Source organism: Tumebacillus lacus (assembly GCF_026410385.1).
Lineage (GTDB): Bacteria > Bacillota > Bacilli > Tumebacillales > Tumebacillaceae > Tumebacillus > Tumebacillus lacus.
Window position 1 is genome coordinate 1 of record NZ_JAPMLT010000010.1, and the last position, 57,671, is coordinate 57,671.

The following is a 57,671-nucleotide window of genomic DNA, read 5'->3' on the forward strand; positions in this document are numbered from 1 at the left end:
GATACAGTGGCACATCATTCAGAGGCGTCCTTTTCCTTTTCTAGGATATGTACGGTGGTCATTATATCCGTCAATCTTTGGACAGGCAATAGCGTCAGCTTTTGGGCATTTAGCATCGGCCGCAACAGTATCATAAAAGGGCAGAGGAACTACAGCCTAGTCACTCTGACATTTTAGAAGAGGATGATCTGTAGAATGAAAAAACGACTGCTCGGCCTCGTTGCGTTCGTACTCACAGTTTCTGTTCTGTATCACTTTGAAAATATCGCAGCAACGTTACCGGTCTTACCTGACAGCAATCAAACTCATGTAGCTGAGACAGTGCCGATTTTCCCGATTATCTCCCAAGGGAATGTATAGCCTTGATCGATGCAACCTCCCCACATAAGTTAGGGAGGTTTTTTGTTTGTTTGATAAGTTGGAATATTTTAATCAATATTTGGCGGGGTAAATACCATCAATCACATAGTTATTAATTATTCAATTGTAACGACGATGCGATTACAATGGAGGCATGGGACTTGAATGAAGAAGGAGGATCTAAATGGAAAGAGATTCAGGAAAGCCACGTCAAGGGAATATTCATGCAGATCAAGGAATGAGTTCCCTTGGTAAACGTCTCCGTGAACTTCGCCTCAAAAAAGGCCTGACACAGATTGAACTGGCTGAAGGACTTCTGACGCCCTCGATGATCAGTCAGGTCGAATCGGACAAAGCTCGGCCCTCCTACGCTATGTTATGTGCGATTGCGGAACGCCTTGATGTTCCCGTGGAGAAGCTACTAGTCAATGTCGAGCTAAATATGGGACACGTCAGTTCGTACAAGATGGCAAAAGCGATGGTGGCTGCTAAACAGTACGCTTCTGCCATCACGCTGTTGCGCGAATTGCTCGATGCACCGCGATCAACAGTCTCTACGACGGACATTCTCTATCATCTGGGGGAGTGCCTGTTACATACCGGAGACCTAGACGAGGCAGAGAAGACTTTCGCGCAGGTACAGGAATATGCAGTGCTAAGAAACGATTCGCTTTTGGCGACCCGTACATTGCTCTACATTGGAATCATCGCCTTCGAGCGCAAGTTCTTCCAGATCGCTCAGTTTCATTTTGGTAAGGCACTCGATGAGAGCGAGAAAATTGCGGAGAAGGGAGGTTTCCTTCAAGCAGATATTCTCCATAAACTCGGCGAAGTGTCTCTCAAACTGGGACAAACCTCCAAAGCAACAGATTACTTTACGAGGGCAGCCGCATTGTACGAGGGGACGGACAACCTCTCAGAAATGGCAGATTCCTATCTGCAACTTGGAGTTTCCTATAAACAATTGGGCGATTTAGAACGAGCTACTGAGTACTCAGAACGCGCGCATTCGATTTATATAAGCCTGGATGAGTTACAAGGCACACTTCGGCTAGAAATCCAGACGGCGGCTCTATATGGAGTATCAGGGCGTGAAGACGATGCTGAACAAATTCTGATCTACACACTTTCAAAAGCGGATCAGATGAAGGATCTGGAAATGCAAGGCATGGCCTATACTGAACTTGCACAGCTATATTTGAACAGAGTAGAACTGGAGAAGGCGGTCGAGCACTGCGAAAATGCATGTATGCTCTTGCCGGAGTTTCACGTCTATCATGCAAAGGCGAATCGAATCTTGGCTCGTGTCGCAGTCGAATCAAACAATATCGAAGAGGCAAGGCATAGGTTCCAAATGGCGGCGGATGGATTCAAGCGTGTGGATGAAGTCAGCGAATGGGATGATACGATGTTTGAGCTATCAAGGCTTTCTCTGCTAGAGGCAGATTATCAACATGTAATCGGGGTGCTGGAAGAGATTCGGGGTTATACGAGGCAAGTTATAGGTAAGATGGGGATTCGACTGTGAGTAGGAGATCCTGCGTCCCGTCCGCGTCCACGATGTCCTACTGCCCGCTGCGCCCAGAACTCGAAAAAGGAAACGACCGCGTCATCGTCCGCGCTGACCGCGGGCATCTACTACGGCGAACGCGGTCGCAGCAGAGAGAACGGCGAGTGGGAGGCGTACGACACCTGCACCGCCAGCGAGATCGAGCGCGACGTCTGAGTTGGGTTAGAAATGGCGCAGAAACGCCGCAAGATTTTGCACTCGGTTGATAAGGCGAATGTGATGACCACGTCTGGGCTCTGGAGGGAGATCGCCGATGATTTCGCTCCGGAGTACCCGGATGTAAGTCCACCACGTGCTGATCGACAACGCCGACACGCAAATGATGCGCAGCCCGAATCAGTTTGACGTCCTCGTCACGGAGAATCTGTTCGGCGACATCCTCTCCGACAAAGCGTCGATGCTGGCTAGCTCCACCGGCATGATCCCGTCCCGTCTGCATCGTTCTGCCCGGACGTTTCTCTCTAAGAACCGATCCACGGCTCGGCACCCGACATCGTAGGTCTGGGGCACTCGAACCCGGTCGGCACGATCCTCTCCGTTGCGATGATGCTGCGTCACTTGTTCGGGTGGGAAGCGGATGCTGTGGAACGGCTGTGTATCGTACTCGCGATATGACGAAGGGGGAACCGAAGCGGTGACTACCTCGGAGATGGGGAGTTTGGTGGCGGAAGAAGTGTTGAAGATAGCGGCGAAGTCGCAGGATAAGCAGTAAGAAAAACAGGAGAAAAGGGCCTTTCTGCAAATGAGCAGAAAGGCCCCTTTTTGCCAGGTTTTCTTTTTAGGGTTACATTATGCAATAGTGTTTTGTGTGCGACAAGTGTTCATTTATGGTGAAAATCATAGGGGATATATTGTTTTTTGTTGTAGAAAAACTCACCATTTCCTTACTATCAACAGCAAGTTTCTTGATCGGTACAACTCCCACTCAATTAGCCACCACCTGCAGTCGAGTGGAGCAATTCCTATGATACGGGAGGCTTTGAGCTTTTTCATCCGGATGTACTAAAGGCGGATGGTGATTTTGATGAATTCGAAGAACGAGCTACTGGTCGGTTAGTCTTATATCTGAAGACGGTAAGTTTTCGGAATGAATTTGTATGAGGTGGTCGGCACGTTTTACTTGGCGCGATCAGGTGTAAAAAATCAACTTACCGTCTAAACGAACGATAGGGATTTTTTGATTCGAACCCAGGCGAGACAGAACTGAAGATGGAATGTTATTGCCAACTCGTCCAATTCGCCTACGAATGTTATAATGTTTTGATGAGCGGGTTGTGAGCACGTTACGTTCCCTCTCCTTGTAACCCCATGCATTGTTTGCTAATGCGTTTTGAAACGAAAAATTAATCAAATAGGAGAAATGACAGTTGTCTAATGAAAAAATAACTCTATCCCAATTAGAAAGATTCCTCTTAAAGGCTGCTGATATCCTTAGGGGTAAGATGGATGCATCGGAGTTCAAGGAATTCATCTTTGGCATGTTGTTCCTTAAGCGATTATCTGATGAATTTGATCGTAAGCGCGAACAACTTCGCAAGAAGGATTTCGCACATTTAAAAGATCAGCCGGACCTCATCGAGGAACTACTTGAAGACAAAACATCCTACGGCGAGACCTTTTTCGTTCCTGTCCGTGCCCGCTGGCATGAATCATGGATTGACGAAAACGGTGAAAAAGTCCCGGCATTGAAGGATTTGAAACACGACATTGGCAATATGCTTAATAAAGCAATTGCTGCCGTAGAAGAAGAAAACGATGCTCTTGCCGGAGTACTCAAAAACAATATTGATTTCAACGCACTCAAAGGTAAGACTAAGATCCCTGACCAGAAATGGAAAGATCTGCTCGACCACTTCAACCAGCCCGGTTTCGTACTGATCAATGATAATTTCGAGTTCCCCGATCTGCTTGGTGCGGCTTATGAATATTTGATCAAGTTTTTTGCGGATAGTGCTGGCAAGAAAGGCGGCGAATTCTACACTCCTGCAGAAGTAGTGCGCTTGCTGGTGCAGATCACCAAGCCGGAAGCGGGTCACGAAATCTACGACCCCACCGTTGGTTCAGGTGGCTTTCTCATTCAGGCCCACCAATATGTGGAGGAACAAGGGCAAGACCCGAACGATCTGGCCCTCTTTGGTCAGGACTCAAACGGAACAGTGTGGTCGATATGTAACATGAACATGATCCTTCACAACATCAATCGTTTCACCATTGAGAATGGGGATACCCTAGAAGATCCCTTGATTTTGGATAATGGCCAAGTTCGTAAATTCGACCGTGTTTTAGCCAACCCACCCTTCTCGCAGAACTATAGTCGCGCCAACATGAAATTCTCAAATCGCTTCCGTGAGTGGTGCCTAGAAACTGGAAAAAAGGCAGACTTAATGTTTGTGCAGCATATGTTGGCCAGCCTCAAGCCACATGGCCACATGGCAACTGTCATGCCCCACGGTGTGCTTTTTCGGGGTGGTAAAGAGAAACTGATTCGCGAGATCTTGATCAACGATGATGTTATTGAGGCTATTATCAGTCTGCCGCCCGGTCTATTCTATGGTACTGGTATCCCCGCTTGTGTGATTGTAGCCAATAAAAACAAGCCGGACACACTGCGCGACAAGGTGCTGTTTATCAATGCCGATCGCGAATTTGCAGAAGGCAAGGCGCAGAACAAGTTGCGCCCTGAAGACATTGAAAAGATTGACCATGTCTTCACATACAAACGGGAGATTCCCAAATATAGCCGTCTAGTCTGCAAGAAAGAGATTGTGGAAGAACACGATTACAACCTCAACATTCGCCGTTATGTGGACAATACTCCTGATCCGGAACCAGAGGATGTGCAGGCACATCTGACTGGCGGCATTCCAGAAGGCGAAATTATCGCTCGTGCTAATGACTTTGCCCGCTTCGGGATTCGACCTGACACGCTTTTTACACCCCAGCGTCCGGGCTATCTAGCCTTTGACGAGTGTATTACTGCCAGATCCGTTATTAAGTCTCGATTGGAAAATGACAAAGCGCTCCAGCAGGCATTCACCGAACACATTTGTGCTTTGGAGACTTGGTGGGCAGTGGCTCGTGAAGTCTTTGCCGGATTACATGATGGCAAGAAGTTGCCAGAAGTCCGACACGAATTACTCACCACGTTGAAGGTTAAATTGGTCCCTTTGCATGTGCTGGATGAGTTCAAGAGCGCGGGAGTGTTTGTAAACTGGTGGCAACAGATCCGTTACGACCTCAAAACTATCACCTCCACCGGTTGGCACCATAGCCTGATTCCTGACGACTACCTTGTTTCGGAGTTCTTTCAGGCTGAGGCTGACGAGATAGAAATGTTGGAGACGCAGATTAGTCAACTGCAGAGTGAACTAGCCGAAGCGGTAGAAAAAGCACAGGAAGTTGTTGCCTATGAGCCGGAAGAGGATGAAATCGTCACTGCGGCTGCTATTAAGAAAGCCCTCAGTGAATTGATTGCCGATCTCAAGGGAAGTGAAGGCGATACGGCTCGTAAGGAACTGAAAAACCTCCAAGCCCAAGAGAAGGCTATCACCGCGTTCGAGAAACGTATTAAGGAAACTAAGGTTGCGTTGAAAACCAAAACCGACGAACTGGCTCTCAAGCTCAAGATAAAAAGAATAGGCGGTGACGAGTTCAAGGCTGAAAGCAAAGAACTGATTCGCCAGGTTGATGTCCAACTGGCTGAACTGGATTCCACTAACAAGGATGAGAAGAAGAGGTTTTCCAGCCTAACGAAGGACAAAGTCACCCTCGAAGTTAGACTCGCTAAAACTGATGGCTTACTTAGTGCTATTGGTGACCAACTCACCGAAGAAGAAGCCCGTCAACTGATACTGAAAAAACTTTATTACATGTCTCGTCGCGAACTATACCGCTATCTCAACTCAGAGAAGCGTGAGTTGATTCAGGTGATGGAAAACCTTTGGGACAAATATGCTGTCTCCAGTCGCGAACTAGAACGCCAACGGAGTAAGACCTTGGAGACGTTGGAAGGCTTTTTGAGGGGGTTGAGTTATGTCTAAGAACTCAGTGCCATTCAATCATCCTTGGGGAGAGGATTTAATAGGGAATCTTGGAAGTATTACTGTAGGTGGAACTCCGCGAACTTCTGTTGAAAAGTACTGGGATGGCGATGTGCCTTGGATGGCTTCTGGTGATGTGAAGTTAAAGAAAGTTACCGATGTGCCCGGAAGGATAACGGAGCTAGGTCTGAGACATTCCAATGCGTCAATAGTTGATTCTCCAACAGTTGCAATTGGACTGGCTGGGCAAGGGAGAACGCGTGGAACTGTGGCGCTAGTATTGTGCAGGTTATGCACAAATCAATCTGTGGCATTAATCAAAAGTGATCCTGAGGTTCTTGATACACGCTACCTGTTTTACAACTTAGAGTTTCGATATGAGGAGTTGCGCTCTCGTTCCTCGGGCGGAGGACGTGCAGGGTTAACAAAGCAAATTTTGGAGCAGATCCCTATTCCTTTACCAGCTCTTTCCGAGCAAAAGAAAATCGCTGAGGTTCTTTCAACGGTTGATCAGGCGATTGAGGAGACGGAGACATCGATAGCCAAGCAGCACCGCATAAAAACTGGTCTAATGCAGGACCTCCTTACCCGCGGAATAGATGAGCACGGTAATTTACGCTCCGAGAAGACCCACCAATTTGAAGATTCTCCCCTGGGCAGGGTTCCGGTAGAGTGGGAGGTAAGGCCACTCGATGATCTTTTGGTTGAGAAGCGGTATGGTATTTCAACGAGTCTTAGTGAGGAACCTGAGGGAGTTCCGGTATTGCGAATGAATAACCTAGTCTATGGTGAGGTTGATTATTCCAATTTGAAATATTCTCGGCGAAGAGATGCGTTGAGTCTCACCCTTAATGATGGTGATGTTTTATTTAATAGAACTAATAGTATTGATTACGTAGGGAGGACGGGCATATACCGTCATTCTGGCCGGAGTGTTTCTTTTGCTTCCTATCTTGTACGTCTTGTAACTGATAGTGATAAGCTTTGTGCTGGATACTTAAACGTTTGGCTTAATGATGTGTCTAACCAAATTAGGGTGAAGCAATTGGCTACTATTGGTGTTCAACAGGCGAATGTTAATCCGACTAATTTGGGCATGCTTTTGATTTCGTTACCTAGAACTGTTACTGAGCAAAAGAAAATAATCGATCACATTGCTTCAGTTTCACAAAGTATTCACGCCGCTGATAAGAGCTTGCAAAAACTCCGCTCCCTCAAAACCGCTCTCATGCAAGATCTGCTCACTGGTAAGAAACGTGTCATGCCCCTACTGAACGACACGGAGGTGACGGTCTAATGAGACGTGACAAAATCTCTGAGCATAACAATATCGACGAACGCAAATACGTAGAGAAGCCCTTACTGGATCAACTTGCGGGACTGGGTTGGGAGGTCATCGACCTTGACAGCAAACAGCATCCAGAGGCTAGCCACCGTCAGAGCTTTACTGAGGTGGTGATGCTACCAGTCTTACGCGATCAACTCAAGGTTATCAACCCCTGGTTGGAAGACGATCAAGTGGAAGAAGTAATCAAACAGCTCACCGCCAACTTCTCTGGTACTAGCTTGATCAATAATAACCGTCATGTGTTTAATTTGTTGCTGGAGAACACGAGTGTCAGTGAGAACCGTCGGACAGGTGAGAAAAGCCCGACAGTACGTTTTGTGGACTTCACGCGCCAGGGGCGGGAAAGCAACCACAACCGCTTTATCGCTGTTTGCCAGTTCAAGGTGCGCATCTTGGGAACTGAACATCATATCATTCCGGACATAGTACTATTCCTAAACGGTCTGCCCATAGTGGTGATTGAGTGCAAATCACCCAAGGTGAAAGATGCTATTCCGGAAGCTATTGAACAGCTACTCCGTTACAGCGAACAACGAGATGTCAAGGGTGAAGGTAGCGTACCACTGTTTTATTACAATCAGTTCGTCATCGTCACATGCAGAAACGAGGCTAAGTTTGGTACCATCACCACCCATAGCGTTAAACACTTCTACCGTTGGGCTGATCCATATCCCCGCACGGTAGACGATCTGGAGCACGGCAGCAGCGGTCCTAACGATCAGCAACGATTGGTTGCCGGGATGTTAGATCGGGACAATCTGCTGGATCTCATCCGTACATTCACACTGTTCTCTACGAATGACAAGGGCGAGACCATTAAAGTCGTAGGCCGCTATCAGCAGTTCCGCGCTGTCAAGCTGGCGGTTAAACGCCTCTTAACAGGTCAAAGCCCGCGCGAACGTAGCGGTATCATCTGGCACACGCAAGGCTCAGGCAAATCGTTAACCATGATGTTTATGGTGCGCGAGATGTATCGTCATGCTGAACTGTCTCACTGGAAAGTTGTCTTTGTTACCGACCGTACCCAACTGGAAGGCCAGTTGGCTGAGACTAGCCAGACCATCGGCATTACTGTTAAGGTAGCCGACAGTATCAGGAATCTGAAAGAACTTCTGCGTTCGAACTCCTCAGATCTAGTAATGGCGATGATTCATAAGTTTCGCGAAACTGACTTGACTGAGACCTTCCCAGAGCTGAATCCAAGTCCGCACATTCTGGTGATGACCGACGAGGCGCATCGCTCTCAATACGCAATGCTGGGAGCCAACCTAGATAAAGGTATTCCTAACGCTACCCGTATCGGCTATACGGGTACGCCCATCGAAAAGACTGAGAAGTTCTTCGGCGAGTACATTGATAAATACACTATGCGTCAAGCCATCGAGGACGGCGTGACTCTGGAGATTGTGTATGAAGGCCGCACCCACAATGCTGAGGTGGCTGACCAAGCGGGGATGGACACAAAATTTGCGGATGTGTTTAGCGAGTATAACCTTCAGCAACGCTTGGAGATTCTTGGCTACGGATCACGCGATGCTTATCTGGAAGCTGAGTCTACTATTGCAGCAAAGGCAAAAGACATGGTGAAGCACTACCTAACCCATGTGTTCCCCAATGCCTATAAAGCACAAGTGGTCGCAACTTCCCGTGAAGCGGCGGTACGCTATAAGAAACACATCGACGTGGCCTTGGCGGATGTCATAGTAGATCTTGAAAAAGACAACCCGAGGAAGCTAGATCTTGACATGCTCAAGAAATTGAAGTCGGACGTTATCATTTCCAGCAAAAGCAACGACCTTCCGCACCTTAAACATTACACGGACAAGTCTAAGCATGAGGCCAGTATTAAGAGTTTCAAGATGGCTTTCGATGCAGAGGAGAAGGGTGTCACTGGAAACATCGGTATCGTGATCGTCAACAGTATGTTGCTGACTGGTTTTGATGCGCCTGTAGAACAGGTCATGTACCTTGACAAGGTCATCGTCGCCCACAATCTCCTTCAGGCGATCGCGCGTGTGAATCGCGTTGGTGGGGCATCCAAGGATAAGGGCTTTGTGGTAGATTATGTAGGCATCGGATATCACTTGAAAAAGGCAATCGATACCTATGACGAGCGGGAACAAAAAGAGGTGATCGACACACTCAGTTTCCCAGAGGACGAACTGTGTGAACTTATCTCTAACCATGCGACTATCACGGAATTGTTCAACAAGCAAGGATTGACAGATTTGACCGATCACGATGCGTTCTTCGACCTGTTCTATGATGAAGACGTGCGTTTTCAATTTATGTTGGCTTTCAAAAAGTTGACCAGATGTATGAATCTGGTCTTCCCCGCCCGGCAAGCCTTAGACTACGTGGCCGACTACCAGGCCCTCACAGAAATTAATGTATTGGCGGGAAAGCATTTCCGCGACGAACGCTTGAGTATGAAAGGCATCCCGCCCAAACTACGCAGCATTACAGACGAATATCTCACATCAAAAGGAATTGAGATTAAGGTCAAACCGATCTCGATCCTCGATGAAGATTTTCAAAAAGAGGTAGGCAAAAGAAAACGAACCAAGACAAAAGCGGCGGAAGTAGAGCACGCAATTCGCCACCACCTCGAAGTTGAACTCGACGATGACCCTGACCTACAAGCCTCTTTTTCTGGAGCACTGGATATGATTTTTGAAGAATTCCGTGACAACTGGACGAAGATTTACGAAGAATTGGAGAAACTGCGGGAGCGTATCATAAACTCCAGTAACGAACCGACTTACGGGCTACACCGGAAGAAGCAAATGCCGCTGTTCCGGAGTCTAAAACGCGAGGTATTTGGTGATAAGGATCTCGATGAGGACGAAGTCTCTTTGCTCGTAAATTTGACCCAGCAGATCTTTTTACTCGTGGAGCGTGAACTGAAACTGACTGGATTTTGGGAAAGTAGTTCCGCCCGAAACAAATTGAAAGGAGATCTTCAAAAGATTTTGGTGGCTCGGGAATTTTTTACACTTCCCGGTTTAATCAATAATCGTGCACATATTATCAGCCGGATTATGGAAATCGCCGAGAAGAACAATGACATCATTCTCCATGCGGAGTGATTACGATGCAACTAAGATATACAATAAACAGATCCGCTAAAAGGCGAAAACTGACTATCACCGTTGAGCGTGACCGCAGTGTTGTCGTACATGCACCGGATGGTATATCTGACGAAAAAATTGAACAGATAGTGTCGTCAAAGCGCCAATGGATTTATGAGAAATTGAATCACCCTCAAAAATATCAAAACCTGCCTCATGCTCCAGGGAAGGAACTCGTCAGCGGTGAATCTGCATTCTATTTGGGGCGACAATACCGTCTTGAGATCGTTAAAACGGGTCTTTCAGAGATTCAGTTTTCCCATCGTTTTCTTATCCCGGATATGCAGGCGGCAAAACAAACGGATGCTTTACGGGAATGGTATATCGGTAAAGCTAAAGAAAAGATTGTTCCACGGGTGAAGCATCACGCCAGCCAACTCGGTGTCGATGTTGCAAAGGTCAAGATTGTCGACAACCGCTTCCGTTGGGGTTCCTGTACCATGAATGATAACGTCAACTTTAACTGGCGGCTTATAAAAGCGCCGATGTTTGTCATTGATTATGTTATCGTTCATGAACTGGCACACCTTATCGAAAACAACCACACACCTAGGTTCTGGAACATCGTTCGTGCACAAGCTCCGACAATGGAGAAGGCGAAGACATGGTTGAAAGAAAATGGGCAACTGTTGGAACAGATGCTATGATACCGCACAGAAAAGGGACGGGTTCTTTTGAACCGTCCCTTTTCACTACCTACCTCACCAACACCGAATCCGCTCCATAATCCCTGAACAACTGCCCAACCAAATCCCGATTCCCCTCATTCACCTCTGCCGACAGCAAAATCTTCCCTTGCTCCACCTGATCGTGAAAATGCTGCGCATTCGGCGGCGAGATCCCGATGTCCACCAACGCACCGACCATCCCTCCGCTCCACGTGCCATAGGCGGCACCGGCCAGCGGTCCCAGCGTGACGAGCAGATACCCGGCGGTCGGGTAAAACGCCGTCGCCATCGCGGCCGACAGCCCCAGCACGCCGCCTATCGCAGCCCCGATCAGCGTCCCGTCGACGATATTATCCGTCTCTCTCTGCTCCGTCGTATACTCCGGCAACTGATCCGCTTTTGTCACCACCGAGATCTTATCGTGCGTCACATACCGCCCGAGCTCGCTGACGAGGGTGCGGGCGGCTTCTTGCGTTTCAAACAATCCGAAGACGTGTTGTGCCATCCTCTTTCACCTCACTTCAGCGTCTTGAGATACAGGGCGATCGATTCGATCTGGTTTTCGTTCAGGCCGAGCGCCGGCGGGGCGGGCATGCCTTTGTCCGGGCGGCCGTTGTGCAGGATGTTGATCAGGCCTTCGTCGCCGAGGCGTGCGTGGACGCCGGCCATGCCCGGGCCGATCTTGCGTTCGGCGGTGACGTTGTGACAGCCGGCGCAGGAGGCGCCGAACACCTCCGCTCCCGCTTCGACGGTCGGTTCTGCGGCCGGGGATGCTTCCATCCGGTCGTCGACCGGTTTGGCTGCCAGCGCGTAGTACAACCCCCAGACCGCGAGGGCGGCGTAGACGAATTTCAAAAACTTAGGAACGCCGGCGTGACCCATTTTGATATCGGAGACGACGTCGTAGTGCCCTTTGTCTTGATGAGGTTCGACTTCTTCCGGTGTCATAAAGACTTCGGCTTGTTCGGTGGGCGCGGGGGTGGCGGGCGTCTGTTTCTCCGGGTCTTCCGAAAAATGGGACTCCGGGTTTGCCGGCTGTTTCGGGTCGCGGGTGTCCGACATGTCGGGCTCCTCCTTTCGGCCGTGTTAGTCGTCTTGCAACATGCGGTATTTGACGCCTTCTGCGTCGTCGAACTGACCGGTCTTCCAGCACCAGAGCAGGACCATTCCCGCTCCGCCGGTCATGCTCAGGCAGACACCGATCAGCATCCATGCGCCGATGGTCATCGCGTGTTCCTCCCTTGCTTCCTTCTTCTGTTAGTCTTTTGGAGCGGGCTTGAGACTGAGCATGTAGGCCACGAGGTCGTCGCGGTCCTGCTGCGAGAGGTAGTCGTATTTCGGCATGATCGAGGCGGGTCCCCCGATCTTTTGCGGGTTGAGCAGGTGTTCATGCTGCCAGTCTGCGCTGTAGCGGGTGCCGACCCACGTCAGGTCCGGCCCCGTGCGCTGCGTCATGATCAGCGTCGGTTTGTCGTAGTAGTAGTCGCCCGGCACCGAGACCGGTCCCAGTTTGGAGTCGGCTCGGACCGGACGCACCGCTTGCGTGTGGCAGTAGTTGCAGCCTTCGCGGATGTAGACGTGGCGGCCTCGCGCCTCCGCCGAGTCGGTCGGGTAGTTTTTCAACTCGGCCGACTTGGTCGGCGTGACCACACTTTCGTCAAAGTAGGGCAACACGATGGTGCCCATCGTACCCACGAGGACCAAGAGGACCGCTCCAAACAGCAGAATACCGGGGCTTTTCTCCGCTTCATTCGCCATGTCGCATCACCTCATTTTTTTCTTATCGAGCGAGGAGCATCGGGTCTTCCGTCTGTTCGATCGGCTTGCCGCTTCGTGCCGATTTGATCAGGTTCCAGGCGAAGAAGATCTGGCCGAGGAACATCAGCGAGCCGCCGACGGCCCGTCCGATCAGGAAGACGTGGAGCGACTCCATCACCTGCAGGAACGAGGCTCCGAGCTGTTTGCCGTCCATCCACTCAAAGCCTTGGATGACCCCGGCCGTCCACATCGCAAAGCCGAAGATGACAAAGCCGAGCACCGACAGCCAATAATGCCAGTTCATCATCGCCCGCGAATAGAGATGGCGGCCGGTCAGACGGGGGAACATGTAGTAGATGCCCGAGAACAGCACCAGCGAAAATCCGCCGAACAAGGGCATGTGTGCGTGTCCCACCGTCCAGTAGGTATAGTGCAGGATGGCGTGCGGCCCCATCAACGCTTGGAACGGGCCTTGGATGCAGGCGAGGCCGTAGAACAGCGCACCGGTCATCAAAAATTTCAAGGAGACGTTTTCCGAGACTTTGTACCAGACCCCTTTCATCGTGCCGATGACGTTGGCGAGCACCGACCAGACCGGGATCAAGAGCAAGAGCGACGGAATGATGCCCGCCTTCATCAGCCAGAGCGGGATCGGCCCGTTGATCAGATGATGCGGGCCGTTCCAGACGTAAAAGGCGGCGATGGTCCAAAAGCCGATCAAAGACAGTTTGTGCGAATAGATCGGCCGGTCGACGAGCTTTGGCATCAGGTAGTAGAGCAGTCCGACGCCGACCGGGGTCAGCCAAAGACCGATGATGTTGTGCATGTAGTAGTAATAATAGTTGGCCTGCGCCATGCCCGGTCCCATCCAGCCGGCCGGGATGTTGCCGACGATGTAGACGATCGCCAGGAAGGTGACCGACCCGAGCCAGTACCAGAGCGAGACGTAGAGCACGCGCTCTTTGCGGTTTTTCACTGTCATGAACAAGTTGGTCCAGAGCGAGGCGACGCAGATGACGACGCCGATGTCAAACAGCAGCGGCATCTCCGCGTATTCGACGCCCGTCTGGTAGCCGGCTGCGATGGCCATCGCGCCGAACAGGTAGTTGAGCATCCAGTACACGGCGGTGAACATCCCCAGTTTTTCGCTCCACAGCTTGGTCTTGCACAGGGCGGGCACCCCGTACGTCATCGCGCCGAAAAAGGCGGATGTCATCCAGCCGATGACGGCGGTGTTGACATGGACGGGGCGCAGTCTGCCGTAGGACAGATAGGTCTGCAAAAAGCGGTTTCCCGTCAAAAAATCAGGGTTGATCGACTTTAAAGCTACGATCAGCCCGAGCACCATGCTCAGCAAGAGCCAGAACACCGAAGTGTAGATCAGCATTTTGACCGTCGCGCTCGCATAGGGATCGCGTGCGGGAACGTGTGTGGTGGCGGCGCTTTGTGCCATGGTTGAGTCTCCTTTCGGTTTTGGTGCTGCTTTCGTTCCGGGATGCGGTTCTTTTAAAATGTTCCCTATGGCGGGAGGGTTATGCACCGATGGCAGACGTTGTGCGGTTTGCCCAAGATGTACTGTGTCCTCGGTGCGCCGCATATGGTGTGTCAAGGAACAGTTCGTATCACGGACGGAAGGGAGGCGGGGAGCATGATCTATGCGTCGCGCTTTTTGCGGCTGGTCAGCCCCTATCTGCGCGGGCCGGATGTGACGTTTCTCCAAGAGCGGCTGCTCGAATCGGGCGTCTCCTACGAGACCCCGGACGGCGTGTTCGGCCCGATGACGGCCGAGGCGGTGCGGCGGTTTCAGGAGATGCACCAGTTGCAACTGGACGGCGTGGTCGGGCCGCAGACGTGGTCGGCGCTCGGCGGTGCGGAATCGACCGGGGCCCTGACGGCGGAAAACGGCTCGGTGGCGGTGATGGCGACCGGCGAGTATCGGCTCCAGATCGACACGGAGCGGTTTGTGCTCTATGTGTACAAATCGGCGCAACTCGTCAAAACGTACGGGATCGCAGTCGGCACGCCGCAGACGCCGACGCCGCTCGGAGACTGGAAGATCACGCAAAAGGCGCTAAATCCGGGCGGCCCGTTCGGCACGCGCTGGATGCGGCTGTCGATCCCGTTCGGCGGCTACGGCATCCACGGCACCGACAACCCGCACTCCATCGGCAAAGCGGTCTCGCACGGCTGCGTCCGGCTGCAAAACCGCGATGTCGAGGAACTGTACGAGATGGTGCCGATCGGCACGATGGTGAAGGTGACCGGCCGCGTGCAAACGTCGCGCATCCTGCGCATCGGCGTGACCTACGGGGCGGATGTGGTGGAAGCGCAACGGATGCTTCAGGTGCTCGGCTATTACAAGGGCGATCTCGACGGGATGTACGGGCCGGCGACGGCGGCGGCCGTTCGCTCGTTTCAGGCGGACAAAGACCTCGTTGTCGACGGAATCGTCGGCATGAATACGATTGAGAGTCTGCATATGCACTATGATGAAGCGCTCGGCACCCGGACGCCGTAGTGCGTGGGCGAAACGAAAAAAACAGGCATCTGCCGTCACGGGGCAGGTGCCTGTTTTGTTAGGCTTCTTTTTGATGGAGACGTTCGAGGGCGATCAGAAAGGCGTCGACGGCAGGCGACCAAAATTGGGTGCCGCTGCCTTGGCGCAGGATCTCCGCCGCCTGGTGCGGGGACAGCGCGTTGCGGTAGGCCCGGTTGCTCGTCATCGCGTCATACGCGTCGGCGACGGCTGTCAGTTTGGCGAACATCGGGATCTGGTCGTCGGTCAGGCCTTTGGGATAGCCGCGGCCGTCCGGGCGTTCGTGGTGGTAGAGCACGATCTCCAGCATCTGTTCACGCTCCGCTTCGGTGAGGACGGTGGAGTGCTGGTAGACGCGGCGTAGCAGTTCTTCGCCGATCACCGGATGCTGTTTCATGATGTCGTACTCTTCGGGGGTCAGTTTGCCCGGTTTGTTCAGCACACTGTCCGGGATGCCGATCTTGCCGATGTCGTGCAGCAGACCGCCGAGGTGGATGATCTCCAGATCGCGCGGTCCAAGGCCGAGACCTGCGGCGATCATCACCGCGTAGTCGGCGACGCGCTCGCTGTGACCGGCGGTGTAGGGATCGCGCTTTTCCAAGGAGGAGGCGAAGGCGAGCATCACCTGCTGATTGGCGTTGGCGAGCTGGGTGTTCAGCCCTTCGAGCTGCGTGAATTGCTTGCGTACGCGGATCGTCTGCCGGATGCCGACCGTCCGCCAGCGGAACAAGGAGATGATCGCGAGGATCAGCAGCCCGTGCGCCAGCGAGGCGAGCAGCGGGTCAGGCTCCAGAGCGGGCAGGTGCGTGGACAAGACCACATAAAAGATCAGGAAGGTCGAGTCCATCAGCGTGAAACGCAACAACTCCCGCTTCCACCCGGGCGTGCGCAAGGGCAGTTGGTAGAGAAACGAGGTGACGAGCACCGTCATCAATTGGGTGAGCACGACTGTGCCGGTCAGGATGGTGACGAGCGACAGCAGATGACCGGTGGGCAGCAAGTGTTGCAGGTAGGAATGGGTAAAGAGGATCATAAACGACTGATTGATCAGCACCAAAAGGTTGAGCGGGCGGTACGGTTGGCGTTTGCGCAGCCGCTCCACCGTATAGCAGACCAGATAGGCGGCGGTGGCAAACAACAGCATCGGCCAGTCGCCAAACTGGATGGCGGCGACCCACAGCAGGATGTGAGCGTCTTCGCGAAAGGCGGCCCGGTCGCCGATGGGTACGATGTACACTTGGTAGTACGCCACGTACGTCAGGATCGAAAATAAAAGGAAGTGGAGGATCATAGCGTTCTCCTTATGACGTATATAAATGATCTTAAAAGTCAGAAAAGTACATCATTCATTTCGAGGCCTGTGAAACGTTTTCCTGCAAAAAAAGAACCATCTGAAAATTTTTCAGATGGCTTTTACAAAAACGGTGTGCCGTTCAACACGCGGCGCACGGTGATTTGGTTTTTTTCTTCGATCTCGGCACGGCGCGGGATCGGCTCGAACAGATTCGGCGGATCGACGAACTGCGTCGGCAGCGGGTCGGGCGCATCGCCTTGCCAGCGGGCGATCCACTCCGGGGGCAGTGCTTCCGGCAATGGTCGGCCGAGCATCTCCGCCCAGAGCATCGTCCAGGCGCGGGGCACGACGCGCCAGATGTCGTAGCCGCCGCCGCCGACCGCCACATAGCGGCCGCCGCAGAGTTTGTGCGCGAGGCGGTGCGTCAGGCGCGGCATCTCGCGGTAGATGCGCGTGGTCGCACAGAGGTGGGTCAGCGGGTCGTAGCGGTGCGCGTCGCAGCCGTTCTGATGGATGATCAGGTCGGGGGCGAACGCGTCCAGCACCGGTTCGAGGATCGCGGTCAAGCTCTCCATCCACGACTCGTCCTCCGTAAACGCTTCCAAAGGCACGTTGAGCGAGTAGCCGTAGCCGCGCCCTTCGCCGCGTTCGGTGATCTCGCCGGTGCCGGGATAGAGGTATTTGCCCGTCTCGTGAAAAGAGATCGTCAGCACGTCCGGGTCTTCGTAAAACATCCACTGCACGCCGTCGCCGTGGTGGGCGTCGGTGTCGATGTAGGCGATCCGCGCCCCTGCGTACTTTTTCTTGACGTGGGCGATGGCGACTGCGATGTCGTTGTACACGCAAAATCCGGACGCCTGTGCCCGGTGCGCGTGGTGCAGGCCGCCGGCGAGATTGATCGCATGGTCGGCCTTGCCCGACATTACCAGTTCGGCCGCCTGCACGGTACCGCCGGCGACGAGTGCGGAGGCGTCGTGCATGCCGGGAAAGATCGGCGTGTCCTCTGTGCCGAGCCCCCACGGGGCATAGGAGTCCGGGTCGGCGTCCGGCAACGAGGCACGCTGCACCGCGTCCAAATAGCGCGAGTCGTGGACGGCGAGCAGTTGCTCCATCGTGGCGGGCACCGGCTCGATCAGCGGGACGCCGTCGAGCAGGCGCAAGGTGTGGATCAGGTCGAGCGTCATCTCCAGCCGCTTCGGGTTGAACGGATGATCTTCCGTAAATTTATAGCGGGTAAACGCGTCGCTGTAGACAAACGCGACTTTATCCTCTGCATGCCTCACAGGCTACACCTCGCCTTGCGAAGACGCGCACGGATGGTGGATGACGGTGTACCCGGCGTTTTCAATGTCTTGCAGGAAGCGGCGCGGGTCCATCGTGCGAACGCGGAAGACGATCCGCTTGCAGCCTGCGACCGGGCTTGGGAACACCATCACCGTCGAGGTGTTCATCCGGCGGGCGCGCAGCAGGTCGGCGATGTCGGCGAGCATGCCGGGGCGGTCGGGCACTTCGATCTCGACGCGCGAGGTGGGGGCGTTGACGCCCATCATCTCGACCAGCGTATGCAGGATGTCACGCTCCGAGATGATGCCGACGAGACGGCCTTGCGAGACGACGGGCAGACAGCCGATGCGGTGACGGTGCATCTGAGCGGCCGCGTCCTCGACAAAGTCCAGCCGGTGGCAGGTGTGCACGTCCTTGACCATGATCTTGTCCACCAGCGTCTCTCGCAGCAGTTGGTCATCGCACGACTCCAGCGTCGAAGGCTTGGCGTCGCGCAGGTCGCGGTCGGAGACAAGGCCGACGAGATAGCCGTCCCGGACGACCGGCATGTGACGCACGCGGTGCGCTTTGGAGATGTCGAGCGCGTCTTGCACCGACATCGACTGTGTCAGCGTGACGACGTTCTCGGTCATGATCGATTCTACGAGCATGTGGAGGTCCTCCTTTGTTTCTGGAACTGCCTCTAGAACAGGTGGCGCGTCTTAAAGCGCACCCGGTTAAATCGCTCGACCGAGTCCATGCCGACCCGCGTGCCGATGCGCGCCATCAGCATGTTGGCCGGATGGCTGTTGATCTCCGGGTCGTCGGTGGCGTACGTTTCCATGCCGACGGAGCCCATCACTTTTTTCATCACTTCTTTGTATTCCCAAACAGACAGGCCGGTGCTGTCCAGATCCCAGTGCCAGTAGTACTCGGTGGAGATGACGATATAGTCGTTCATCGCGTCGTCGAGGAAGGAGACTTGCAGCAGCGATTTGGCCACGCTGCCGCCGCGATAGGGAGCGGCGACCTCGATGGCGCCAAGCTCGATCAGATCTTCCATCTGAGCCTCGGCCCAGCGTTCCATCGGGTCGGGGTAGAGATAGGTGACATAGCCGACGATCAGGTCGCCGACGCGGGCGACGATGATGCGTCCTTCAGGCAGCCCGGCGATGCCGATCAACGCCTGTTGTTGCTTTTCCGGTTGGCGAAACGCCTTCAAGCCTTGATGAAACTCGCAGGCAGCCAAACGCTCCGGAGCGAACGGCCCTTCGATGGTCACGTCGCCTGCGGGCGTTGTGATCGTCTTGGTATAAAAAGTTTTCGGATGTTCCAAATGCGGCTCACCTCCGAGCGGACTGAATCCATTATATCCTAAATTTTAACGATTTTGCCCCCCACTGCGTTGTGGAGTTTGACAGAACTATGATACAATGTTTTAGAATATTATGAAAAGCGGTAAGGCGAGCAAAGGAGGTAGTAAGGGATGACTGAAAAAGCAACAGAACTCGTAGGCGTGCAAGCCGCCGAATTCAATCTTAAAAATTATGACGAAGCGTATGCAAATTTTGACTGGAAAGAAGCGGAGACCTATTTCTCCTGGCACAAAACCGGTCAGGTCAATGCGGCCTATGAAGCGATTGACCGACATGTTGACGAAGGTCGCGGCGAGCAGGTCGCACTCCGATACAGTGACGCCACCCGTGAAGAATCGTATACATTTGCGCAACTGAAAGCGCTCTCCAATAAATTTGGCAACGTCCTCCGCCAGTACGGCGTGAAAAAAGGCGACCGCGTCTTTATCTTCATGCCGCGCTCCCCGGAGCTGTATGCGGCGTTCCTTGGCGCGGTCAAGATCGGCGCCATCGTCGGCCCGCTGTTTGAAGCATTTATGGAAGGGGCTGTCCGCGACCGTCTGGAAGACTCCGGCGCTGTCGCCATCGTCACGACGCCAAAGCTCAAAGAGCGCGTGCCGGCCGGCGACCTGCCGGAGCTGAAGCACGTGTTCCTCGTCGGCGCGGAAGGCGAGCTGTCAGACAAAGAGATCGACTTTGACAAAGAGATGGCAGCAGCGAGCGACGCGCTCGACATCGAGTGGGTCGACCGGGAAGACGGCCTCGTCCTGCACTACACGTCCGGCTCCACCGGCAAGCCGAAGGGCGTGCTGCACGTTCACAACGCGATGATCCAGCACTACATGACCGCGCTGTGGATTCTCGACCTGCGCGCGGGCGACATCTTCTGGTGCACCGCCGACCCGGGCTGGGTCACCGGCACCGCATACGGCATCTGGGGTCCGTGGCTGCACGGCGCGACCTCGGTCATTCGCGGCGGCCGTTTCACCCCGGACGACTGGTACGCGACGCTGGAAAAATTCAAAGTCACCGTGTGGTACTCCGCGCCGACCGCTTTCCGCATGCTGATGGGCGCGGGCGACGACCTTGTGAAAAAATACGACATCTCCTCTGTCCGCCATATCCTCTCCGTCGGCGAGCCGCTCAACGCGGAAGTCGTGCGCTGGGGTCTGAAAGTGTACGGGCAGCGCATCCATGACAACTGGTGGATGACGGAGACCGGCGGACAGATGATCTCCAACTATCCGTCGATGCCGATCAAGCCGGGCTCGATGGGTAAGCCGTTCCCGGGCATCTATGCGGCGATCGTCGACAACGAAGGCAACGAAGTGCCGCCGAACACGATGGGCAACCTGGCGATCCGCGCTCCGTGGCCGTCGATGATGCGCAAGATCTGGAACAACCCGGCCAAGTTTGAAGAGTATTTCGGCCTCAAGCCGTGGTATATCTCCGGCGACTCGGCGTACAAAGACGAAGACGGCTACTTCTGGTTCCAAGGCCGCATCGACGATGTGATCAACACGTCCGGCGAGCGCGTCGGTCCGTTTGAAGTCGAGTCCAAACTGGTCGAGCATCCGGCCGTTGCGGAGGCGGGCGTCATCGGCAAGCCCGACCCGTTGCGCGGTGAGATCATCAAGGCGTTCGTCGCGCTGCGTGAAGGCTATCAGCCGTCTGACGAGCTGATCGAGGAGATCCGCGATTTCGTGAAGAAGGGCCTCGCTGCCCACGCTGCACCCCGCGAGATCGAGTTCCGCGACAAACTGCCGAAGACCCGCTCCGGCAAGATCATGCGCCGCGTGCTCAAATCGTGGGAACTGGGCCTGCCGACCGGCGACCTGTCCACGATGGAAGACTAGTCTTTCCAACATCCCAGAACATCAAGAAGCATCCCGCCTGCGAAGGCCGGGATGCTTTCTTTTTTTGTCAGCGTTGAGCAGGGCCGAGCTCATAGCCGCCCGCCACGTTCAGGTCGAGGAAGGCGCGGTAGACGACCGTCGCCGCATCGGCGCGCATGGCGGTGGCGTTCGGATGGAAGGAGCCGTCCGGATAGCCGGTGATCGCGCCTGCGCTGCGCACAGCGCGGATCGCTTCTTTCGCCCAGTGTTCGCCGGTGTCGGTGAAGTGTGGCGTGCTGCCGGAGACCGAGTAGCGGTAGGCGTTGTTTAAAATCGTCGCCATCTCGGCGCGGGTGATCGGCGCGTTGGGACGGAACACCCAGTTGCCGCTCACATCGCGGCTTCCTTGCACCAACCGGTGGGCGACGGCCGTTTCGACATAGGGCGCATACCACGCGTTGCCGTCCACGTCGGTAAACTGCGTGTCGGCCTGTTGCGCGGGCAGGCCGACCGATTTGATGATCATCTTCAGGAACTGCGCACGCGTGACGTTGGCTCCGGGGGCAAACATTTCGCTGCCGACCCCGCCGACCACGTCGCGGTTGAGCAGTTTTTCAACCGGTGTTTGCGCATAGGTCGGGATCTGATACGCGTCGTTGAAGGCATGGACCGTCTGCGCCGGCCGTGCGTATTCCTTCGACGTTTTCAGATCCCATGTGTTGCTCCACTCGGCGACGGCGAGGTCGACATACGGTTGCAAGGCCGTGAAATAGTCAAAGGAATACAGCGGGATCACGGCCGCCTCGTCGAGCAACAAACGCTCCGCATCGGCCAGTTTGACCATGCGCAGCCCCTGATCCCGAGTCGTGTCGGCGTCTTTCATCAAGACGGTGAACAGCGGATTTTGGTCATAGCCCCGCTGTGGATAGCCCTGTTCATCGGTGCGGAACAGGTTCAGGTAGTTGGACGGGTCGTTGAAGTCGGGACTCCAGACCAACACGCTCAGTTCCGATTCGCCCGATGCGATCCGCTGGTAGATCTCGTCAAAGCTGCGGTCGACCACTTGGACGTCGATGCCGAGTTTGTCTTTCCAAAGTGCGGTCAGGTACTGGTACGACTCGGCCCGCTCTGTGTCGACGGTGAGTGTCGGCAGGGCGGACAGGCCGAGCTCCGAGAGCCCGACGGCCAGCTCCGATCTGGCTTGTTCGAGGTCGTAGCGGTTGGGCGTCTGATGCTCCAGACGGAACTCGTTGTTTGTGCCGTAGATGCCGCGCGGGATCAGTCCGTGCATCGCTTGGTCGCCGTAGATGTCCTGATCGAAGGACAGCATCAGCGCACGGCGGATGTGCTTGTTGGCGAGCGGTCCGGTCTTGGTCTGGAGGTTGAGATACGTGATCCGGGACGACGGGATGTACAGCCAGTCCTCCTGCCCGAGAAACGGCGCGTGCGAGAAGGCGACGGCCGCTTCATCGAGCATCCCGCTCTGGTAATAGAGCGCGGACGATTGTGCATCGAGCGTGCGGTAGATCACGGCGCGTTTGTAGTGGACGTTCGCCGCGTCCCAGTAGCGGGTGTTTTTCGTCAGCACGACATAGTCTTTGGTGTATTCGGTCGCTTGAAACGGACCGCTGTACTGCGTGTGCCCGATGGTGCCGTACAGGTCGCCCTGGGCGGTTGCGTAGCTGCGTTTGATCGGGGTGATCGTGTCGTTGCCGAAGATGCGGATCAGATACTCGCCGGGATGGGCGAACGTCGCCTGCACGGTGCTGTCATCGACGGCGGTCAGTGTTCGGATCTCCAGCGAGCGGACATACTCCGGCGGCTCGGCCGCTTGGAACCGCTCCCACGCGTAGACAAAGTCGTCGGCGATGATCGGCGTGCCGTCGCTGTAGGTCGTGTTGCGCAGGTGGAACGTGTAGGTCAGCCCGTCGGCCGACACGTCGTAACTGGCGGCGAGGCCCGGCATCACGCCGCCCGCTTTGTCATGAGGATTTTTTCGCATCAGCCCTTCCTGCGTGTTGTGCGTCAAAAAGTTGAGTGAGCCGGGCGTGAGCGGCAAAGAGCCGGACATCGTCAGACGGATCGTGTCCTGCTCCCCTTGGGCAAATGCCAAAGGGGGCGTTTGCAGAGTCTGAAAACAGAAGATGAGGGCAAGAAAGAGTGCAAGCCTTGATATCATGCGATTCATGAGTGAGCTCCTTTGCGAGTCATTTCCTGTGAATTAATGTGTCCCTTGAACAAAAATGGATGCAACAAAAAAGGCCCGGTGCTGGCACCGAACCCAAAAAGCGGGCTATGCTTTTTTTTGCATCAGACCTTCGTACAGCGCTTTCGATTTCCGATAGCGCTCGACCACTTTTTCCTCCAGCACGAGTTCTTCCCAGTCTGAGGCCGGAAACAGTCCGCGACAGGAATCTTCAGTAAAATAGCGGCGGCGGATGCCGTCTTGGACAAAGAAGTGTTGTTCCAAAAGATCTCCTTGTCCCGAGCCAAAGCTGTGATCGGACGTCGAGTTGACCCGAAACAGCAACAGGCCTTTCGGGCGGAGCAGCCGTTTGATCTCGTCGACGATCTCGCGCGTGGTCCGCTCATCAAAATAATGCAACGAGAGACTGGCCAGCACCAAGTCAAACGCATCGCTTGAAAAAGGGAACGGGTCGCGCGTGTTGTGCAGCAGCAGTTTGACAGCCGGAAGCCGCTCGCGGACGATGGAAAGCGCATTCATCGAAAAGTCGGTCGCCGTCACGTCAAATCCTTCCGCGGCCAAACATTCCGTATCAAATCCCGCCCCGCAGCCAATCTCTAATACGTGATGCACCATTTGACCGCGCAGCAACGGCAGGTACGGAGTCAGCCATTCTTGATCGGGAGCTGTCACTCGGAGCCCCTCCTGCCGCACGGTTTCAAACAATTCGTTCCAGAAAGCCAGATCAGCAGACATACCCTATCAACCCCATTCCCTACAAAAAGAAGTTCGAGACGAATCTGCAACCGAATCGGCGACCACTCGTATACAAAGGTACGAAAGGGTCGCTGACCCCACTTGAGGAGGTAGAGACAATGGCTCTGTTTAAACGACTTCGCGATCTCACCATGTCCAACATCAATGCGATGCTCGACAAGGCGGAAGACCCGGTCAAAATGCTCGATCAATATCTGCGCGACATGGAGCAAGACATCCAAGACGCAGAGGTGGCGGTCGCCAAGCAGATCGCAATTGAAAAGAAGCTCAAACAACAGGTCGAAGAGGCGCAAGACCTCGTCGGCAAGCGGGAAGCACAAGCGATCCAAGCGCTGGAAGCGGGCAACGAAGACCTCGCGCGCCGCGCTCTGGTCGACAAGCGGGCCGTGGCGGAAAAAGCGGCCGACTACCAAGCCCAATATGAATCGGCCAAAGCATCGGCCGACAACCTGCGCGAACGCCTCGGTGAAATGAAGGATCAGTTTGGCCAGATGCGCAACAAGCGCGACACCCTCAAGGCGCGGGCGGAAGCGGCGAAGGCACAAAAGCAGATCAACCGAGCGATGACCGGATTTGGCGTCGACAACGCGGCGAAAGGCTTCCAGCGCATGGAGGACAAGGTGTTGCAACTCGAAGCGGAAGCGGAAGCATCCAATGAGATCCACGGCGGTTCCCGTTCGCTCGATGATGAGTTTAAGCAACTCCAAAAAAACAACACTTCGGCTGTCGACGCGGAATTGGAAGCGTTGAAAGCCAAACTCAATAAATAAAGCCCGATTACACGGCGGGTTTTAATAGATCCTCATAGGTGACTATGGGGATTTTACATTTGTCAGCATTTTCTTACTTGCTTACCTACTAGTTTATACAAATTTTCAAAAAAGAAAAAGCCCTGCGCGCACGCGGGGCTTTTTTTCTTACAGATCGGGGAGGTCAGCGTTTGGGGGATGGGCCAGTTTGTCGCTGAACGCCGGATTTTCGTCGAAGAAGCGGTGGTTGGTCTGTTGACCCGGCTCCCACGGCGAGGATTTGCCGAGCGGCTGGTCCAGAAAGACCGACGCCCCGTAGGGACCTTCCGGAAACTCTTCCGGGACGAGCGTGTTGTGGATCGATTGCACATACTCCAGTTCGCGATTGACGAACGGACGTTTTTTCGGCGTATCGGCCATTTTGGAAGACACCTCCTCAATCTCGTCCCTAACATGCCCATGTTTGAAGGGCGGCATCCGTTGCGCATACTGGTGGAGGATGGGACTTATACCAAGCTTTGCAGGAGGTGGTCGTTGGTGCCGGAAGCGGTAAAGGCGGAGAAGCAACGGTTGTCCTCTCGCCTGCGCGACAACATCGAGAGACTGAACGGGGATCTGGGTGTTAAGAAGAGCTTTGACATGATCTGCCGGGAACTTCATTACGGCGGCAAAGATCTCGCCCTGTATTTCATCGACGGATTTGCCAAAGACGACATCATGAATCGGATCATGGAACATCTGGCGGCTCTTGGCGACCAAGAGCTGACGGGCGATGTGCTGAAAAAGATGCTGGAGACGGAGATCGGCTATCTGGAGGTCGAACGGGTCGACAATCTGGACGATCTGAAAGCGGCCGTGCTGTCCGGGCCGCTGGTCTTTGTGATCGACGGCGAGACGACGGCGATCGCCATCGATGCCCGCACTTATCCGGCGCGGGGACCGGCCGAGCCCGATCTGGAGCGGGTGGTGCGCGGCTCGCGGGACGGTTTTACGGAGACGCTGATCTTCAACACGGCTCTGACCCGTCGCCGTGTCCGCGACCAAGGGCTGCGCATGGAGTACGCACGCGTGGGCAAGCGTTCCAAAACGGACATCTGCATCGCCTACATCGAGGACATTGCCAATCACGACCTCGTGGAACTGATCCGCAACAAGCTGGACGAGATCACCATCGACGGGCTGCCGATGGCGGAGAAAACCATCGAGGAGGTCGTGTTCGGCCACCACTGGAATCCGTATCCGCTGGTGCGCTATACGGAGCGGCCGGACGTGGCGGCGGTGCATCTGCTGGAAGGGCATGTGCTCGTCTATGTGGACACGTCGCCGAGCGTGATGATCACGCCGACGACCTTCTTCCATCATGTACAGCACGCGGAGGAATTTCGCCAAAAGCCGATCATCGGCGCGTACGTGCGTTGGCTGCGCTTTATCGCCATCCTCTTTTCGATTCTGCTCAGCCCGCTGTGGCTGGCGCAGTCGATGAACCCGGAGTATATGCCGCAGATGTTCCATTTTGCCTTGCCTGATAAATCGCTGGCCTTGGCGCTGGTCTGGCAGTTGTTGATCGCCGAGTTTGGCCTTGGACTGTTGAGGATGGCGGCGGTGCATACGCCGACACCGCTCGGAGCGGCACTCGGCCTCGTGGCGGCGATGATGATCGGGTCGGTGGCGATTGAGGTCGGATTTTTCACCAACGAGGCGGTGCTGTTTACGTCGATCGCGGCAATCGGCACGTTTGCCACACCGAGCTATGAATTGTCGCTGGCCAATCAGTTGGTGCGGCTTGCTCTGATCGCGATCACCGGCATCTTCGGTTTCTGGGGATTTGTCGTCGGCGTGGTGCTGTGGATCGTGTTGCTGGTGCGGACGCATTCGCTGAACACGTCCTATCTCTGGCCGTTGCTGCCGTTTAACGGCAAAGCTTTGCTGCATGTGGTGTTTCGTCCGCCGGCCAATTGGGCGGCTAAGCGGCCTTCGTTTTTGAAGACGCAGGACAAAACGCGACGCTGAGTGACTGCAGGGGAGGCATTTCGAAATGGAACTGTCGGAACGAGTGTTGGAACAATATGAGCGCTATGTCAATCCGGGCATGGCGCGCCTGTTGCGCTTTATGGGTCTGGCGCAGGTGGAGGACGAGGCTCGGGGCAGCCGCGTGCGGGATACGGACGGCAAAACGTATCTCGACTGCATCGGCGGCTACGGCACGTTTTCGCTGGGGCATCGCCATCCGCGCGTCGTGGCGGCTGTCAACGCGCAACTGCAGCGGATGCCGATGAGCAGCAAGCTGCTGTTGAACCAGCCGATGGCCGATCTGGCGCAAAAGTTGGCGGAGATCACGCCGGGTGATCTCCAGTATTCTTTTTTCTGCAACAGCGGGACGGAGGCGGTGGAGGCGGCGTTGAAACTGGCGCGGCTGTCGACCGGTCGCACAAAGGTGATCGCGGCGTTGAATTCGTTTCACGGCAAGACGCTCGGCTCGCTGTCGGCGTCCGGCAAAGACCTGTACCGCGATCCGTTTCTGCCGCTGCTCGACAGGTTTGTGCATGTGCCGTTCGGAGATGCGGAGAGGATCGCCGGGCTGGTCGATGACGACACGGCGGCGGTGATCCTCGAACCGATCCAAGGCGAGGGCGGCATCATCGTGCCGCCGGACGGGTACCTGCGCCGCGTCCGCGAGATCTGCGACGCGAACGGGGCGTTGCTGATCCTCGATGAGGTGCAGACGGGGCTGGGGCGGACGGGGAAAGTGTTCGCCTGTCAGCATGAAGAGGTGGTGCCGGACATCCTCTGCCTCGCCAAGGCACTCGGCGGCGGCGTGATGCCGCTCGGGGCTGTGATCGCGCGTCCGCATCTGTACGCCGCGTATGAAGCGGCGCCGCTCCTGCACACGTCGACGTTCGGCGGCAATCCGCTGGCGTGTGCGGCGGGACTGGCGACGCTGCAGGTGCTGACGGAGGAACGGCTGGACGAGCAGGCCGCGTGGAAGGGTGAGTATCTGCTCGCCAAACTGCACGACTTGCAGACGCGCTATCCGGGCGCGATCCGTGAGGTGCGCGGGCGCGGTCTGATGATCGGTATGGAGTTTGCCACCGATGAACTGGGCGGCCTGATCCTCAGCGAGTGGATCGCGGGCGGCGTGCTGACGGCGTTTGCGTTGAACAACATGAGCGTGACCCGGATCGAGCCGCCGCTGAACATTGAGCGGCATGAGTTGGATCAGATCGTGGACGTGCTGGAGGCGGCGTTGCAGAGCGGGTTGTCGCAGGTGCAGATATCGTAGAAGGGGTGAGTGGATTGCCCAATGTGGAGGTAAGCGAGACGATGCGTGGCGACCGCCATCGCGTCTATGAACTGATCGCCGACATGGAGTCGTATCCGCGCTTCATGCCGTCTTTGCATCGCGTCGAGGTGCTGGAACGCGGTGAAGACTGGACGGTGACGGCGTGGGACACGTCGATCAACGGCATGCGTTTTCGCTGGCAGGAGCGCGATGTGTTTGACCGGGAGAACTGGCGGATCGGGTATTCCCAGGTCGCCGGGGATCTGAAGCGGTTTGAGGGCGAGTGGCGGGTGGAAGAGACGGCAGGGGAGGTCAAGGTGACGCTGGTCGTCGATTTTGACTTTGGCGTGCCGATGCTTCAGGCGTTGCTCAACCCGGTGGCCGCGCTGAAACTGCGCCAGAACGGCGAGTCGATGCTGCGCGCGCTGAAGTCGCGCTGCGAAGGAACGGGCGAAGCGGGGGCGCCGGATCATGGATAGAAAGTACGGCGGAGAGCGAGAAAAGTTTGCGTTTTTGATCCATCCGTTCGACGCGGGGGATGTGACGAGAAAATTTGCGTTTACACGCCGCTGGTCGCCCGATCTGGTCGAGAGTTTTCTCAAGCACGCCCCGCCGATTCTCTGCGAGCACATGACTGGTCTGCGCGGACAAGGGGCGGAGGCGGAGGGCTGGCTGGTCGCGACGCCGCTGACGTCGCGGCAGATGCTCTCGTTGCCGACGTCGACCGTGCTGAAGAAAATCATCGCCGCCGGTCACAAAGCGCAGCGGCACGGGGCGAAGATCCTCGGCCTTGGCGCGCTGACGTCGGTGGTCGGCGATGCCGGGATCACCGTGGCGCGGTCGCTGCGCATCCCGGTGACGACCGGCAACTCGTACACGGTGGCGACGGCGATCCAAGCGACGTACCAAGCGGCGTCGCTGATGGGCATCGACCTGAAAAAAGCCCGCCTTGTCGTGATCGGCGCGACCGGGTCGATCGGCGTGGTCTGTGCCCGGCTGATGGCTCCGTCCGTCGGGCAGGTCACGCTGGTCGCCCGCGATGAAGCGCGGCTGGAGAACACCGCCCATCTGATCTATTCCGAGTCGTCGGTGCTCTGCGACATCGACACCGACCCGCGCCGGGCCGTCCGGCAGGCGGACATCGTGATCGCCGCCTCGGGCAGCGCGGAAGAACTGCTCCAGCCGGAAGACCTCAAGACCGGCTCGGTGGTCTGCGATGTGGCCCGCCCCCGCGACGTGGCCAAGGCGGCCGCCGAACTGCGCGACGATGTGCTGGTGATCGAAGGTGGGCTGGTGCAGGTGCCGGGCGGCTGGCAGGGCGACTTTTCCTTCGGGCTGCCCAAAGGGGTCGTCTATGCCTGCATGGCGGAGACGATGCTGCTGGCTCTCGAACGACGCTTTGAATGCTTTACGCTCGGTCGCTCGATCCAAGTCGAGCAGGTGCGGGAGATCGATCGCCTCGCGCAAAAGCACGGATTTCAACTGGCGTCTTTCCGCAGTTTTGAGCGGCCGTTGTCAAACGACCAGGTGCAAGCGATCAAAAAGCGCGCAGAGCAACAGCTCGCCAAGCAAAAAACGGCAGTCGATGCGAAGCCGATCCTGTTGTAAAAAAGGTCCCTGCCAGGCGATTGGCAGGGACACTTTTTATAACAGGGTGTGCAGGATTCAAATCTGAAAATCGACCTGAATGCGCTGACCTTGGATCTGTGTGTTCTTTTTCATCTTCACGGTCAACAAGCCGTTGCGGTAGCTCGCTTCGACAACCTCCGGGTCGACCGCGACCGGCAAAGGCACACTGCGAGAAAACGGGCCGTAGTATCGCTCCGTGTGAAACAGATGAAGCTCCCCGTCTTCCCACTCGTCCTTGTCCACCTTGCCGCTGATCGTGATCATGTTTTCCTGCACGTGGATATGCAGATCGTCTTGGCTTTTGATGCCCGGCACTTCGGCGGTGACGAGGATGTCGGCGTCCGTCTGGCGCACCTCGACGGGCGGGGTGAGGTGCAGATAGGGCGCGACTTTGTGCAGCAGCGGCACCATCTGGTGATCGTAGAAGTGACGCATCGTTTGCAAGGGTTCGAAATTCATGGCCGTTCCTCCTCTTCTTTCCTGATCTGACGACGGTCGGTGGCAACGGGCGTATTTCGCACATATATAGTATGGGAGGGGATCACGATGGCGATACAGACGGCGACAGACGCCAATTTTAACGAGTTGATCAAATCGGGGACGGTGCTGGTTGATTTTTGGGCGGCGTGGTGCGGCCCCTGCCGGATGCTGGGCCCCGTACTCGAAGACATCGATCAAAAGACGGCCGGACGGCTGAAGATCGTCAAGCTGAACGTCGACAAGCACGGTGACATCGCGGGCCGCTACCGCATCATGAGCCTGCCGACGATGATCTTGTTCAAGGACGGGGTCGAGGCGGAAAAAATCATTGGCTATCAATCCAAAAAGGCGCTGCTGGAATTGATTCAACCTCATCTGTAGGCTGACAAGAATGAAAACAAACTCCCGTCGGTGCATCCGCACTGAAGGGAGTTTTTGGAGATGGAAAAAGTGCAAACTGAGGTCATGGCCTCGTGTCCGGCGGCCGGTCTTGCTGCGTACTTCCTCAAAATGAAAACCAGTGCCCGCACTCCGCTCAAAGCTGTGCCGATCCATGCGCTGTGGGTATCGCCGTCGTCGCGTTGCTCCAACCATTTCTTCATCGAGATGAGTAAGAAACTGGACGAACTGGGCGCAAACGATCCGTATTTCACCGTTCATGTGGAAGCGGACGAGCACCACTCGATCCTCGGTCTCGACCACCTCGAACCGATCACCGACGCGCACTACCAGGAAGTCGTCATCCGCAAAGCGCTGGAGGGAATTTCCCTGTGGGCGTTCATGCTCAACTCCTGGATCGGTGTCAACCGGATGCCGCAATTCGACCTGAACGGCGAACTGATCGCCGAGTAATCGATCCGTACTGCAACGCTCCGGCCCGGAATCATCATCCGATGCGGGGGCGTTTTTTTTGTGCTACAATGGGTCATATCCTTGCTCTTTTTTAGAAAGCGGGTGAGAACGTTGACCCAGAAAGACCAGATCCGGGAGAAACTCAAACTCCTGCCCGACAAGCCGGGCGTCTACCTGATGAAAAATGCAGACGGCGAGATCATCTACGTCGGCAAAGCAAAAGTGCTGAAAAACCGCGTGCGCTCGTATTTTACCGGATCGCATGACGGCAAAACGCAACTTTTGGTCGCCAACATCGCCGATTTTGAATATATCGTCACCAATTCGGTCGTGGAAGCGTTGGTGCTCGAATGCAACATGATCAAAGAGCACAAGCCCCACTACAACATCTCCTTGCGCGATGACAAGCAGTACCCGTACATCAAGATCACGGGCGACGAGCACCCGCGCCTCGAGATCGTGCGCCGCATCCAAAAGGACAAAGGCAAATACTTCGGCCCCTACCCGAACGCGCAGGCGGCCAGCGAGACGAAAAAGCTGCTCGACCGGCTGTATCCGCTGCGCAAATGCAAGACGCTGAAAGACAAGGTGTGCCTGTACTACCACATCGACCAATGCGCCGCTCCCTGCGAATATGAAGTCGCGCCGGAGACGTATCAGGCGATGATCAAAGAGATCACCAAATTTCTTAACGGCGGTCACAACGAGATCGTCAAAAACCTTGAAGAGCAGATGCTCCAAGAGGCGGAACAACTCAACTTTGAACGCGCCAAAGAGCTGCGCGACCAGATTCACAACATCGAACGCGTGATGGAAAAGCAAAAGGTGGCGTTGACCGACACGGTCGACCGCGACATCTTCGGCTATTACGCGGACAAAGGATACATGTGCGTGCAGGTGTTTTACATGCGCGGCGGCAAACTGATCGAGCGCGATCTCGATATTTTTCACCATCACGGCGAGGAGATCGACGATTTCCTGTCGTACGCGGCCCAGTTCTATTTTGACAATCCGGACGTGCCCAAAGAAGTGCTGATCCCCCGCGAAGGGGAAGGCACCGAGGTGCTGGAGGAGTGGCTGGCGTCGCAGAAGAGAGGCGTCAAACTGATCTTCCCGCACCGGGGACCGAAAAAGCAGCTCGTCGACATGGCGAACGAAAACGCCCGCATCGCGCTGGAGGAGCGCTTCCGGCTGATGGAGCGCGATGAGACGCGCACGCTGGGCGCGATCGAACAGCTCGGCGCCGTGCTCGGCATCCCGGCCCCGCGCCGCATCGAGGCGTTCGACAACTCGAACATTCAAGGCGTGGACGCGGTGGCGGCGATGGTCGTCTTTGAAGACGGCAAGCCGAACAAAAAGGAATACCGCAAATACAAGATCAAGACGGTGGAAGGCCCGGACGACTATGCGTCGATGCGCGAAGTGGTGCGCCGCCGCTACACCCGGATGCTCAAAGAGGGGACGGCGATGCCCGACCTCGTCGTCGTCGACGGCGGCAAGGGGCATATCAACGCGGTGATCGACGTGATGGAAAACGAACTGTCGCTCGACATTCCGATCTGCGGTCTCGCCAAAGATGACCGCCACCGCACGTCGCAGTTGTTCCTCGGCGACGATCCGGTCCCGATCCCCATCGAGCGCACGTCGCAGGCGTTCTATCTGCTCACCCGCGTGCAGGAGGAAGTCCATCGTTTTGCGATCACCTTCCACCGCCAGACGCACGGCAAGCAGGCGTTCAAATCGATCCTCGACGACATCCCCGGCGTGGGCGAAAAGCGGCGTAAGATGCTGCTCAAACACTTCGGCTCCATCGATGCGATGAAAGAAGCGGGCGTTGAAGAGTACCGCAAAGTCGGCATCGGCGATAAATTGGCCCGGGAGATCCTGGCTTTTTTGAAGCAGGCTTGACGAAGCGGCGAATTCAAGCTATACTGACTCCAATCTTTCAAATTAATAAAATGTTGTTACAAAAACTCATCTCTTAATCGAGGTGAGACGAGGCGCGACACATCATCAGTACTGCCACGGAGAGCCCGGAGCTTGACGATCTGGCGGAAAAGGGATGTTCGCCGAAGTCTGGATCACACCGGGTGATATCAGGCTGGGTCTGCATCGAACAGGTGCAGGACTGTCACAGCAGGAGCCCCATTCCTGTTGTGGAGAACTTCTCACGCCGGGGAAAGAGAGAGGGTTTATCACGCGACTGCAAACAGCCGTGAGAGGGAAACCTTTCATAGGCTGTTTTTTATTTTCGCGGCCCTTCTCATCCGGTATAAACCAGACATGATGGGAGTGGAAGAACGTGGCATTGATTGTCCAAAAATTCGGCGGCTCTTCGGTCGCCAACGTCGAACGTATTCGCCGCGTCGCAAAGCGTGTCTGTGACACGGTGGCAGCAGGCAATCAGGTGGTCGTGGTCGTCTCCGCGATGGGTGACACCACCGACGATCTGATCGAACTGGCTCGTCAGTTGGCTCCCAATCCGACCGCCCGCGAGATGGATATGCTGGTCACGACCGGCGAACAGGTGTCGATCGCGCTGCTGGCGATGGCGATTCAGGCCCAAGGCGTGCCGAGCATCTCTTTCACCGGCGGTCTCGCGGGCATCCGCACCGAGCCGATTCACGGCAAAGCGCGGATCACCGACATCGACCCGCGCCGGATCTGCGCCGAGCTGGCGGACGGCAAAGTGGTGATCGTCGCCGGGTTCCAAGGTGCGAGCGACGACGGGTCGATCACGACGCTCGGACGGGGCGGTTCCGACACGACGGCGGTCGCGCTGGCGGCTGCGCTCAAGGCGGACGTCTGCGAGATCTTCACCGATGTCGACGGCGTGTACACCACCGATCCGCGCGTGGTCAAAGCGGCGCAAAAAATCGAAAGCATCTCCTACAACGAGATGCTCGAACTGGCCAATCTGGGCGCCGGCGTGCTGCACCCCCGCGCTGTTGAATTTGCCAAGCAGTACAATGTCACGTTGATGGTGCGCTCCAGTTTCAACCTGAACACCGGAACTCTCGTCGAGGAGGAAGCCAAGATGGAACAAGGAAGAATCGTGCGCGGGATCGCGCATGACACGAACGTAGTCAAAGTCGCGCTGGTCGGGGTCAAGAGCCGGATCGGCAATCTGCACCGCATCTTCCAACAGCTCGCGGAGCAATCGGTCAACGTCGACATCATCGTCACGTCTGTCGTGCATGACGAGTGCTCCGACATCTCCTTCACCGTCACCGAGGATGACTGTGAAACGGCGATCAAAGTGTTGGAAGGGATTGTCGCCGATTTTGGCAACCCGGACATCGCCGTGGAAGACAACCTGGCGAAAGTGTCGATCGTCGGCGCAGGCATGATCTCCAACCCCGGCGTAGCTGCGCAGATGTTCGGCGCGCTGGCCGATGCGGGCATCTCGATCAAGATGGTCTCCACCTCGGAGATCAAAGTCTCCTGCGTCGTCGACCGCGAGCAGGCCCACCGCGCGGTGCAAGTGCTACACAGCGAGTTTGGTCTCGATGCGGTGGAAGAAGCGATTGTGGCCGGTCTGAACGGCGAGTAAACGGCAAAGCAGATCGGCTCTTGACAGAGCAAATTTTGCCATGATATGATTCCTCTCAAGGATTTCAACTGAATATGTCATGCAATGACAACAACTCTTATCAAGAGTGGCGGAGGGACTGGCCCGATGAAGCCCGGCAACCTCGTTTGCTTTGTGAATCCACACGGATTCCGCAGCAAGCGAAGAGGTGCTAATTCCAGCAGACTTGTATTTGGTCTGGAAGATAAGAGGCGGACACCTTTGATATGTTGTGCCCCCTCTTTCATGTATGTGAAAGTGGGGGCTTTTTGTATCTGTCAGGTGTTTGTCTCCGGGAAAGGCAGGGAGAACGAGTGAACCACACAGCAACTTGGGATGAGACAGCGATTTGGAGTGGGCGGCAGACCCTCGCGCTTGGCCGTGTGCAACTGGAGGCGGGGGAGACATTGCCGGAGGTGGAAGTGGCGTATGAGACGTTTGGCCGGCTCAACGCGGCGAAAGACAATGCGGTGCTGATCTGCCACGCGCTGACCGGCGATGCGCACGCAGGGGGACCGACGGAGGAGCCGGGCTGGTGGCAGCCGCTGATCGGGCCGGGCAAGGCGCTCGACCCGGAGCGGTGGTACATCATCTGCTCAAACGTGCTCGGCGGCTGCAACGGCACCACCGGGCCGCAGTCGCCCGATCCGGCGCAGGACGGCCGCCCCTACGGCAGCCGCTTTCCGCTGATCACGATCCGCGACATGGTGAACGTGCAGCGACAGTTGGTCGACGCGCTTTGCATCGGCGAACTGGCGTTGGTGCTGGGCGGCTCGATGGGCGGGCTGCAGGTGATCGAGTGGGCGGTGAGCTACCCGGAGCGGGTGCGGGCCTGTATCCCGATGGCCGCGTCGGGGCAACTGTCCGCGCTGGCCATCGCCTACAACGAGGCGATGCGCTCCGCCATCGAAAGCGACCCGGCGTTTGCCGGCGGCGACTACTACGGCACGGCGGGGCCGGTCAACGGCCTCGCGCTGGCACGCAAGATCGGCATGATCACCTATCGTTCGTTCTCTCTGTTTCAATCCCGTTTCGGTCATGAGACGTCGGCGGCCGACGCGCCGCTCGGACACACCAAATTTCAGATCGAAACCTACCTCGACCATCAAGGAGCCAAACTGGTCAACCGCTTTGACGCCAACTCCTATCTGCGCTTGATAAGGGCGATGGACCTGCACGACATCGGGCGGGGGCGCGGCGGAGTGGAGGCGGCGATCCAACGCATTCAGAGCGATCTGCTCTGGGTCGGCATCGATTCGGACCGACTCTATCCGGCGGAAGAGCAGCGGGCGTGGGCGGAGCGTATCCTTGCGCAGGGCAAGCGGGCCCTGTACCGCGAGATCGCCTCGGAGCACGGGCACGACGCGTTCCTGCTGGAGTTTGACCAGATCAATGACATCATCATCGACTTTGTGGGTCGAGTGGAGGGAAACACAGATGGCAGATAAAAAACAACAACTCATCAAGATCGGACTGCTGGGGCTGGGAACGGTCGGCGGCGGCGTGTACAAGACGATTCTGAACAATTTTGACGTGATCCGTACCCGCACCGGATGCGAGGTGACCGTCAGCCGAGTCCTCGTGCGCGATCTGGAGAAGGAACGGCAGCTCGATGTGGACGGCAGCCTGCTGACCTTGGAGCCGGAGGATCTGATCGGCGATGCGTCGATCGACATCTTTATTGAAGTGATGGGCGGAATCGAACCGGCCAAAACGATCATTCTCGATGTGCTGCGCTCCGGCCGCCATGTGATCACCGCCAACAAGGAATTGCTCGCCAAGCATGGGGCGGAACTGTTGGAAGTGGCGGAGGAGAACGGCGTCCACTTGCTGTTTGAAGCCAGCGTGGCGGGCGGCATCCCGATCATCCGTTTGCTGCAGGGGTATCTGACCGCCAATCGCGTGGACGGCATTTCCGGCATCCTGAACGGCACCTGCAACTACATCCTGACCAAGATGGCGAAAACGGGACGCGACTACAGCGAGATCCTCGAAGAAGCGAAGCTGCTCGGCTATGCGGAGGCCGACCCGACGTCGGACGTCGAAGGCTACGATGCCGCCTACAAACTGGCGATCCTCGCCAACCTTGCCTATGACGTGCAGGTGGAAACCGCGAACATTGAGCGGCAAGGCATCTCGCAGCTCAGCTCGGCAGACGTGAAAGCGGCCAAGCGGCTCGGCTACACGATCAAACTGGTCGGGGCGGCTGCCAAAGAGCAGGAAGGGGTGCGGTTGTCGGTGCGTCCGCGCCTGTTGCCGGACGACCACCCGCTGGCCCGCGTCGACGACGTGTTCAATGCCGTGACGGTGCAGGCGGACGTGGTCGGCGACCTGACCTTCATCGGCCGGGGAGCGGGCGAGCTGCCGACAGCGAGTGCGGTCGTCGAGGATCTGACGGCACTGCTGACAGGCGGCGATGCGATTCGGCGTCCGAGTTGGCACCGTCGCTTGGAAGAGAGCGCAAGCGGGGCGGAGGGCGGCGAACCGGGCGGTCTGTACCTGTCGGCGGCGTTCGACGAGCGGGAGTGTACCGAGCGTGCCGAGCGCTTGGAGGCGGCGTTGTTCACGCAGGGCGGGTTTGTCGCCAAAAGCGAGCGGCTGCCGCTTGGCGACGGCAAGATCTTGCAATCGTGGCTGTTAGGCGGCGTATCGGAAACACAGGTGCGGCAGGAGTGGCAGAAACAGGTGCAAAACGCCCCGCAAGCTCCTACGCTGCTGTTCTTGCCGGTTGAAGGTCCACTGGAACCGGGTGTAGAATGGATAGCAACAACAGGTAGTTCGTATCACGAAAGGAATTGGACGCTCGATTCGCAAGTCCTCTGACACAGGGCGAGGCACGGGGGTCATGCGAACCGCGCGCATGACCTCTTGTTTTTGCCCGGAGATGGTTATACTAGAAAGGAAGGCCACTCTTTGCGAATTTTGCGTCTATTCAAGTCGTAAGCTGTCGTCTTTGACAGTTTCTTGACATTACTTCTACCAAAACAGTACAATTTAAAAGGCATTGACTAGACCGCCTTTGGTGGCGCGGTGGCGTCAGACGGTCGCGGCACAAAAGGGGGCGCGTATATCGAGGTATTTTCCTGCGCGTGGCGGTATGTGACAATTTGCACGTGACAAATCTCACCTGCCCGATTTAGTTGAAAATGCTGTGTTGTTCATTTCCGGAAGGAGGTTCGAACCGTGGCGAACAATCAAGTGAGCCGAGAGTTTCTGTTCCGTCGGATGCACTCCCTGCTCGGCGTCATCCCGGTAACCCTGTTCCTGTTTATTCACCTGTTCACCAACTCGAGTGCGACCCTTGGTGAGAGCGCGTTCAACGAGCGCGTTGAATTCTTGGAGACTTTGCCTTTCTTGCCTTTCATTGAGTTCTTCTTCATCTTCTTGCCGCTCTTGTATCATGGCGTATACGGCATGTATGTGGCGTACACGTCCGGCTACAACGCAGGCAAGTACTCGTGGGGCCGCAACGTCTTCTTCGTCCTGCAGCGCACCACCGGTGTCTTCACGTTCATCTTCGTGATCTGGCATCTGTGGACCACCCGCTTCAGCGGCAACACTCCGAACTTCGACATGGTCACCCAGGTCGTGGACAGCCCGTTCGGGTACTGGTTCATGATCATCGGCACCGTGGCGGCAGTCTTCCACTTGGCAAACGGCCTGTGGGGCTTCTTCATCCACTGGGGCATCACTGTCGGCCCGCGCGCTCAACGCGTATCCGCTTACGCAATGATGGGTCTGTTCCTGGTCCTGTCCGCAGTCGGCGTCGCGGCGCTGAACGCGTTCTACGCAGCGGTGTAGGTTTCAGTCTGACAACAGCCTTACAGCCTTAGAGGGAGGAAACGCAATGAGCAACCAACGTATTATCGTCGTCGGCGGCGGTTTGGCAGGTTTGATGGCGACCATCAAAGCTTGCGAAGCCGGCATCCCGGTCGACCTGTTCTCTTTAGTACCTGTTAAGCGTTCCCACTCTGTGTGCGCACAGGGCGGGATCAACGGCGCCGTCAACACCAAGGGCGAGGGCGACTCCCCGTGGGAACACTTTGACGACTCCGTATACGGCGGCGACTTCCTCGCGAACCAACCGCCGGTCAAGGCGATGTGCGAAGCAGCGCCTGGCATCATCCATCTGCTCGACCGCATGGGTGTCATGTTCAACCGCACCCCGGAAGGTCTGCTCGACTTCCGCCGCTTTGGCGGCACCAAACATCACCGCACCGCTTTTGCAGGCGCGACCACCGGCCAGCAGTTGCTGTACGCGCTCGACGAGCAAGTGCGCCGTTTCGAATCGGCAGGCCTCGTGCAAAAGTACGAAGGCTGGGACTTCCTCTCGGCGATCCTCGACGATGAAGGCGTTTGCCGCGGCATCACCGCGCAAGACCTGCGCTCGATGGAAGTGCACGCATTCGCAGCGGACGCTGTGATCATGGCGACCGGCGGCCCGGGCCTCGTGTTCGGCCGTTCCACCAACTCGATCATCAACACCGGTACCGCAGCATCCGCTCTGTACCAACAAGGTGTCAAATATGCAAACGGTGAGTTCATCCAGATCCACCCGACCGCGATCCCGGGCGACGACAAGCTGCGCCTGATGTCCGAGTCGGCTCGCGGCGAAGGTGGCCGCGTCTGGACGTACAAAGACGGCAAACCGTGGTACTTCCTTGAGGAAAAATACCCGGCATACGGCAACCTCGTGCCGCGCGACATCGCGACCCGCGAGATCTTCCACGTCTGCGTCGACCTCGGCCTTGGCATCAACGGCGAGAACATGGTCTACCTCGACGTGTCTCACATCCCGAAAGAAAAGCTCGACGTCAAGCTCGGCGGCATCATGGAGATCTATGAGAAGTTTGCCGGCGACGACCCGCGCAAAGTCCCGATGAAGATCTTCCCGGCTGTCCACTACTCGATGGGCGGCATGTGGGTTGACTTTGTCGACGACGGCAAGACTCGCTACAACCAGATGACCAACATCCGCGGCCTTTTCGCAGCGGGCGAGTGCGAGTACCAGTACCACGGTGCAAACCGTCTGGGCGCAAACTCCTTGCTCTCCGCGATCTTCGGCGGCATGGTCACCGGTCCGTCCGCGGTCCGCTACATCAAGGGCCTCGACAAGTCCGCGTCTGACGTTGACAAGTCGGTCTTTGACACCGAGCGCAAAAAGCAGGAACAAAAATACGAGTCGATCCTCAAGATGGAGGGCACGGAAAACCCGTACCAGATCCACCGCGAACTCGGCCAGTGGATGACCGACAACGTCACCGTCGTCCGCTACAACGACCGTCTGAAGAAGACGGACGAGAAGATCCAAGAGCTGATGGAGCGTTGGAAGCGCATCAACATGTCCGACAAATCCAAGTGGGAGAACATGATGGCTCCGTTCACCCGCCAGCTGTGGAACATGCTCGAACTGTCCCGTGTCATCACCTTGTCGGCTCTCGACCGCGACGAGTCCCGCGGCGCGCACTACAAGCCGGACTTCCCGGAACGCGACGATGAGAAGTATCTGAAGACCACCATCGCCACCTTCACGGCGAACGGTCCGCAGATTTCGTACGAAGATGTCGACACCTCTCTGATCCCGCCGCGCAAACGCGACTACTCGAAAGATAAGTCCTAAGAGCTAGAGAAAGGAGGAGACAGTCATGAGTCAAAAAGAGATCCATCTGATCATCGAACGCCAAGACCATACGGATTCGGCTGCATACACGCAGGAGTTTAAGATCCCGTATCGTCCGAACATGAACGTTATCGCGTGCTTGATGGAGATCCAGCGCAACCCGACCGACAAAGACGGCAAAGGCACGTCCCCGGTCTGCTGGGAATCCAACTGCTTGGAGGAGGTTTGCGGCGCTTGCATGATGGTCATCAACGGCAAGCCGCGCCAAGCGTGCTCTGCTCTGATCGACCAGCTTGAGCAACCGATCCGTCTCAAGCCGGCACGCACCTTCCCCGTCGTTCGCGACCTCGTCATCGACCGCAGCCGCATGTTCAAAGCGCTGCAAAAGGTCAAGGCATGGGTGCCGATCGACGGTACCTACGACCTCGGTCCTGGCCCGCGCATGGCAGAACGCGACCGTCAGTGGGCGTATGAACTGTCCAAGTGCTTCACCTGCGGCGCGTGCGTCGAGGCATGCCCGAACGTCAACGAGCGCACCAAGTTCATCGGTCCGTTCGCGATCTCGCAGGTGCGCCTGTTCAACACGCACCCGACCGGTGAGATGCACAAGGAAGACCGTCTCGAGTCCCTGATGGGCGAAGGCGGCATCCACGAGTGCGGCAACTCGCAAAACTGCGTGCAGGTCTGCCCGAAAGGCATTCCGCTCACCACGTCGATCGCCGCAATGAACGGCGCGGTCAACCGCCACGCGATCGCTTCTTGGTTGAAGCGCTAATACGTGATCAGCTTTTCCGAAAAGACTGTCCGACCTCTCGGACAGTCTTTTTTCATTTCTTAATAAATGACAGACAGGAAAAAAGTCATCTCTTGTCGAATATGATCGCTACGTTTATTATAAAAAAATTATTGGTAAGGGGATGAGTCACGTGCATGGTCAGATCATCGTTCCATTCGTCGAGTCGGCGCAACAAGTGCTCCAGATGATGACTGCGAATCATTGGGTGCCGGGTGACGTCGTGCAGGCGACCCCCGATCTGCATGATCATCATGTTTGGATTCGCATCGATTTGAAAGGTGAAATAGATGGGCAGGTCGCATTTGGCCTGTCGCCAAGCGTTGCGCTGAAGATCGCCTCGGCGATGATGGGCGGATTTGAGCTGAGCGCATTTGACGAGATGAGCCAGAGTGCGGTGGCCGAGCTGGCGAACATGATATCCGGCAACGCTTGTTCGCAGATCGCCTCCAGCGGCGTCCACATCGACATCACACCGCCGCAGGTGCAGGTGGGCGAGCAGATCGTTCAGCCGGTGTCCGAGCTGGCGTACGCGGTGCCGCTCGAGTTGCAGGAACTGGGTATTCTCGAAATCAAACTGCTCATCGCCTGATCTGGTACACGCACCATCCGACCAACCTTCGTATACGATACGTTGAGACGACAAACGGGAGGTTGACACCTGCCTGGAACAGCGTATAGGGATAACGCCTATTTCCTCGTCCCACCTCGCACCAACCCCTGACAAGACTCATAAGATAACCTGACTGGTATCCCTGGACCTTGTATTCATGACCCGAGCAAGGAGGGATCGAGAGTGACAGCGGGAAAGGACACACGAGGAAAATCGCTACTGACCACCCGTGAGCGCGAAGTGTTTGAATTGCTCGTCCAAGACAAGACCACGAAAGAGATCGCCGAAAAGCTGTTTATCAGCGAAAAGACGGTCCGCAACCACGTGAGCAACGTCATGAAAAAGCTCAACGTCAAAGGACGTTCGCAAGCTGTGGTCGAATTGGTACGGCTCGGCGAGATTCAAATCTAAACGCTCCCCCGTCCGACTGTTGGGCCGTGCGCCCAACAGTCTTTTTTCTGACCGACTCGCACCTGGATTCAAATTTTATTATGCATGTAAATGGGGTTGATTGACCAAATGGTCAGGCCAGTGCTACAATAGCGGTGATCGTTGCACTCAGGAGGTAGCACATGACCCAACCCTTGCTTCATTCGGATCACGTCGAGGAACTCGAACTGTTGTTGCGCTTAATCGCCAAGGAAGTGCGGCGCAAAGGGCGCGAGATCTTGAACGACTTTTCGATCACCCCCCCTCAATTTGATGCCCTCAACTATCTGTGGGAGTTTGGCGACTTGACAATCGGAGAGTTGAGCAACAAACTCTACCTCGCCTACAGCACCACGACCGATCTCGTGGACCGCATGGAACGCAACGATTTGTGTGAACGGGTGCGCGACAAAAACGACCGCCGCGTCGTTCGATTGCATATGAAAGAAAAAGGCCGCGACCTGATTCAACGCGTGTTGATCGTGCGCCGCGAATACCTCGCGAAAGCACTGGTCCATGTCCCGGCAGCCGACCTTGAGGTACTTGCAGGTTCGCTGAAGGAAATCTATACTCATATCAGTGATTGAAAAAGAGAGCGTATCCGCGGCTGGTGTTCCGGCGATGGAGCGCTTTTCTTTTTTACAGAATAGTTGAACAGAATGTATCTGTGGAGAGGAACGATGAGCATGGCTTCCCGTAAACCGATCGGGGTGTTGGATTCTGGGTTTGGAGGTTTGACTGTCGTTGGCGAACTGATCCGCCAACTGCCTCAGGAAAATATCATCTATGTCGGCGACAATCAGCGCTGCCCGTACGGCAGCCGCGATCCGGAGGAAGTGCGCCGCTTTTTGTTTGAAATCATGGACTTTTTGGTGGAGCAGGATGTGAAGATGATCATCATCGCCTGCAACACCGCCACCGCAGCCGGGCTGGAGGCGGCCCATCAGCGCTACTCCGTGCCGGTGATCGGCGTGATCACGCCGGGCAGCCGGGCGGCGATCTCCGCGACCAAAAGCGGGCGCGTCGGCGTGATCGGCACCGATGTGACGATCCAAAGCGACGCGTACCGTCGCGAGATGCACCGCATCAACCCGCGCCTGGACGTCGTCAACCGGGCCTGTCCGCCGTTCGTCCGCCTCGTCGAAGAAGACATCGCCGAGTCGGAGGAAGCGCGGGAGATGATCGCTACCTATCTGCAACCGATGCAAAAAGAGAACATCGACACGCTGATCCTCGGTTGCACGCACTATCCGTTGCTCGCTCCGATGATCGGCGGCGTGATGGGCGAGTCGGTGCAGTTGATCAATTCGGCAGAGGAGACCGCCCGCGAGGCCAGTACCGTGCTGTCGGTGATCCACAAACTGTCCGATCAAAACCCGCACCCCGACTATCAATTTTACACAACGGGCGATCCAGAATGGTTTGCCGCGGTCGGCAGCCGCTGGCTGAAGCGGCCGATCCGCGTCGACAGCGTGACGCTCGGGGACTCGGACACCGTCTAGGACAAAATACAAGCATATCTCCGCTAAGGGCTCGTATACATGTAGTAAGAAAACCCCTTTAGTGGAGGAGGACGAAACGATGCGTAAGAAAAATCTCGCGTTGGTCGGTGTCCTCGCGGTGTCCCTTCTGGCGACAGGTTGCTCCCTCACTCCGGAAAAAACCTCCAGCCCGACCGGTCCGTCGCAAGGCGCAAAACAAGGTGAACAAGCTGAAAATGTGATGCCGACGACGGTCTACGCGGTAAACCAAAACGGTTTTGTCGTACCGCTGAACATCAAGATCGGCAAAACGGAAGGTGTGGCCAAAGCCACGCTTCAACATATGATCAAAGCAGGCGCAGGCGATGCGGCGCTGACCGGCACCGGGCTCACCAACGTGCTGCCCAAAGGCACCGAGATCCGCGGTCTCGTCATCGACAAAGGGATGGCTCGCGTTGATTTCTCCAAAGAAGTACTGGATTACAAAACGGCTGAGGAAGAGCGCGCCATCGTCGACGCGGTGGTCTGGACGCTGACTTCGCTGCCCAATGTCGACAAAGTCCAACTGCTCTTCGACGGCCATGTCAAGCCGACGATGAAGATGGGTACGCCGGTCGCCGATCCGATCTCCCGGGAGAGCGGGATCAACCTGCAGGTGCAGTCGGAAGTCAACCCGACCAACGCGACCAAGCTTACCCTGTATTTTGAAGGGGCAAACGACAAGGGCAACTTCAACTACCTCGTGCCGGTCACCCGCATCGTGCCGAATGTCAAAGATCAGAACATGGTCGACCTGACGCTGGCCGAACTGGCAAAAGGACCGAACGCAGCCGGTCTTGATCCGGTGGTGATGCCGACGATGAAGCCGCTCAAGACCGACATCAAGGAAAAGACGGCGACGCTGGACTTTGGCGACGATTTCCAAGCGGCGACCTCGACCACGGCCGGAGCGAGCATGATCCACTCCATCGTGCTGTCGGTGGCGGCCAACTCGGAGGTCGAGCAGATCCAGTTTACCGTCAACGGCCAGATGCCCGGGCTGACCGACGGCTTTGACCTGACCAAGCCGGTCGCGGTGCCGAAAGTGGTCAACGAGCAACAGTTGTAAACAGGGAGCTGGGAACGGGGTCTTGGCCCCGTTCTTTTATTTTCTTGACAACAAACTCGATTTTCAGGTTATCCTAACAGAGTGTTGTTTTGGATTTGGAACTTTGGAATGGGATCGAAGGGGAGGACTTACGAATGCGGATTGACGGGAGAAAACCGAACGAAACGCGTGAGATCAGCATTGAACGGCATTATATCAAGCACGCGGAGGGCTCGGTGCTGATCTCGGTCGGCGATACGAAAGTGATTTGCACCGTGACGGTGGAGGACAAAGTGCCGCCGTTCCTGCGCAACTCCGGGACCGGCTGGATCACCGCCGAATACGGCATGCTGCCTCGCTCGACCGGCACGCGCAACCAGCGTGAGGCGACGCGCGGCAAGGTGGGCGGACGGACGATGGAGATCCAGAGGCTGATCGGCCGCGCGTTGCGCTCGGTGGTCGATCTGAAGGCACTCGGCGAAAAGACGCTGTGGATCGACTGCGACGTGATTCAGGCGGACGGCGGCACGCGCACCGCTTCGATCACCGGCGCGTTTGTGGCGTTGGTGGACGCGTTGTATGCGCGGATGCGGGACGGTGCCTTGTCGACGATGCCGGTCACCGACTTTTTGGCGGCGACATCGGTCGGCGTAGTGGGCGGAACGCCGGTGCTCGACCTGCGCTATGAAGAGGACTCTTCGGCGAAGGTGGACATGAACATCGTGATGACCGGAGCCGGCAAATTTGTCGAGCTGCAAGGCACGGGCGAGGATGAGCCGTTCTCGATGGAAGAGCTGAACGAACTGATCGCGCTCGGCAAACACGGTGTGGAGTATTTGATCAGCAAGCAAAAAGAAGCGCTCGGCGAGATCGCCAACTTGATCACCGACAAGGCGAACGCGACGACCGGCGCGTAAAGGGATACATAGGAGTCACGGAGGTTGAAGGGATCATGGAGGAACGGATGAGGATAAAACTCCTGCTGGCGACCCGAAATCCTGGCAAGGTGCGGGAGATCGCGGCCTTTTTCGCGGAGCTCGGCTGGGAAGTCGAGCCGGTGCCGGCCGACGCGCCGGAAGTGGTGGAGGACCGGGACACATTTGCCGGCAATGCGGCCAAAAAGGCGGAGGAGATCGCCGCCTTTTACAACGGTCCGGCTTTGGCGGATGATTCAGGGCTGGAAGTCGATGCGCTGGAAGGGCGTCCGGGCGTCTATTCGGCGCGCTTTGCAGGTGAAAACGCGACCGATGCGGACAACAACCGCAAACTGCTGGAAGAACTGAGTGGGCTGTGGCCGGACGATCATCCGACCGCGCGGTTTGTTTCGGCGATCGCGCTGGCACGACCGGGGCAGGAGACGCTGGTGTCGTTTGGCACGCTGGAAGGCGTGATCACGCGGGAAGCGCGGGGGAGCAACGGATTTGGCTACGACCCGCACTTCGAAGTGGAACGATCGGGCCGGACGCTGGCCGAGATGTCGGTCGAAGAGAAAAACCGCATCTCCCACCGGGCCAAAGCGCTCCGCAGCATGGTCGACATGCTCCGAATGGAACAGGATCAGCAGGCATGACAGCCGACGTGCTGCGGATCTTGATCGTCAGCGACACGCACGGGCGCACCGACCGCTTGGAAAAAGTGCTTGCCAAGGCTCCGGCGTACGAGTGGCTGATCCACGCGGGCGATCATGCCGCCGATGATTGGGACGATATCGCCGCCAACGTCCGGGAAGCGGGCTGCACGCTCCTCAACGTCTGCGGCAACTGCGACGCGACCGGCAGCGCGGATGTCGAGCGGACTTTTGACGCGCTCGGCGTGCCCGGCCTCATTCTGCACGGGCATACGATGCAGGTGAAGACTTCGCCGCTGCCGTTGTTTTACCGGGCCAGAGAGGCGGGCGCGAAGTGGGTCGTCTACGGACACACGCACATGCCGACCCTGTACGTCGAGGAAGACATCGTCTTTCTCAACCCCGGCTCGCTGTCGTATCCGCGCGGCTATACGGAGCCTACGTATGCGCATGTGGAGATGCGGCGGACTTTGGCTGGCGTGGAAGCGGTATTTTGTTTCTATACGCTCGGCGGCATGCCGATTTCGGCGTTTGACCTGACACATCGTTTTTAGTACCATAGGTGGTGAAGAGACCGCTGTACGAGCGGCGGTCTTCTTTCTCATCATTTTTTGAAATCACGCTTGACGATGAGATACGCATCTGATATACTGATGATCGTCGCCGAGAGAACAGACGACAGGCACGAAACAACGTGCGGGTGTAGTTCAATGGTAGAACTCCAGCCTTCCAAGCTGGTCGCGTGGGTTCGATTCCCATCACCCGCTCCATATTTGTCTCAGTAGCTCAGTTGGATAGAGCAACCGCCTTCTAAGCGGTCGGTCGGGGGTTCGAATCCCTCCTGGGACGCCATTTTTACTCCTATGGCGGTCGTGGCGAAGTGGTTAACGCATCGGATTGTGGCTCCGACACTCGAGGGTTCGATTCCCTTCGATCGCCCCATTTTTCAAAATCAACCCAAAACGTTGGGGAGTCGCCAAGCGGTAAGGCAACGGACTTTGACTCCGTCATGCGAAGGTTCGATCCCTTCCTCCCCAGCCAAACAGCTTCGACAGAAAAACCCTCGCGATTGATTCGCGGGGGTTTTTTGATGTTTGAAACTGTGCCCGTTTGTGTTATAATGTGGTGGTCTATATTTTGAAAATAACGTGGACAAGCCACGAACTACATAGGTCGAGCTTTCCGCACCAGCAAGTAAGGAGGACTATTAAAATGGCAGTTGCAGTTAAGAAATGGGAAAAAATAGAGAAGAACGTTGGCGTCCTGGAGTTCGAGGTAGGCGTCGAAGAAGTCAACCAATCGCTTGACGCGGCCTTCAAAAAAGTCGTGAAAGACGTTTCCATGCCGGGCTTCCGCAAAGGCAAAGTGCCGCGTGCGATCTTCGAAAACCGCTACGGCGTCGAGGTATTATATCAAGACGCGCTGGACATCCTGTTATCGGCAGCCTATCCGGAAGCCGTTCGCGAAGCGGACGTCATCCCGGTCGACCGTCCGTCCATCGACGTGGTCGAGTTCGGCAAAGACCAAGCAGCTCTGATCAAGGCGACGATCACCGTCAAGCCGGAAGTCGAGTTGGGCGAATACAAAGGCATCTCCGTCGAGAAGAAAGACTTCTCCGTCGCGGCTGACCAAGTCGAAGAAGAGCTGAAAAACCTGCAAAAGTCCCACGCGGAGATCGTTATCGCGGAAGAGGGCACTGCGGTTGAAAACGGCGACACCGTCGTCATGGACTTCAAAGGTTTCGTCAATGGCGAAGCGTTCGAAGGCGGCGAAGCGGACAACTACCAGCTCGAGATCGGTTCCGGCATGTTCATCCCGGGCTTCGAAGAGCAACTCGTCGGCCTGAAAAAGGGCGAAGAGAAAGACATCACCGTCAACTTCCCGGAAGAGTACCACGTGAAGACCCTCGCAGGTCAACCGGCTACCTTCCAAATCAAACTGCATGACATCAAGCGCAAGCAACTGCCGGTTCTCGACGACGAGTTCGCGAAGGACATCTCCGAATTCAACACGCTGGACGAATTGAAAGCAGACATCGAGAATAAACTCAAGGAAAAAGCAGACGCAGACGCGAAGAACTACTTCGAAGAAGCTGTGATCTCCAAAGCTGTCGAGAACGCTACCGTGGAAATCCCGGACGCGATGATCGAAAACGAGATCGAAGTCCTGCTGAACGACTTCAAACAACGCTTGCAAATGCAAGGCATCCCGTTTGACGCGTACATCCAGTTCACCGGCACCGACGAGTCTTCCCTGAAGGGCGAGTTCCGCGCTCAAGCGGAAACCCGCGTTCGCACCGGCCTCGTGCTGGAAGCGATCACCGAAAAAGAAGGTCTGGAAGCTTCCGAAGGCGAAGTAAACGCAGAGCTGGAAAAAATCGCAGAATCCGCGAAGCTCGACGTGGACCGCGTCAAAGCGATCCTCGAAGCTCGCGACCCGGGCCTGTCCAACCTGCTGGCAGACATCAAGACCCGCAAGACGGTCGAACTGTTGGTAGAATCTGCTAAGGCTGAGTAATTTCCAGCCCCGGCATTTTGTGATACACTAACATACAGCATCACCCCATATGCGGAATCAAACAAGGCACTTTTCATAAAGTGCCTTGTTTTTCCAAAAATACATAGTATGTGGCTTTCCATCAGGAGCTTTTCATCCAGGAGCAGAGGAGGAGAAGAGATTGAATCTGGTACCGATGGTAATCGAGCAGACCAGCCTCGGCGAGCGGAGCTATGACATCTACTCGCGGCTGCTGAAAGACCGCATCATCTTCATCGGCTCTGCGATTGATGACTATGTGGCCAACTCCGTGATCGCCCAGCTGCTGTTTTTGGCAGCCGATGACCCGGAGAAGGACATTCACATGTACATCAACTCCCCGGGTGGCAGCGTCACGGCCGGCATGGCGATCTTTGACACGATGAACTTCATCAAGCCCGACGTGTCGACGATCTGCATCGGCATGGCGGCGAGCATGGGCGCGTTTCTGTTGACCGCAGGTAAAAAAGGCAAGCGGTACTGCTTGCCGAACAGTGAAGTCATGATCCACCAACCTCTTGGAGGCGTGAGCGGACAAGCGGAAGTGATCCGCATCCACGCTGAGTTGATCTTGAAGACAAGAGATCGCTTGAACCGCATCATGGCTGACCGCACCGGACAGCCATTGGAAGTGATTGAGAAAGATACGGATCGCGACAACTACATGACCGCGGAACAAGCGCAAGCATACGGGCTGATCGATCAGGTCATCTCGCGAACTGATTTGATGTAAAGGGGGGAATCCGATGTTCAAATTCAACGACGATAAAGGCCAACTCAAATGCTCCTTCTGTGGCAAGACCCAGGATCAAGTACGCAAATTGGTGGCCGGCCCGGGTGTTTATATCTGCGATGAATGCATCGAACTCTGCAACGAAATCGTTGAGGAGGAACTCGGCGAAGAAGAATTCGAAATGAAGGATGTCCCGAAACCTCGGGAGATCCGTGACATTCTCGATCAATATGTCATCGGACAAGACGCGTCGAAAAAAGCGCTGGCCGTGGCGGTCTACAACCACTACAAGCGCATCAACACGCCGTCGAAAACCGATGAGGTGGAACTCTCCAAATCGAACATCCTGCTGATCGGTCCGACCGGTTCCGGCAAGACGCTGCTCGCGCAGACGCTTGCTCGCATCCTGAACGTGCCGTTCGCCATCGCCGACGCGACCTCGCTGACCGAGGCCGGCTACGTCGGGGAGGACGTCGAGAACGTGTTGCTCCGTCTGATCCAGGCGGCCGACTACGATGTGGAGAAAGCCCAAAAAGGCATCATCTACATCGACGAAATCGACAAGATCGCCCGCAAGTCGGAAAACCCGTCGATCACGCGCGACGTGTCCGGCGAAGGCGTGCAACAGGCGCTCTTGAAGATCCTCGAAGGCACCACCGCTTCCGTCCCGCCGCAAGGGGGCCGCAAGCATCCGCATCAGGAGTTCATCCAGATCGACACCAAGGACATCCTTTTCATCTGCGGCGGTGCGTTTGACGGCATGGAATCGATCATCAAGCGCCGTCTCGGCGAAAAGGTGATCGGCTTCAACCAAGCCCAGCAAAAGGTCGAAGAGAAAGAGTTCCTCTTCTCCCGCCTGATGCCGGAAGACCTGCAGCGCTACGGCCTGATCCCGGAGTTTGTCGGCCGTCTGCCGGTCCTGACCGCGCTGGAGCCGCTCGACATCGAGGCGCTCAAGCGCATCTTGACCGAGCCGAAAAATGCCATCGTGAAGCAGTACCAACGTCTGCTCCAGATGGACAGCATCGACCTCGAATTTACCGACGAAGCGCTGGAAGAGATCGCAGCAGAAGCGATCAAGCGCAAAACCGGTGCCCGCGGCCTGCGTGCGATCATCGAATCGACGATGCTCGAAGTGATGTTCGACCTGCCGTCCCGCGACGAGATCGAAAAATGCGTCATCACCCCGGAAGCGGTACGCGGCGAAAAAGGCCCGGACCTCGTCTTGGCAGATGGCTCCACGAAACAGGAAGAACCGGCATAAGCCGGTTCTTTTTTGTATTCTGAATAGGTTTATACAAGTGCTTCCAGCGGACATACTATTCACATCCAAAGCGCGAACGTGAAGGATGAGGAGGTATTGCCTGTGATGAGTTTCACTACGATTCTCAGTCTGGTGCAAGTGTTTTTTGCCGTCGTAATCGGCCTGTATTTCTGGAACCAACTGCGCTCCCAATCAAACAACCGCTCGGCCATCGAGGCCGAGTCGCGAAAAGAGCTGGAAAAACTGCGCAAGATGCGGGCGATCTCGCTCACCGAGCCGCTGGCTGAAAAGACGCGTCCGTCCAAGTTTGAAGAGATCGTCGGGCAAGCGGACGGTCTGCGGGCGTTGCGTGCCGCGCTGTGCGGTCCCAATCCGCAGCACGTCATCGTCTACGGCCCGCCTGGCGTAGGCAAGACGGCAGCGGCCCGCCTCGTGCTCAGCGAGGCCAAAAAGATCTCGATCTCGCCGTTTTCCAAAGACGCCAAATTTATCGAACTCGACGCCACCACCGCACGCTTTGACGAGCGGGGCATCGCCGACCCGCTGATCGGCTCTGTGCATGATCCGATCTACCAAGGGGCCGGAGCGATGGGCATGGCGGGCATTCCGCAGCCCAAGCCCGGTGCCGTGACAAAAGCGCACGGCGGGGTGCTGTTCATCGACGAGATCGGCGAACTGCATCCGATTCAGATGAACAAACTGCTCAAAGTGCTGGAGGATCGCAAAGTCTTCTTGGAAAGCGCCTACTATTCTTCGGAAGACAATCAAGTTCCGAGCCACATCCACGACATTTTCCAAAACGGCTTGCCGGCCGACTTCCGGCTGATCGGCGCGACGACGCGCACGCCCGATGAGATCCCGCCGGCGATCCGCTCCCGCTGCGTGGAGATCTTCTTCCGCGCGCTGAAGCCCGATGAGATCCAATCGATCGTCCGCACGGCTGCGAAAAAAATCCTGTTTGACATCGAGGACGGCGCGGTCGAGACGATTGCCCGCTACGCCACCAACGGCCGGGAAGCGGTCAACGTGGTGCAGACAGCCGCCGGGATCGCGCTCGGTGAAACGCGCAAAAACATCCGCACCTCCGACGTGGAGTGGGTGATCAACTCCAGCCAGATCTCGCCCCGCCCGGAACGCCGGGTGCCGGAGCTGCCGCAGGTTGGATTTGTCAACGGGCTGGCGGTGTACGGTCCGAACATGGGCATGCTGCTCGAGATCGAGGTGACGGCGACAAAAGCGATGCCAGGCCTTGGCTCGATCAACATCACCGGTGTCGTCGAGGAAGAGCAGACCAACGGCGGTGCACGCAGCACGCGGCGCAAATCGATGGCGAAAGGCTCGGTCGAAAACGTGATGACCGTGCTGCGCCGCACGATGGATGTCGATCCCCGCGACTACGACCTGCACGTCAACTTCCCCGGCGGCATCCCGGTGGACGGTCCGTCGGCCGGCATCACGATGGCGACGGCGATCTACTCGGCGATCAAAGGCATCCCGGTCGACAATCGCCTTGCCATGACCGGCGAAGTGTCGATCCGCGGGTTCGTCAAACCGATCGGCGGCGTCGTCGCCAAAGTCGAAGCGGCCAAGCAGGCCGGAGCGACGCGAGTGATCATCCCGAAAGACAACTGGCAGGACCTCTTCAAATCGATGCCCGACATCGAGGTGATCGCGGTCGAGCGCATCGAAGAGGTGCTGAACGCGTCCCTCGCGCCGCAGCCGGAACCGGAGTCTTCCTCCGTGCCGGCACCGGCGACCGGACTGCTTAGCGCGTCTCCGCTCAATCTGTAAGTCCACCCTCATACCGAACAAAAGCAGGGAGCCGTTCTCCCTGCTTTTGTTCTGCTCTTCGGACGGTGTTTAAGGCGGGGCGACTTCGCATAGAATAAACGTGCTATCCAATCCCTGTCACCGTCCCGTTTGGTCAAGATTAGACAAACAACAGGGGCTTACGGTACAATGAAGGTCATACTGGTAGAAGGGTATTTTTACCTGAACGATTTGCTACTCTTAGCTGCTGCGATTTGGAGGTGAATGCGATGGGAATCAGTTCGAACAAACGCACGTTGCCGCTGTTGCCCTTGCGCGGTTTGCTGGTCTACCCGACGATGGTGTTGCATTTGGACGTTGGGCGTGACAAATCGGTACGCGCTCTGGAAAAGGCGATGGTCGGCGAAAACCTGATCCTCCTCGTATCCCAGATTGAAACACACGTTGACGACCCGGAGCCGGAAGATATCTTCCGCATGGGCACGATTGCCCGCGTCAAGCAAATGCTCAAGCTGCCAAACGGTACGTTGCGCGTGCTGGTCGAAGGGTTGAACCGGGCTTCCATACTGAACTACCTGGATACGGACGACGATCATTTTACCGTCGAGGTCGAAGAGATCCTCGAAGAGGAAGAGCACGACGCTGAGGTCGACGCCTTGATGCGCGCCGTGTTGCACCAGTTTGAACAGTATATCAAGATCTCGAAAAAGATCACCCAAGAGACGCTGGCTTCCGTCACCGATATCGACGATCCGGGCCGTCTCGCCGACGCCATCGCGTCGCACCTGACCTTGAAGATCAAGGACAAACAGGACATCCTCGAAGCGGTCGACGTCAAAGATCGCTTGGAGCGTCTGCTCAAGATCCTCTCGGATGAGCGCGAAGTGTTGGAACTGGAGCGCAAGATCAACCAGCGCGTTCGCAAACAGATGGAGAAGACGCAGAAGGAATACTATCTGCGCGAACAGATGAAGGCGATCCAAAAGGAACTCGGCGACAAAGAAGGCCGCGCCGGTGAAGCGGACGAACTTCGCGAACTGCTCGAGAAGAAAAATCCGCCGGATGAAGTCCGCGCCAAAGTCGAGAAGGAGATCGACCGCCTCGAAAAGATGCCCGCCACTTCGGCGGAAGGCTCGGTCATCCGCACGTATATCGACTGGCTGCTCCAGATCCCGTACAACGAGGCAGCCGAGGAGAACATCGACATCCAACGCGCCGAACAAGTGTTGGAAGAAGAGCACTACGGCTTGGAAAAGATCAAAGAGCGCATCCTCGAATATCTCGCGGTGCAAAAGTTGGTCGGCCGCCTGAAAGGACCGATCCTCTGCTTGGTCGGACCGCCGGGCGTCGGCAAAACGTCGCTGGCCCGCTCCATCGCCACCGCGCTCGGCCGCAAGTTTGTCCGTGTGTCGCTGGGCGGCGTGCGTGACGAAGCGGAGATTCGCGGACACCGCCGTACATATGTCGGAGCGATGCCGGGACGCATCATCCAAGGGATGAAGCAGGCTGGCGAAGTCAACCCGCTGTTCTTGCTCGACGAGATCGACAAGATGACCAACGATTTCCGCGGCGATCCGTCTTCCGCGCTGCTCGAAGTACTCGATCCGGAGCAGAACAACACGTTCAGCGACCATTACATCGAGATGCCGTACGACCTGTCGAAGGTGATGTTCATCACCACCGCCAACGTGCTGCACAACATCCCGCAGCCGTTGATGGACCGGATGGAAGTGATCCACCTCTCCGGCTACACGGAGCTGGAGAAACTGCATATTGTCAAAAACCACCTGCTCAAGAAGCAGATGGAAAACCACGGCCTCAAATCGGAGCAGATGCAGATCAGCGACGAAGCGATCTACACCGTCATCCGCGGCTACACTCGCGAGGCGGGCGTCCGCAACTTGGAGCGTCAGATCGGTGCCATCGCCCGCAAGACGGCAAAGCAGATCGTATCGGGCGAAGCGGAGTCGGTGGAAGTCACGCCGGAGAAGGTCAAGGAGTTCCTCGGCGGCGAACGGTTCCGCCACGGCCTCGCCGAAAAGGAAAACCAAGTTGGCGTCGTGACCGGCCTCGCGTGGACAGCCGTCGGCGGCGACACGCTGTCGATTGAAGCGGCGACCTACCCTGGCAAAGGCAAGCTCTCCCTGACCGGGCAGCTCGGCGACGTGATGAAAGAATCGGCGCAGGCGGCGTTTACCTACATCCGCACCCGCACCGAGACGCTTGGGATCGACCCGGCACAGCTTGAGACGCGCGACATCCATCTGCATATCCCGGAAGGCGCGATCCCGAAAGACGGTCCGTCGGCCGGCATCTCGATGTGCACCGCGCTCGCTTCCGTCCTGTCCGGCATTCCGGTCTCCAAAGACATCGCGATGACCGGCGAGATCACCTTGCGCGGCCACGTGTTGCCGATTGGCGGCGTCAAAGAAAAGACGATGAGCGCCCATCGCGCCGGGATCAAGAAAGTCCTGTTGCCCATCGACAACAAAAAGGACATCGAGGATATCCCGGAATCGGTTCGCGACGAGCTGGAGATCGTGCTCGTCGAACATATGGACCAGGTGTTAGAACACGCATTGGTGAGGGACTAAACAACTTATGATTATCAAAGACGCAAAGTTTATCATCAGCGCAGTCAAGCCGCATCAATACCCGGAAGGCGATCTCCCCGAGATCGCCCTCGCCGGGCGTTCGAACGTCGGCAAATCGTCGCTGATCAACCGACTGCTCGGCCGCCGCAACTTGGCCCGCACCTCGGGCACGCCGGGCAAGACGCAACAGCTCAACTACTACCTGATCAACGAAGACCTCTACTTTGTCGACCTGCCCGGCTACGGCTTTGCCCGCGTACCGAAGGACGTCAAGGCGCAATGGGGCAAGATGATCGGCGGCTACCTCGACAACCGGGAGAACCTCAAACTGTCGCTCCAGTTGATCGACATCCGCCACGCTCCTTCCAAAGAGGACGTGGAGATGTACCAGTATTTCGCCCATTACAACCGCCCCCATGCGATCATCGCCACCAAGGCGGACAAGATCGCCCGCGGTCAATACCAAAAGCATCTCAAGGTGATCCGCGAGACGCTGCAGGTGCTCCCGAACACGCCGATGATCATCACCTCGGCCGACTCCGGCCTCGGTCGTCAGGAAGTCTGGAATCTGATCGCCAAGTACACAGGATTTGAAGAGATCGTCCCCCCCTCTCTGTAAAGAGCAGGGGTTTTTTATTTCCAAAAAAGTTTGAAGGGATCTTCGTGCGGCTTCCGTCTATAGGGGCAAAGGGACTGAACAGAGAGGATGAAGAAATCGCATGAAACCGAACAAAGGATGGGGCATCGCGCTGATCGTGCTGGGGCTGGTGGTGTTTACCGGGGCGCTGATCGATCTGCTGAACCCGGTGGAATATGTCAAAAACAAAGCATCGGAGATCGTCGGCTTTCCGCTGGAAGGCATCGACTGGGACGATGAGAACGCAGTTCGGGAAGAAGGCACGCTGACAGTCGAATTGGAAGGCATCGAGACGTTGCGACTGGAAAACCCGGCCGGCCGCATCCGGATCAACGGGGACAGCAACGCCAAGGCGGTCACCGTCCACTATACAAAGAAAATCAGCGGTTTCTCCGCCGGAGACGGCAAAGAGCGTCTCGCCAAAGACATCAAGATCGACGTCAACCGCAGCGGCAACATGCAGCGCATCAAGACGGAGGTACAAAACGGCATCTTCGCGGGCGGGCGCAGTATGCACGTCGACTATGAGATCATCGTGCCGCCGTCGCTGCAGATCGAAGTCGACAACAAGGCGGGCGAAGTGACGACGGCCGGGCTGTTGTCAGCCGTGAAGATCAACAACAACGCCGGACGCGTCGAAGTGGACGGCTTCAAGGGCAAACTGGATGTCAACGTCAATGCCGGTGAGATCTCCGCTCGCGGCGGCACGGAGATCAAAGCGATCGACCTCTCCGCCAACATGGGCAAAGTCGAAGTGGCGATCCCGGAAGGCACCAATCTGAAAGTCGATGCCCGCACAAACGTCGGCCAGATCGAAAACGAACTGGGTATCGGCGAAGAGTCGAGAAACGGGCTCAACCGCGAGCTGCGCGGCCAGACCGGAACCGGCAACGACGGTTCGATCACCTTGCGCACAAACACGGGCGAGATCAAGCTGAACAATGAATTGGGCAGATGAAAAAAGACCGGGGTCTCTGCGGCCCTCGGTCTTTTTTATGTTGTGGATTTCGATGGTGGAATTTATTTTTGAAATATTTTTATTCGCAGGAAGGAATTACTATGTTTCGTGAAGAATTAATTCGATTTATAAAACACACAAAGATACTGAGTGGTGAAAAGAGATGATTTGGACGACTCTGTTCACGGTTGGTTGTGTCGCCGCGATGATCGCTGTGTATCGCGCCTATCTCCCATTTCGGGATGAGATCAGAAAGTTGCCGCCAGCGGCTGGATCGAACGGTCTGCCCCATCCGTTGCTCGGTGCCAGCCTCAAGACGGCGGTCGATCTGCCTGAGGGTGTGCTGGGTCGTGCGGCGGTCGTGCAGTTCGCGGCTCCGACTTGCCCCAAGTGCCATGAGGAGATGATGTTCTTGGAGAAAGCCTACAAGGAGCATCCGTTCCCGTACGTGTGTCTGTATGAAGTGGATGAGAAGACCGACGAGCGACTCGTCCGGGAGTTTGTCGCCGAGTTTGGCCATCTGAACGTGATGCCGCTTCCTGTCGGCACGGCCCGCAAGATGGGGGTCAACATGACACCGCTCGTGATGATGATCGATGCGGACGGCATCGTGCGGCGGGTCGAGTTTCGACTGAAGAAGATGTTGGAGTGGATGCCCAAAGCCGAGAGGAGGGCAGGATGATGGATGATCTGGCGGTATGGTTTCGCTTGGTCCTCGCCTGTATGTTCCTGTCGACCGCCTGGTCGAAGCACAAGACGATGGCCGAGCACATCGGCATCGTGCGCGACTATCAGATCTTGCCTGCACGCTTGACCGAGCCGTTCGCAAAAGCGGAGACGTACGTGGAGTTGTTGCTTGGCGTACTGCTGTTGCTGGGGCTTTTCCAACCGCTTGCCGCTGTCGGCTGT

Annotated in this window: 56 protein-coding genes, 4 tRNA genes and 2 riboswitches (1 of these 62 running past the window's edge); of the genes, 47 read left to right on the forward strand and 13 right to left on the reverse strand. The window is 56.5% G+C overall.

All coding sequences use genetic code 11. The annotated features are described in order from the left end of the window. Positions 1–195: 195 nt before the first annotated feature. The 10 genes from OS242_RS15130 (at position 196) to OS242_RS15175 (ending at position 11,096) form a co-directional block, all read left to right on the forward strand. The gene (locus OS242_RS15130) at positions 196–360 is read left to right on the forward strand and encodes a hypothetical protein (protein WP_267152535.1); all 165 of its coding nucleotides are present in this window, start codon (positions 196–198) and stop codon (positions 358–360) included. Positions 361–544: 184 nt separating this feature from the next. Then, complete coding sequence (locus OS242_RS15135; RefSeq protein WP_267152536.1) at positions 545–1,888, forward strand: helix-turn-helix domain-containing protein; 1,344 nt, start codon at positions 545–547, stop codon at positions 1,886–1,888. Positions 1,889–2,149: 261 nt separating this feature from the next. Beyond that, complete coding sequence (locus tag OS242_RS15140) at positions 2,150–2,275, forward strand: hypothetical protein (protein WP_267152701.1); 126 nt, start codon at positions 2,150–2,152, stop codon at positions 2,273–2,275. Further along, positions 2,223–2,429, forward strand: a complete 207-nt coding sequence (locus OS242_RS15145) for an isocitrate/isopropylmalate family dehydrogenase (protein WP_267152537.1) — start codon at positions 2,223–2,225, stop codon at positions 2,427–2,429. Before OS242_RS15140 ends, OS242_RS15145 begins: the two co-directional genes overlap by 53 nt. 2 nt (positions 2,430–2,431) lie before the next feature. Further along, a complete protein-coding gene (locus tag OS242_RS15150; RefSeq protein WP_267152702.1) occupies positions 2,432–2,545 on the forward strand; it encodes an isocitrate/isopropylmalate family dehydrogenase in 114 nt (37 codons plus the stop codon). Beyond that, positions 2,508–2,642, forward strand: coding sequence for a hypothetical protein (locus OS242_RS15155; protein WP_267152538.1), 135 nt, complete (start codon positions 2,508–2,510; stop codon positions 2,640–2,642). Before OS242_RS15150 ends, OS242_RS15155 begins: the two co-directional genes overlap by 38 nt. A 655-nt stretch (positions 2,643–3,297) precedes the next feature. Then, positions 3,298–5,970, forward strand: a complete 2,673-nt coding sequence (locus OS242_RS15160) for a type I restriction-modification system subunit M (RefSeq protein ID WP_267152539.1) — start codon at positions 3,298–3,300, stop codon at positions 5,968–5,970. Next, the gene (locus OS242_RS15165) at positions 5,963–7,267 is read left to right on the forward strand and encodes a restriction endonuclease subunit S (protein WP_267152540.1); all 1,305 of its coding nucleotides are present in this window, start codon (positions 5,963–5,965) and stop codon (positions 7,265–7,267) included. The genes OS242_RS15160 and OS242_RS15165 overlap by 8 nt, the downstream gene beginning before the upstream one ends. Further along, complete coding sequence (locus OS242_RS15170; protein WP_267152541.1) at positions 7,267–10,407, forward strand: type I restriction endonuclease subunit R; 3,141 nt, start codon at positions 7,267–7,269, stop codon at positions 10,405–10,407. The genes OS242_RS15165 and OS242_RS15170 overlap by 1 nt, the downstream gene beginning before the upstream one ends. A 5-nt stretch (positions 10,408–10,412) precedes the next feature. Beyond that, entirely contained in the window at positions 10,413–11,096 is a 684-nt protein-coding gene (locus OS242_RS15175) for a M48 family metallopeptidase (protein ID WP_267152542.1), read from the forward strand. A 49-nt stretch (positions 11,097–11,145) separates the two neighbouring features. Here the strand turns inward: OS242_RS15175 and OS242_RS15180 are convergent, their stop codons facing one another. Genes OS242_RS15180 through OS242_RS15200 form a run of 5 tightly spaced genes read right to left on the reverse strand, consistent with a single transcriptional unit; the run spans position 11,146 to position 14,328 of the window. After that, positions 11,146–11,622, reverse strand: a complete 477-nt coding sequence (locus OS242_RS15180; protein ID WP_267152543.1) for a DUF1269 domain-containing protein — start codon at positions 11,620–11,622, stop codon at positions 11,146–11,148. 11 nt (positions 11,623–11,633) lie between these two features. After that, positions 11,634–12,179 carry a c-type cytochrome gene (locus OS242_RS15185; protein WP_267152544.1) on the reverse strand — a complete coding sequence of 182 codons (546 nt, stop codon included), beginning with the start codon at positions 12,177–12,179 and terminating at the stop codon, positions 11,634–11,636. Between the two features lie 24 nt (positions 12,180–12,203). Further along, positions 12,204–12,344 carry a cbb3-type cytochrome oxidase assembly protein CcoS gene (ccoS, locus tag OS242_RS15190; RefSeq protein WP_267152545.1) on the reverse strand — a complete coding sequence of 47 codons (141 nt, stop codon included), beginning with the start codon at positions 12,342–12,344 and terminating at the stop codon, positions 12,204–12,206. A gap of 30 nt (positions 12,345–12,374) precedes the next feature. Next, positions 12,375–12,875: a cbb3-type cytochrome c oxidase subunit II gene (locus OS242_RS15195; RefSeq protein WP_267152546.1), complete on the reverse strand. Its 501-nt coding sequence runs from the start codon at positions 12,873–12,875 to the stop codon at positions 12,375–12,377. A 22-nt stretch (positions 12,876–12,897) separates the two neighbouring features. Further along, positions 12,898–14,328 (reverse strand): cbb3-type cytochrome c oxidase subunit I, encoded by a 1,431-nt coding sequence (locus tag OS242_RS15200; protein ID WP_267152547.1) that lies wholly within the window; start codon positions 14,326–14,328, stop codon positions 12,898–12,900. A gap of 195 nt (positions 14,329–14,523) precedes the next feature. Here OS242_RS15200 and OS242_RS15205 point away from each other — a divergent pair, with 195 nt between their 5' ends. Beyond that, entirely contained in the window at positions 14,524–15,393 is an 870-nt protein-coding gene (locus tag OS242_RS15205) for a L,D-transpeptidase family protein (protein ID WP_267152548.1), read from the forward strand. 58 nt (positions 15,394–15,451) lie between these two features. Here OS242_RS15205 and OS242_RS15210 read toward each other — a convergent pair whose 3' ends face one another. From OS242_RS15210 to OS242_RS15225, 4 genes are all read right to left on the reverse strand, one after another. Further along, positions 15,452–16,702 carry an HD-GYP domain-containing protein gene (locus tag OS242_RS15210; RefSeq protein WP_267152549.1) on the reverse strand — a complete coding sequence of 417 codons (1,251 nt, stop codon included), beginning with the start codon at positions 16,700–16,702 and terminating at the stop codon, positions 15,452–15,454. A gap of 122 nt (positions 16,703–16,824) precedes the next feature. Further along, positions 16,825–17,988 (reverse strand): acetoin utilization protein AcuC, encoded by a 1,164-nt coding sequence (locus OS242_RS15215; RefSeq protein ID WP_267152550.1) that lies wholly within the window; start codon positions 17,986–17,988, stop codon positions 16,825–16,827. Positions 17,989–17,991: 3 nt separating this feature from the next. Continuing rightward, a complete protein-coding gene (locus OS242_RS15220; RefSeq protein WP_267152551.1) occupies positions 17,992–18,639 on the reverse strand; it encodes a CBS and ACT domain-containing protein in 648 nt (215 codons plus the stop codon). Between the two features lie 32 nt (positions 18,640–18,671). After that, positions 18,672–19,304 carry a GNAT family protein gene (locus OS242_RS15225; RefSeq protein WP_267152552.1) on the reverse strand — a complete coding sequence of 211 codons (633 nt, stop codon included), beginning with the start codon at positions 19,302–19,304 and terminating at the stop codon, positions 18,672–18,674. A gap of 150 nt (positions 19,305–19,454) precedes the next feature. Between OS242_RS15225 and acsA the strand changes: the two genes are divergently transcribed. Then, positions 19,455–21,179: an acetate--CoA ligase gene (acsA, locus tag OS242_RS15230; RefSeq protein ID WP_267152553.1), complete on the forward strand. Its 1,725-nt coding sequence runs from the start codon at positions 19,455–19,457 to the stop codon at positions 21,177–21,179. Positions 21,180–21,246: 67 nt separating this feature from the next. Here the strand turns inward: acsA and OS242_RS15235 are convergent, their stop codons facing one another. Continuing rightward, positions 21,247–23,346, reverse strand: coding sequence for an ABC transporter substrate-binding protein (locus tag OS242_RS15235; protein WP_267152554.1), 2,100 nt, complete (start codon positions 23,344–23,346; stop codon positions 21,247–21,249). 105 nt (positions 23,347–23,451) lie between these two features. Beyond that, complete coding sequence (locus OS242_RS15240) at positions 23,452–24,036, reverse strand: class I SAM-dependent methyltransferase (RefSeq protein WP_267152555.1); 585 nt, start codon at positions 24,034–24,036, stop codon at positions 23,452–23,454. 182 nt (positions 24,037–24,218) lie between these two features. On the opposite strand from OS242_RS15240, the gene OS242_RS15245 reads away from it, so the two are divergent. Then, the gene (locus tag OS242_RS15245) at positions 24,219–24,890 is read left to right on the forward strand and encodes a PspA/IM30 family protein (protein WP_267152556.1); all 672 of its coding nucleotides are present in this window, start codon (positions 24,219–24,221) and stop codon (positions 24,888–24,890) included. Between the two features lie 147 nt (positions 24,891–25,037). On the opposite strand, the gene OS242_RS15250 is transcribed toward OS242_RS15245, so the two are convergent. After that, positions 25,038–25,289, reverse strand: coding sequence for a hypothetical protein (locus OS242_RS15250; RefSeq protein WP_267152557.1), 252 nt, complete (start codon positions 25,287–25,289; stop codon positions 25,038–25,040). 114 nt (positions 25,290–25,403) lie between these two features. Here OS242_RS15250 and OS242_RS15255 point away from each other — a divergent pair, with 114 nt between their 5' ends. From OS242_RS15255 to OS242_RS15270, 4 genes are read left to right on the forward strand one after another with little or no spacing between them, the layout of a single operon-like run. After that, on the forward strand, positions 25,404–26,879 hold the full coding sequence (locus OS242_RS15255) for a spore germination protein (RefSeq protein ID WP_407702118.1): 1,476 nt from the start codon (positions 25,404–25,406) through the stop codon (positions 26,877–26,879). Between the two features lie 25 nt (positions 26,880–26,904). Beyond that, positions 26,905–28,149: an aspartate aminotransferase family protein gene (locus OS242_RS15260; protein WP_267152559.1), complete on the forward strand. Its 1,245-nt coding sequence runs from the start codon at positions 26,905–26,907 to the stop codon at positions 28,147–28,149. A 23-nt stretch (positions 28,150–28,172) separates the two neighbouring features. Continuing rightward, on the forward strand, positions 28,173–28,628 hold the full coding sequence (locus OS242_RS15265; RefSeq protein ID WP_267152703.1) for a type II toxin-antitoxin system RatA family toxin: 456 nt from the start codon (positions 28,173–28,175) through the stop codon (positions 28,626–28,628). Then, positions 28,621–29,757, forward strand: a complete 1,137-nt coding sequence (locus tag OS242_RS15270) for a shikimate dehydrogenase (protein WP_267152560.1) — start codon at positions 28,621–28,623, stop codon at positions 29,755–29,757. The genes OS242_RS15265 and OS242_RS15270 overlap by 8 nt, the downstream gene beginning before the upstream one ends. A gap of 57 nt (positions 29,758–29,814) precedes the next feature. On the opposite strand, the gene OS242_RS15275 is transcribed toward OS242_RS15270, so the two are convergent. Continuing rightward, entirely contained in the window at positions 29,815–30,237 is a 423-nt protein-coding gene (locus OS242_RS15275) for an Hsp20/alpha crystallin family protein (RefSeq protein WP_267152561.1), read from the reverse strand. A gap of 87 nt (positions 30,238–30,324) precedes the next feature. Between OS242_RS15275 and trxA the strand changes: the two genes are divergently transcribed. The 30 genes from trxA to OS242_RS15425 all read left to right on the forward strand — a co-directional run. Then, positions 30,325–30,639 carry a thioredoxin gene (gene trxA, locus OS242_RS15280; protein WP_267152562.1) on the forward strand — a complete coding sequence of 105 codons (315 nt, stop codon included), beginning with the start codon at positions 30,325–30,327 and terminating at the stop codon, positions 30,637–30,639. A 60-nt stretch (positions 30,640–30,699) separates the two neighbouring features. Then, positions 30,700–31,110 (forward strand): heme oxygenase-like domain-containing protein, encoded by a 411-nt coding sequence (locus tag OS242_RS15285; protein ID WP_267152563.1) that lies wholly within the window; start codon positions 30,700–30,702, stop codon positions 31,108–31,110. A 111-nt stretch (positions 31,111–31,221) separates the two neighbouring features. Then, positions 31,222–33,018, forward strand: coding sequence for an excinuclease ABC subunit UvrC (gene uvrC / locus OS242_RS15290; protein ID WP_267152564.1), 1,797 nt, complete (start codon positions 31,222–31,224; stop codon positions 33,016–33,018). 79 nt (positions 33,019–33,097) lie between these two features. Further along, a riboswitch (Lysine riboswitch) is annotated at positions 33,098–33,285 on the forward strand. A 127-nt stretch (positions 33,286–33,412) separates the two neighbouring features. After that, complete coding sequence (locus tag OS242_RS15295; RefSeq protein WP_267152565.1) at positions 33,413–34,663, forward strand: aspartate kinase; 1,251 nt, start codon at positions 33,413–33,415, stop codon at positions 34,661–34,663. A 94-nt stretch (positions 34,664–34,757) separates the two neighbouring features. After that, positions 34,758–34,893: riboswitch (SAM riboswitch) on the forward strand. A gap of 102 nt (positions 34,894–34,995) precedes the next feature. Continuing rightward, the gene (metX, locus tag OS242_RS15300) at positions 34,996–36,129 is read left to right on the forward strand and encodes a homoserine O-acetyltransferase MetX (protein ID WP_267152566.1); all 1,134 of its coding nucleotides are present in this window, start codon (positions 34,996–34,998) and stop codon (positions 36,127–36,129) included. Continuing rightward, complete coding sequence (locus OS242_RS15305) at positions 36,119–37,504, forward strand: homoserine dehydrogenase (protein ID WP_267152567.1); 1,386 nt, start codon at positions 36,119–36,121, stop codon at positions 37,502–37,504. Before metX ends, OS242_RS15305 begins: the two co-directional genes overlap by 11 nt. A 360-nt stretch (positions 37,505–37,864) precedes the next feature. Then, positions 37,865–38,482: a succinate dehydrogenase cytochrome b558 subunit gene (locus OS242_RS15310; RefSeq protein ID WP_267152568.1), complete on the forward strand. Its 618-nt coding sequence runs from the start codon at positions 37,865–37,867 to the stop codon at positions 38,480–38,482. A gap of 46 nt (positions 38,483–38,528) precedes the next feature. Further along, positions 38,529–40,301: a succinate dehydrogenase flavoprotein subunit gene (sdhA, locus tag OS242_RS15315; RefSeq protein ID WP_267152569.1), complete on the forward strand. Its 1,773-nt coding sequence runs from the start codon at positions 38,529–38,531 to the stop codon at positions 40,299–40,301. A gap of 25 nt (positions 40,302–40,326) precedes the next feature. Next, a complete protein-coding gene (sdhB, locus tag OS242_RS15320; protein WP_267152570.1) occupies positions 40,327–41,076 on the forward strand; it encodes a succinate dehydrogenase iron-sulfur subunit in 750 nt (249 codons plus the stop codon). Between the two features lie 151 nt (positions 41,077–41,227). Beyond that, on the forward strand, positions 41,228–41,686 hold the full coding sequence (locus OS242_RS15325) for a chemotaxis protein CheX (protein ID WP_267152571.1): 459 nt from the start codon (positions 41,228–41,230) through the stop codon (positions 41,684–41,686). Between the two features lie 204 nt (positions 41,687–41,890). Continuing rightward, the gene (locus tag OS242_RS15330) at positions 41,891–42,118 is read left to right on the forward strand and encodes a helix-turn-helix domain-containing protein (RefSeq protein WP_267152572.1); all 228 of its coding nucleotides are present in this window, start codon (positions 41,891–41,893) and stop codon (positions 42,116–42,118) included. 161 nt (positions 42,119–42,279) lie between these two features. Then, on the forward strand, positions 42,280–42,723 hold the full coding sequence (locus OS242_RS15335) for a MarR family winged helix-turn-helix transcriptional regulator (RefSeq protein WP_267152573.1): 444 nt from the start codon (positions 42,280–42,282) through the stop codon (positions 42,721–42,723). A 99-nt stretch (positions 42,724–42,822) separates the two neighbouring features. Further along, positions 42,823–43,638 carry a glutamate racemase gene (gene racE / locus OS242_RS15340; RefSeq protein WP_267152574.1) on the forward strand — a complete coding sequence of 272 codons (816 nt, stop codon included), beginning with the start codon at positions 42,823–42,825 and terminating at the stop codon, positions 43,636–43,638. Positions 43,639–43,717: 79 nt separating this feature from the next. After that, on the forward strand, positions 43,718–44,725 hold the full coding sequence (locus OS242_RS15345; RefSeq protein ID WP_267152575.1) for a GerMN domain-containing protein: 1,008 nt from the start codon (positions 43,718–43,720) through the stop codon (positions 44,723–44,725). Between the two features lie 134 nt (positions 44,726–44,859). Next, positions 44,860–45,621 (forward strand): ribonuclease PH, encoded by a 762-nt coding sequence (gene rph, locus OS242_RS15350; protein ID WP_267152576.1) that lies wholly within the window; start codon positions 44,860–44,862, stop codon positions 45,619–45,621. A 47-nt stretch (positions 45,622–45,668) separates the two neighbouring features. Further along, positions 45,669–46,274, forward strand: coding sequence for an RdgB/HAM1 family non-canonical purine NTP pyrophosphatase (gene rdgB / locus OS242_RS15355; RefSeq protein WP_267152577.1), 606 nt, complete (start codon positions 45,669–45,671; stop codon positions 46,272–46,274). Then, a complete protein-coding gene (locus OS242_RS15360; RefSeq protein ID WP_267152578.1) occupies positions 46,271–46,825 on the forward strand; it encodes a metallophosphoesterase family protein in 555 nt (184 codons plus the stop codon). Before rdgB ends, OS242_RS15360 begins: the two co-directional genes overlap by 4 nt. Before the next feature lie 142 nt (positions 46,826–46,967). Beyond that, positions 46,968–47,041, forward strand: a tRNA-Gly gene (locus tag OS242_RS15365). A 5-nt stretch (positions 47,042–47,046) separates the two neighbouring features. Further along, positions 47,047–47,123, forward strand: a tRNA-Arg gene (locus OS242_RS15370). A gap of 14 nt (positions 47,124–47,137) precedes the next feature. Continuing rightward, a tRNA-His gene (locus OS242_RS15375) sits at positions 47,138–47,213 on the forward strand. Between the two features lie 24 nt (positions 47,214–47,237). Next, a tRNA-Gln gene (locus OS242_RS15380) sits at positions 47,238–47,312 on the forward strand. A gap of 171 nt (positions 47,313–47,483) precedes the next feature. Next, entirely contained in the window at positions 47,484–48,788 is a 1,305-nt protein-coding gene (gene tig, locus OS242_RS15385) for a trigger factor (protein ID WP_267152579.1), read from the forward strand. A 160-nt stretch (positions 48,789–48,948) separates the two neighbouring features. Further along, entirely contained in the window at positions 48,949–49,539 is a 591-nt protein-coding gene (clpP, locus tag OS242_RS15390) for an ATP-dependent Clp endopeptidase proteolytic subunit ClpP (protein ID WP_267152580.1), read from the forward strand. Positions 49,540–49,552: 13 nt separating this feature from the next. Continuing rightward, entirely contained in the window at positions 49,553–50,803 is a 1,251-nt protein-coding gene (gene clpX / locus OS242_RS15395) for an ATP-dependent protease ATP-binding subunit ClpX (RefSeq protein WP_267152581.1), read from the forward strand. A gap of 105 nt (positions 50,804–50,908) precedes the next feature. Further along, positions 50,909–52,594, forward strand: a complete 1,686-nt coding sequence (gene lonB / locus OS242_RS15400) for an ATP-dependent protease LonB (RefSeq protein ID WP_267152582.1) — start codon at positions 50,909–50,911, stop codon at positions 52,592–52,594. A 248-nt stretch (positions 52,595–52,842) separates the two neighbouring features. Then, complete coding sequence (lon, locus tag OS242_RS15405) at positions 52,843–55,167, forward strand: endopeptidase La (RefSeq protein ID WP_267152583.1); 2,325 nt, start codon at positions 52,843–52,845, stop codon at positions 55,165–55,167. A 7-nt stretch (positions 55,168–55,174) separates the two neighbouring features. Further along, entirely contained in the window at positions 55,175–55,786 is a 612-nt protein-coding gene (yihA, locus tag OS242_RS15410; RefSeq protein ID WP_267152584.1) for a ribosome biogenesis GTP-binding protein YihA/YsxC, read from the forward strand. 100 nt (positions 55,787–55,886) lie between these two features. Continuing rightward, positions 55,887–56,762, forward strand: coding sequence for a DUF4097 family beta strand repeat-containing protein (locus OS242_RS15415; RefSeq protein WP_267152585.1), 876 nt, complete (start codon positions 55,887–55,889; stop codon positions 56,760–56,762). A gap of 163 nt (positions 56,763–56,925) precedes the next feature. Continuing rightward, complete coding sequence (locus OS242_RS15420; RefSeq protein WP_267152586.1) at positions 56,926–57,444, forward strand: TlpA family protein disulfide reductase; 519 nt, start codon at positions 56,926–56,928, stop codon at positions 57,442–57,444. Continuing rightward, positions 57,444–57,671, forward strand: the beginning of a protein-coding gene (locus tag OS242_RS15425; RefSeq protein ID WP_267152587.1) for a MauE/DoxX family redox-associated membrane protein. It continues 348 nt past the right edge of the window; 228 of the gene's 576 nt are visible here — the first part of the coding sequence; it begins with the start codon at positions 57,444–57,446; the stop codon falls past the right edge of the window. The genes OS242_RS15420 and OS242_RS15425 overlap by 1 nt, the downstream gene beginning before the upstream one ends.

Bases quoted from the DNA above. Each gene is read 5' to 3' on its own strand.
- lon (WP_267152583.1), top strand. From the start codon at position 52,843: ATGGGAATCAGTTCGAACAAACGCACGTTGCCGCTGTTGCCCTTGCGC.
- rph (WP_267152576.1), top strand. From the start codon at position 44,860: ATGCGGATTGACGGGAGAAAACCGAACGAAACGCGTGAGATCAGCATT.
- OS242_RS15175 (WP_267152542.1), top strand. From the start codon at position 10,413: ATGCAACTAAGATATACAATAAACAGATCCGCTAAAAGGCGAAAACTG.
- ccoS (WP_267152545.1), bottom strand. From the start codon at position 12,344: ATGACCATCGGCGCATGGATGCTGATCGGTGTCTGCCTGAGCATGACC.
- OS242_RS15140 (WP_267152701.1), top strand. From the start codon at position 2,150: ATGACCACGTCTGGGCTCTGGAGGGAGATCGCCGATGATTTCGCTCCG.
- OS242_RS15165 (WP_267152540.1), top strand. From the start codon at position 5,963: ATGTCTAAGAACTCAGTGCCATTCAATCATCCTTGGGGAGAGGATTTA.
- sdhB (WP_267152570.1), top strand. From the start codon at position 40,327: ATGAGTCAAAAAGAGATCCATCTGATCATCGAACGCCAAGACCATACG.
- OS242_RS15260 (WP_267152559.1), top strand. From the start codon at position 26,905: ATGGAACTGTCGGAACGAGTGTTGGAACAATATGAGCGCTATGTCAAT.
- OS242_RS15250 (WP_267152557.1), bottom strand. From the start codon at position 25,289: ATGGCCGATACGCCGAAAAAACGTCCGTTCGTCAATCGCGAACTGGAG.
- OS242_RS15210 (WP_267152549.1), bottom strand. From the start codon at position 16,702: ATGATCCTCCACTTCCTTTTATTTTCGATCCTGACGTACGTGGCGTAC.
- OS242_RS15335 (WP_267152573.1), top strand. From the start codon at position 42,280: ATGACCCAACCCTTGCTTCATTCGGATCACGTCGAGGAACTCGAACTG.
- tig (WP_267152579.1), top strand. From the start codon at position 47,484: ATGGCAGTTGCAGTTAAGAAATGGGAAAAAATAGAGAAGAACGTTGGC.
- sdhA (WP_267152569.1), top strand. From the start codon at position 38,529: ATGAGCAACCAACGTATTATCGTCGTCGGCGGCGGTTTGGCAGGTTTG.
- OS242_RS15130 (WP_267152535.1), top strand. From the start codon at position 196: ATGAAAAAACGACTGCTCGGCCTCGTTGCGTTCGTACTCACAGTTTCT.
- OS242_RS15420 (WP_267152586.1), top strand. From the start codon at position 56,926: ATGATTTGGACGACTCTGTTCACGGTTGGTTGTGTCGCCGCGATGATC.
- OS242_RS15415 (WP_267152585.1), top strand. From the start codon at position 55,887: ATGAAACCGAACAAAGGATGGGGCATCGCGCTGATCGTGCTGGGGCTG.
- OS242_RS15200 (WP_267152547.1), bottom strand. From the start codon at position 14,328: ATGGCACAAAGCGCCGCCACCACACACGTTCCCGCACGCGATCCCTAT.
- OS242_RS15195 (WP_267152546.1), bottom strand. From the start codon at position 12,875: ATGGCGAATGAAGCGGAGAAAAGCCCCGGTATTCTGCTGTTTGGAGCG.
- rdgB (WP_267152577.1), top strand. From the start codon at position 45,669: ATGAGGATAAAACTCCTGCTGGCGACCCGAAATCCTGGCAAGGTGCGG.
- OS242_RS15155 (WP_267152538.1), top strand. From the start codon at position 2,508: ATGCTGTGGAACGGCTGTGTATCGTACTCGCGATATGACGAAGGGGGA.
- OS242_RS15235 (WP_267152554.1), bottom strand. From the start codon at position 23,346: ATGAATCGCATGATATCAAGGCTTGCACTCTTTCTTGCCCTCATCTTC.
- yihA (WP_267152584.1), top strand. From the start codon at position 55,175: ATGATTATCAAAGACGCAAAGTTTATCATCAGCGCAGTCAAGCCGCAT.
- OS242_RS15360 (WP_267152578.1), top strand. From the start codon at position 46,271: ATGACAGCCGACGTGCTGCGGATCTTGATCGTCAGCGACACGCACGGG.
- trxA (WP_267152562.1), top strand. From the start codon at position 30,325: ATGGCGATACAGACGGCGACAGACGCCAATTTTAACGAGTTGATCAAA.
- OS242_RS15185 (WP_267152544.1), bottom strand. From the start codon at position 12,179: ATGTCGGACACCCGCGACCCGAAACAGCCGGCAAACCCGGAGTCCCAT.
- racE (WP_267152574.1), top strand. From the start codon at position 42,823: ATGGCTTCCCGTAAACCGATCGGGGTGTTGGATTCTGGGTTTGGAGGT.
- OS242_RS15275 (WP_267152561.1), bottom strand. From the start codon at position 30,237: ATGAATTTCGAACCCTTGCAAACGATGCGTCACTTCTACGATCACCAG.
- OS242_RS15245 (WP_267152556.1), top strand. From the start codon at position 24,219: ATGGCTCTGTTTAAACGACTTCGCGATCTCACCATGTCCAACATCAAT.
- OS242_RS15345 (WP_267152575.1), top strand. From the start codon at position 43,718: ATGCGTAAGAAAAATCTCGCGTTGGTCGGTGTCCTCGCGGTGTCCCTT.
- clpX (WP_267152581.1), top strand. From the start codon at position 49,553: ATGTTCAAATTCAACGACGATAAAGGCCAACTCAAATGCTCCTTCTGT.
- OS242_RS15220 (WP_267152551.1), bottom strand. From the start codon at position 18,639: ATGCTCGTAGAATCGATCATGACCGAGAACGTCGTCACGCTGACACAG.
- OS242_RS15305 (WP_267152567.1), top strand. From the start codon at position 36,119: ATGGCAGATAAAAAACAACAACTCATCAAGATCGGACTGCTGGGGCTG.
- lonB (WP_267152582.1), top strand. From the start codon at position 50,909: ATGAGTTTCACTACGATTCTCAGTCTGGTGCAAGTGTTTTTTGCCGTC.
- OS242_RS15285 (WP_267152563.1), top strand. From the start codon at position 30,700: ATGGAAAAAGTGCAAACTGAGGTCATGGCCTCGTGTCCGGCGGCCGGT.
- OS242_RS15180 (WP_267152543.1), bottom strand. From the start codon at position 11,622: ATGGCACAACACGTCTTCGGATTGTTTGAAACGCAAGAAGCCGCCCGC.
- acsA (WP_267152553.1), top strand. From the start codon at position 19,455: ATGACTGAAAAAGCAACAGAACTCGTAGGCGTGCAAGCCGCCGAATTC.
- OS242_RS15135 (WP_267152536.1), top strand. From the start codon at position 545: ATGGAAAGAGATTCAGGAAAGCCACGTCAAGGGAATATTCATGCAGAT.
- OS242_RS15270 (WP_267152560.1), top strand. From the start codon at position 28,621: ATGGATAGAAAGTACGGCGGAGAGCGAGAAAAGTTTGCGTTTTTGATC.
- OS242_RS15170 (WP_267152541.1), top strand. From the start codon at position 7,267: ATGAGACGTGACAAAATCTCTGAGCATAACAATATCGACGAACGCAAA.
- OS242_RS15205 (WP_267152548.1), top strand. From the start codon at position 14,524: ATGATCTATGCGTCGCGCTTTTTGCGGCTGGTCAGCCCCTATCTGCGC.